Genomic DNA, 56,798 nt, shown 5'->3' with positions numbered 1-56,798 from the left:
GCTGCGTCCGACGCCGTGGCTGATGCTGGTTCGCCCGGAATGGACAGCGCAGCGGGGCGATTGCTGGACGTGCGTGCCGGACATCACCAAGGCGGCGGATGCGGTGCCGGCGGGGGCGCGCGCTTTCCTTGCCATCGGCCGGCAGGAGTTGGCGCCCTTCGCGGAACGCGCCGACGCGTGGTTCCTCATCCGCAGCGTCGAGCCGCCGGACGGACCTTTACCGCCGCGGCACAGGGTGGTCACCGCGCGCGGGCCGTTCCGGGTCGAGGACGAGGCGGCGCTGCTGATGGAGCACCGGATTGGCCTGCTGGTCGCCAAGAACAGCGGCGGGGACGACACCAAGCTGGTGGCGGCGCGGCGTCTGGGGATTCCCGTGGTGCTCGTGGAACGGCCGGCGCTGCCGGACGGGGAGCGGGTTGGGACGGTGGATGAGGCGGTCGCGTGGCTCGGTCGGTTGGGCCAAGCGTAAGCGCGGCCCAACCTGCACCTTCTATTTCCGCTCCGGGCGGAGGACGTGGACGTGCTGGGGATCGTACAGGGCGCTGTCGCGGAAGCCGTGCGCGTCGAGCACGCGGCCGACCAGGACCAGCGCGGTGCGGGTCAGCTTGGCCTCGCGGACCTTGGCACGGATGTCCGACAGCGTGCCGCGGATGACCTGCTGGTCCGGCCACGTCGCGCGGTAGACCACCGCCACCGGGCAGTCCGTGCCGTAGTGCGGCGACAGCTCCGACACCACGTGGTCGAGGTTGCGCACCGACAGGTGGATCGCCAGCGTCGCCCGCGACGCGCCCAGCGACGCCAGTTCCTCGCCCGGCGGCATCGGCGAGGACTTCATGGCGGTGCGCGTCAGGATGATGGTCTGCGCCACCTCGGGCAGGGTCAGCTCGGTCGCCAGCACCGCGGCGGCGGCGGCGAAGGCCGGCACGCCGGGCGTCACGTCGTAGGGGATGCCGAGATCGACCAGACGCCGCATCTGCTCGGCGATGGCGCCGTAGATCGACGGGTCGCCAGAGTGCACGCGCGCCACGTCCAGGCCCTTGTCGTGGGCGTCCAGCATCTCGGCAACGATCTCGTCGAGGTTCAGCGGGGCGGTGTCCACAACGCGGGCGCCCTCCGGCGCATAGCCCACCACCTCCTCCGGCACCAGGGAGCCGGCGTAGAGGCAGACCGGGCACGTGGCGATCAGGTCGCGGCCGCGCACGGTGATGAGGTCGGCGGCTCCCGGACCGGCGCCGATGAAATGGACGGTCATCGTTTCGTTACCCCTCGCGCTTCGCGGCATAGCCCCGCGGCGTGTAAACCCAGGCGCCGCCATCGCCGCGCGGCACGGTGCGCGTCTCGCTCGACCCGATCATCACCAGCGTCAGCATGTCCACCTGACCGGCGTCCAGTTCGCCGAGCGTCGTCAGGCGGATCGTCTCCCCGGCGCGGCCGAGGTTGCGGGCGAGGATGACCGGGGTCGTCGCCGGCCGGTGCTCAAGGAAGACGCGGCGAAGTTCACCCAACTGGGTGGTGCGGCGCTGTGAGACCGGGTTGTAGATGGCGACCACGAAATCCCCCGCCGCCGCGGCGCGGATGCGGTTCTCGATGACCTCCCACGGCGTCAGCAGGTCGGACAGCGAGATGGTGCAGAAGTCGTGCCCGAGCGGCGCTCCGGCCCGTGCTGCCGCGGCTTGCAACGCCGAGATGCCGGGCGTGACCGCCACCTCGACGCGGGTCCAGGCGTCGACGCCCTCGCGGTCGATCAGTTCGAACACCAGGGTTGCCATGGCGTAGATGCCGGCGTCGCCGCTCGACACCAGGGCGACGCTGCGGCCTTGCGCCGCGAGGCTGAGCGCGATGCGGCAGCGTTCCGTCTCGGCGCCGAGTTCATAGCCGTGCCGGCGCTTGCCCGCCGCGGCGGGGCCGAGCAGGTCGAGGTACAGGTGATAGCCGACGAGATCGGTGGCCTCGGCGAGCCAGCGCTCGGCCTCGGGCGTGCGCCAGTCCGGCGCGCCGGGACCGATGCCGACGATGGACACCCGGCCACGGGCGCGCCCGGCGTTCGCCGGGTCGATGGAAGCGTGCGCCAGGGCAACGGCGCAGGTGGCGCGCGCCGAGCGGCGCTTCGGCACGATCAACGTGGCGTCCGGGCCGGCGGCGGCCAAGGCCGCGCCCTCGGCGACGCCGTGGCAGCCGACTTCCTGGAACACGATGTCGGACGGGGTGGCGAGGCGCGGCGCCTCCTTCTCCAGCCGGGCGGCGTCGAAGAAGCGCGCCGGGACGCCGATTTCCCGCGCCGCGGCGTGCACCGCCGGCTCGTCGGACTTGAGGTCCAGCGAGGTCACCAGCGCCACCGCACCTTCCGACAGGCCAGCGTCGGCCAGCGTGGCGCGGACCAGGGCGATCACCTCGGCCGGGTCGGCGCCGCGCTCGCAGCCGACGCCGACGGCCAGCACCGGCGGGTGGTAGACCAGCGTTCGCGCGTCGCCCGCGTCGGCACGCTCGGTGACGCGCAGGGTGTGCTGGGCGTCGGCGGCGAAGGGCAGCTTTGTCTCGGACAGCCACGGCGCGGCGCCGTCCAGGCGGCACGATGCGCCGGACAGCAATTCCGCCATGAAGGGCTTGGCGTCCTGCGGGTTGGCGAGGTGCCAGCCCTCGGGCGGCTCGTCCAGCGCCACGCCAAAGGCGCGGTCGCCGGAGGTGGTCACCGCCGCCACCACGCCGAACGCCTCGGCGATGCGGCGGGCCAGCGCGTTGGCGCCGTGATGGCCGCCGAGCAGCGGCACCACCGCCTCGCCGTCCTCGGCCAGCGCCAGCACCGGCGGTTCGGCGTGCTTGTCGGCCAGCAGCGGGGCCAGCGCCCGCACGAGGATGCCGGCGGCGCAGACGCCGACGATGGGCGTTCCGGCAGCGAACAGGCCGCGCACATGCTCCAGCGTGTCGGTGAAGGTGGCGTCGGCGCCCTGGACGCGCGACGAGAGGCCGTGCACCTGGGCGCCGGGCAGGACCGCGGCGGCGCTGCGCGCGGTGGCGAGCCCAAGCGGCGAAAGGACGACGAAGACCACGGATTTCATCGCGGGACCAGGATCATGGAGAAATAGGGAACCGGCGGCTCGACCGCGGCCAGCGGCAGCACGCGCTGGTCGGGCAGGCCGGCACGCTCGACGTACAGGGCACGCTGCGTCAGGTCCAGCTCATCGAGAACGGCGCGGACCTTGGCGAAATGGCGGCCGAGCTTCATCACCACGGCGGCGTCGGTGGAGGCCAGACGCGCGCGTAGGACGGACGCCTCCAGGGGCGCGGGCAGAACCGTCAGCACGTCGTTGCGCGACACCAGCGGGACCGGCACCGCGGCGGCCGTGGCGGTCAGCGAACTGACGCCCGGCACCACCTGCACCGGGAAGCGCTCGGCCAAGCGCGTGAACAGGTATTGGAACGAGCCGTAGAAGAACGGGTCGCCCTCGCACGGCACCGCCACGTCGCGGCCGGATGCGAGGTGCTCGGCCAATTCCTCGGCGGCGCGGTCGTAGACGGCTTGGCCGCCGGTGGGGTCGGCGCTCATGGCGATGCGGATGGGGATCTCAATCTGCCCGCCGGGCAGGTGCGACGCCACGATGGAGCGGGCGAAGCTCTCGTCCTCGTTGGCGGCGAGATAGGCGATCACCGGGGCCGCGCGCAGGATGCGCAACGCCTTCAGCGTCACCAGTTCCGGGTCGCCGGGGCCGACGCCCAAACCGTACAGCGTGCCGGTCATGGCTTGACCACCGCGAGCTGCGTCACCGGCCGGAACGGCTGCCAGCCGGAGAAGCCGCCGAGGTTCGCCGCGCGGCTCACCGAGATCTGCGTCAGGCTGCCGCCGAGCCGGGCGTACAGGCCGAACAGCGCCTGTTCGCCCTCCAGCGTCACGGCGTTGGCGACGAAACGGCCGCCGGGGGGCAGCGCCTCCCAGCACGCCTCGACCACGCCGGGGATGGTGATCCCGCCGCCGACGAACACGGCGTCGGGCTTGGGCAGGGTGTTCAGCGCGTCGGGGGCTTTGCCGGCGATGATGCTCAGGCCCGGCACGCCCAGCGCCGCGGCGTTTTCGGCGATCAGCGCCAGACGGTCGGCGCGGTGCTCGATGGCGATGGCGCGGGCGCGCGGGGCGGCGCGCATCCATTCTATGGCGATGGAGCCGCAGCCGGCGCCGACGTCCCACAGGATTTGCCCCGGCACGGGGGCCAGCGCCGCCAGCGTGACGGCGCGCACCTCGCGCTTGGTGAGCTGGCCGTCGTGGCGGAACACCTCGTCCGGCAGGCCGGGGATGCGCGGCAGCAGGGGCGTGCCCGGCTCGGCGACGCACTCGACGGCGAGCGTGTTGAGGTCGGCGTGCGGCTGGTCGGTCCAGTCCGCGGCGGTGCCTTCGACGCGCTTCTCCTGGAAGGCGTGGCCCATGCGCTCCAGCACGGTGAGGCGGCTCGGGCCGTAGCCGCGCCCGCGCAGCAGCGCAGCCGCCTTGGCCGGCGTGCCGGCGTCGGCGCTCAGCGCCAGGACGCGGGCGCCGGGCTGCACCGCCGGGTGCAGCAGCTCGACCGGGCGGCCGTGCAGGGTCAGGCACTCGACCTCCGCCCGCGCCCAGCCCAAGCGGGCGCAGGCCAGCGCGAAGGCGCTGGGGGCCGGGATGATCGTGGTTTCGGTGATCGGGAAATGCTTTAGCAGCGTGGTGCCGACGCCGTACAGCAGCGGGTCGCCGCTCGCCAGCACGCAGACGCGGGCGTTCCGGCGGCGCTCCAGCTTTTCGATCAGCGCGTCGAAGGGCGACGGCCAGACGAGGCGCTCGGCCTCGTGGTCGGGGATCATGGCGAGGTGGCGCTCGCCGCCGACCAGAACCTCGGCGGCGGTGATGGCGCGCAGCGCCGCTTCGGACAGGCCGGCGACCCCGTCCTCGCCGATGCCGACGATGGTCAGCCAGGCCGCGCTCATGTGCCGAGCCCCGTCGCCAGCGCGTTGACCGCCGCCGCCGCGAGAGCGCTGCCGCCGCGCCGGCCGCGCACGGTGACGAAGGGCAGGCCGCGCGGGTTGCCGGCCAGCTCCGCCTTGGACTCCGCGGCTCCGACGAAGCCCACCGGAAAGGCCAGCACCGCCGCCGGGCGGGGGGCACCGGCGTCGATCAGTTCCAACAGGCGGAACAGCGCGGTCGGCGCGTTGCCGATGGCGACGACGGCACCGTCCAGTTCGGGCAGCCAGCGGTCCACCGCGGCGGCCGAGCGCGTCGTGCCGATGGCCTGCGCCAGCCCCGGCACCGCGGCGTCGTGCAGGTGGCAGAGCACGCGGTTCTTCCTGGGCAGGTAGCGCGCGGTGATGCCGGCGCCGACCATCTGCGCGTCCACCAGGATCGGCGCCCCGGCCTGGAGCGCGGCCCGGCCGCTCGCCACCACGTCGGCGGAGCACGCGAGGTCGTCCAGCAGATCGACCATGCCGCAGGTGTGGATCAGGCGGATCGCCAGTTCGGCCACATCGGGGGTGAAGCGCGACAGGTCGGCCTCCGCCCGGATGGTGGCGAAGGACTGGCGGTAGATGGCGTTCGGGTCGCGCAGGTAGTCCAGCGCCTGGGGGTCAGTCGCCATCGGCGCCCGACCGGGTCAGGCTGCGCGGCCCCAGGGGATGGTCGGCGTGCGGATAGGGGTGGTGGCCGTGGTCGTGCGCGTGGGGGTGCCCGTGATCGTGCCCATGACCGTGATCATGATCGTGGGGATGGTCATGATCGTGGTGGTGGTGGTCGTGGTCATGACCATGATGATGATGGTGATGGTGATGGCCGTCATGGTCATGGTGGTGGTGATCGTCATCCGCCGCGGGGCCGACGCCGATGCCTTCCACGTGGTGGTGGTGGCTTTCCTGGCGCAGGCCGACCTCGTCCTCGAAGCCCAGGAAGCGTTCCCGGTACTTGCACATCTGGCAATTCATGTTGCCGGTGCCGTCCAGGATCTCGCTCACGCGGTCCCGCATCGTCTCCAGCACCATGGGGTGGTCGTTGAGGTAGGGCGCCTTGACGAACTCGATCTCCGGGTGGCGGGCGGCCACCACATCCGTCGCGTCGTAGATGCGCCGCACCAGGATGCCGGTGAACAGGAAGTACGGGAAGACGATGACGCGCTTGTAGCCCAGGCGCGCCACGTGCTCCAGCCCCGGCTCGACCAGCGGGAAGGTGACGCCGGAATAGGCGGTCTCGGCCCAGCCGAAGCCCATCCCCTCCCACAGCATGCGGGTGACCTTGGCGACGTTGGAATTGGCGTCGGGGTCGGACGAGCCGCGCCCGACCACCACCAGCAACGTGTCGTGCCGGGCGATGTGGTCGCCGGCGGCCTTGACCGCCTCGGCGACGCGGTCGCCGGCGGCGCGCAGCATCTTCAAGTCGATGGCCAGTTCGCGGCCATAGTCGATGGTCAGCCCCGGATGCTCGGCGGCGTAGGCGTTGAGCACCGAGGGGATGTCGTTCTTGGCGTGCCCGGCGGCGAACAGCATGGCCGGCACCGCAAGGATGCGCGTGCAGCCGGCGGCCACCAGCTTGTCCAGCCCTTCGCGCAGGACCGGGCGGGCGAACTCCAGATAGCCGTGCTCGACATGCTCATAGGGGAGCTGGTGAGCCAGCGTGTGCGCCACCGCGGCGAATTCCGCCACCGCCTGCGCGTCGCGGCTGCCGTGGCCGCAGATCATGACGCCGAGCTTGTCGCCCATCCCGAGCTTCCCTTCTGGCCGGAAGTCCTGGGCCGGGGGATGGGAGCTGAGGAACGAGCCTTTGCAGGAACGCCTCGGCCACCGGTGCACCCCGCCCGGAGCTTCGTTGACGGTCGCGGCCGGGCAGGTCTCCTGGCTCGTGGGTCTGCGCCGCGGGATCTCGCCTTCCCGGCCGGGATGAACTCCGGCCAGTGGCTTCGCTTCTTGTCCGCTGCTCGCCACACACAGTTGCGGGGGCAGCCGCGGCATGGGCGGTTTCCCGCCGTTTCCGCGTTCCCTTTTCACCCGCCATTCCACAGGGAATGGAAGGAACCATGCCGCTGAGGCGCAGACTTAGGCCCCCGCCGCGTGCAGCGTCAATGACTTTGTTCCGGGGGACTTTATTGGGACTTGCCAAGGCCGTGGCCCGCCGCCACACTGCGCGGCGATGGTGCCCGGCACGGCCAAGCCAAGCCTGGGATAATAGGGAACACGGTGCGGTCGACCCAATCGGGGACCAGACCCGTGGCTGCCCCCGCAACTGTAAGCGGTGAGCCGGCCGAAACGCCACCGGACGCGCGATGCGCGACCGGGAAGGCATCGGCCACACGGCCATGACCCGCGAGCCAGGAAACCTGCCATCGAGGCTCAATCCACGCCGTCGGGTGTGACGGCATACTGGAGACATCATCGATGACCAACACGACTCTCGCTTCGTCCGGCCGCAGCCTGTCGCGCTCGGACACCCTGGTCGCCGCCCTGGTGGCGATGCTGCTCGGCACCTTCCTGGTGTACGGCGCCGGCTTCGCCAACGCGCAGGCGCTGCACGACGCCGCGCACGACGCCCGGCACGCGTTCTCGTTCCCCTGCCACTGAGCGTCTGAATCATGATCCGGCGGATCCTCTCCGCGGCGCTCGCCGCGGGGCTGCTGGCTGGCGTCCTCGTTTCCGTCTTGCAGGCCGTCACCACAACGCCGCTGATCCTCCAGGCCGAAGTGTTCGAGACGGGGGGCGGCGTGCATGACCACACCGGTCATGACCACGCCGCACCGCTTCCGGCCGAACCCGAGGCCGAGGATATTGTCACCCGCGCCGCCATGACGGCGGTCGCCAACCTCATCACCGGGGTGGGCTTCGCGCTGCTGGTGATCGGCGCCTTCGCGCTGTCCGGCCGGCGGGTGGAGGCCCGCGAGGGGCTGCTGTGGGGGCTCGGCGGGTTCGCCGCGTTCACGCTGTCGCCGGCTCTCGGGCTGCCGCCGGAACTGCCCGGCACCATCGCCGCCGATCTGGCGTCGCGTCAGGCCTGGTGGGCCTTCGCGGCGCTGGGGGCGGCCGGTGGCTTGGCGGTGCTGGCGTTCGGCAAGGGATGGTGGCGGCTGCCGGTGGGGTTGGCGCTGCTGATCCTGCCGCATGCCGTTGGAGCGCCGCACCCGGAGGTCGGCGGGGCCGCCGCCCCGGCGGAACTGGTCGGGGCCTTCGTCGCCAAGTCCATCGTGGTCAGCGCCATCTTCTGGTCGGTGCTGGGCTGGCTGGCGGGCGGGTTCTTTCGGCGCTTCACAACGTAAGAGTCTGCGCCCTGAAATGATTTGACGGCCGTCCACGGAAGCGGAACCCTGTCTGGCGTGCAAACACGCTGAACAGGGTACGCCGGCTGCCGGCGCAGATGATCAACGGATGGACGACACGTCGGCACAGGTGAAAAGCGTTCGGGGTGGCAGCCGCGACCTCCGGCTGGATTTCTTCCGGGGGTTGGCGCTGTGGTTCATCTTCATCGACCACATCCCGGCCAACCAGATCGCCTGGATTACCCCGCGCAACTACGGCCTGAGCGACGCCACCGAGGTGTTCGTCTTCATCTCCGGCTACACCTCCTCGCTGGTGTACGCCAGGGTGTACGTGCGGGACGGCTGGGGGCTGGCGGCGGCCAAGGTGCTGCACCGCTGCTGGACGCTGTACGTGGCGTACATCTTCCTGTTCATCGCCTTCACCGCGCAGGTGGCGTACACCGCGCGCGTCTTCGACAACCCGCTGTTCACGGAGGAGCTGGGCATCGCCAGCTTCTTCGGCGACCCGGCGCTGGCGCTGACGCAGGCGCTGCTGCTCAAGTTCCGCCCGGCCAACCTCGACATCCTGCCGCTGTACATCGTGCTGCTGCTGGCGATTCCGATCCTGCTGCCGCTGCTCGTACGCTGGCCGCTGGTGCTGCTGGGCGCGTCGGCGGTGCTGTACGCGTCGACGCGCCACTTCGCCTGGAACCTGCCCACCTACCCGGAGGGCGGCGAGTGGTTCTTCAACCCCTTCGCCTGGCAATTCCTGTTCGTGCTGGGTGCGACCATGCAGCGCTTCCCCCAGGTCTCCACGGCGCTGACCCAGCCACGGCTGCCGGTGCTGCTGCCGGCGGTGGCGTACCTGACGGCGGCGCTGCTGGTGGCGCTGTCCTGGCAGTTCGCCTCGCTGGGCGCCCTCATGCCGACGCGGCTGGCCGAGGTGCTGTACCCGATCAGCAAGACCGACCTCGACCCGCTGCGGCTGGTGCATTTCTTCGCGCTGACCTACGTCGTGCTTCAGGTCGCGCGGCCGGACAGCGCGTGGCTGCGCTGGCCGGCGCTGGCGCCGATCATCGTCTGCGGCCGGCAGTCGCTCCAGGTGTTCTGCCTGGGCATCTTCCTGTCCTTCGCCGGCCAGACCATCCTCGTGCAGGTGAACGGCTCGCTTTTTGTGCAGTTTGCTGTCACAATTATCGGTATTGCCGCCATGATACTGACAGCCCGCGTGCTCACCTGGTACCAGTCGGCCGGCCGCCCACCCCGTACGGCGGCACCGGCGCTCAAGGACTCCGGCGCATGAAGCCGCTGCTCGCCACGGCCCTGCTGGTCCTTGCCCTGGGGACCCCAGCCTATGCCGACGAGGCCAAGCCCGACCCCTGCGCGGTGCCGGAGAGCATCCTTACGGTGGATGCACATCTGACCCGCGTCCGCGACAGGGTGCAACAGGGCGGCAGCCTCCCCATTCTGGTGGTCAACACGGCGAAGCCCGCCGCCGGCCGCGCCGAGGCAAGCTATCCAACCGTACTGGAGAAGGATCTGTCGGCCCGGCTGCCCGGCCGCCGCGTGAGCGTGACGGTGCGCAACCTGCCCGGCACCACGGCGCACGACATGCTGCCGGCCATGGATTCCGCGGTGGCGGAGCAGCAGCCGGCGCTGGTGGTCTGGCAGGTCGGCACCACGGACGCCATGCGCAACGTCGGGCCGGACAGCTTCGGCGAGGCGCTGGTGACTGGCATCGCGCAAACGCACGCACGGGGCGCCGACATCGTCGTGATGGACATGCAGTACAGTCCGCAGACGAGCCAGCTGATCAACTTCCAGCCCTATGTCGAATATGTCGAGTGGGTGACACAGAACAATGACGTGTTCCATTTTCCGCGCTACGAGATGATGCGCCACTGGATCGAGGAAGGTCGCGTGACCATCGGATCGGACTCCAAGGACGACAAGCTGAGGGCCTTCGCCTTCGTGCACGGCTGCATCGGCCGCCTGCTGGCGGAGACGATCGCCACCATGATCGACCGCGCCGCGGAGGCCGGCCAATGAGGTGGCGGTTCGCCGTCCTGCTGACCGCCGCCGTGCTCATGGCGCCGCCGGCCGTCTCCGCCCCCACCGCCCGCCCGCCCGCCGCCTGCGCGGTGCCCGGAGCCCAGGTCGGCACGCTGGCCGCTCCTTTGCCGCGCGTCGCCGCGCATCTGGAGGCCGGGGAGCCGTTGCGCATCGTCGCCATCGGCTCCTCCTCCACCGCCGGGGCCGGGGCCAGCGACGCGGACCACAGCTATCCCGCACGCTTGTCCCATTATTTGCACCAGCGCTTCCCCGGCCTGCCGTTCCTGGTGTTCAACAAGGGCGTCAACGGCGAGGTCGGGCCGGACATGCTCCGGCGCTTCCAGCACGACGTGCTGGACCAGACGCCGGACCTCGTCATCTGGCAGGTCGGCGCCAACTCCGTGCTGCGCGACAAGGACCCGGCCGAGGCCGAGGCAGTGATCCGCGACGGGGTGAAGCGGCTGAAGGCCGCCGGGCTCGACGTGGTGCTGATGGATCTGCAATACGCCCCGGCGATGCTGGAACGGCCCGGCCACGGCGACATGCAGGCGCGCATCGCCCGCATCGCCGCCGACGAGGGGGTCGGCCTGTTCCGCCGCTTCGCGGTGATGCGCCAGTGGGTGCAGACGCAGCAGGCGTCCATGTCCGATCTGGTCGGGCCGGACGGCATCCACCAGAACGACTTCGGGTACGACTGCATCGCCCGCGCGCTGGCGTCCTCCATCCAGGACGCCGCCGGGCTGGCGACCACCGGCCACGCCGCGAACACGCACCAATGACGCCCCGCACGGCGTGGGGCGCGGTGGCGAGCGTCGTCGGCATCGGCATCGCCGCGGCCATGAGCGTCGGCAAGGTCCCCGCGGCCATGCCGCTGTTCCGCAGCGAGCTGGGCCTGTCGCTGGTCGAGGGCGGCTGGGTGATGTCGGTGTTCGCCACGCTGGGCGCCGTGGCCGGCGTGGCGCTGGGCCTGATGGCCGACATTGTCGGGCAGCGCCGCGGCGTCTTTCTGGGCGTGGCCGCGCTGGTGCTCGGCGGGGTGCTGGGCGCGGCGGCCGGCAGCGGCACGATCCTGCTGGTGGCGCGCGTGCTGGAGGGCATCGGCTTCATCACCGTCTCGGTGTCCGCCCCCGCCCTGATCCTCGCGGCCAGCGCGCCTGAAGACCGCAATTTCGCGCTGGGCCTGTGGACGGTCTACACGCCGGCCGGCAGCGCCGCCGCCATGGTGATCGCCGCGGGCGTGCTGCCGCAGATCGGCTGGCGCGGGCTGTGGCTGGGGCTGCTGGCCGTGCTGCTGCTGGCGACCGTGGCGCTGGCGCTGACCACGCGCACGTTGGAGATGCCGTCCCGCAGCACCCAGCACCCGCTGCGCCTGATCGCAGAGACGGCACGCCGTCCCGGCCTGTGGGGCTTGGCACTGGGGTTCGCCGGCTACACGTTCCAGTGGATTTCGCTGATGGTCTGGCTGCCGAGCTTCCTGATCCAGGACAAGGGCTTGAGCGGCGCCACGGCGACGCTGCTGACCGCGGCGGTGGTGGCCGCCAACGTGCCCGGCAACATCCTCGGCGGCTGGCTGATGCAGCGTGCGATGCCACGCGGTTGGCTGTTGACGGGCGCCAGCGCGGTGATGGCCGTCAGCGCGCCGCTGGCCCTGGCGGGAGTCGGGCCGGACGGGTTCCGCTTCGCGCTGTGCCTGCTGTTCTCCTTCGCCGGTGGCCTGCTGCCGGCGGCGTCCTTCTCGGGGGCCGCGGCGCACGCGCCGTCGCCCAGGCACGTCGGGTCGGCCAGCGGCATGGTGGTGCAGGGCTCCAACCTAGGCCAGTTCGTCGGCCCGCCGGTGGTCGCGGCGCTGGTCTCGGCGGCGGGCGGCGACTGGCGCGCCGCCAGCGTGGCGCTCGCCGCGGCGGCTGGGTGCTCCGCCATGCTCGGACTGCTGGTGGTGCGGCTGGAGAGCGGCAAGACGGTCCGGCGGACCGCGTAATTCACACGGCTCGCCGCACGCGGTCCTCGTCCCCGCCCCCCGATCTGCGCTATAGGATGGGCCGCGCACGAGGAGCTGTTGCCAGCTCGGCTCTGGAGAGGGTGTATGAAGGTCAGCATCGACATGGGAGCGACGACGTCCGGGTCCCCGGCGGCGCTCGACCTTGAGGAGCTGCTCGCGACCCGTCTGCTGGTGCAGGGCAATTCCGGCTCCGGCAAGTCGCACCTGCTGCGCCGGCTGGTCGAGCAGAGCGCGCCCTGGGTGCAGCAGGCGATCATCGACCCGGAAGGTGACTTCGTCACCCTGGCCGAAGCCTTCGGCCACGTGGTGGTGGAGGCCGCCGACCACACCGAGCCCGCGTTGCAGCGCGTCGCCGGACGGGTGCGCCAGCACCGCGTCTCGGTCGTGCTGAATCTGGAGGGCCTGGATTCCGAGATGCAGATGCGCGCCGCCGCCGCCTTCCTGGGCGGGCTGTTCGACGCCGAGCGCGATGTCTGGTACCCGATGCTGGTGGTGGTGGACGAGGCGCAGCTGTTCGCCCCCGCCGCGGCCGGCGAGGTCTCCGACGAGGCGCGCAAGGTCTCGCTGGGCGCCATGACCAACCTGATGTGCCGCGGCCGCAAGCGCGGGCTGGCCGGCGTCATCGCCACACAGCGGCTCGCCAAGCTCGCCAAGAACGTGGCGGCGGAAGCGTCGAACTTCCTGATGGGCCGCACCTTCCTCGACATCGACATGGCGCGCGCCGCCGATCTGCTGGGCATGGAGCGCCGGCAGGCCGAGGCGTTCCGCGACCTGGAGCGCGGGCATTTCATCGCGCTGGGGCCGGCGCTGTCGCGGCGGCCCCTGCCGATCCGCATCGGCGACGTGCGGACGCACGGGCGCACCGGCAGCCCCCGCCTGATGCCGCTGCCCGAGACGGCGCCGATGGACGCGCGCGAGCTGATCCTGAAGCCCGGCGAGCCGGAACCGGCCCGCCCCGTCGTGGTGCGCCGCGCCCCGCCGCCGCCGTCGCCGACCACCAACGATCTGCTCATGCAACTCGTCCAGGCCCGCCCCGCCGCCATGGCGCCGGCCGCCGAGGAGGAGCCGACCGAGGACCAGGGGCCGCTGCTGGATGAGATCCTGCGGCAGGTGCTGGCCGACCCGGAGGCGTCGTTCCGCTCGGTGGCGGTGCTGTACCAGGATTTCCTGGTGCGCTGCCGCATTCATAACCTGCGCGGCAAGCCGCTCGACCTGCCGGCGTTCCGCCGCAAGCTGGCCACCGTGCGCGCCGGGGTGAACGCCGAGTCCGGCGACAGCCCGGACTGGGAGAAGGCGACGACCTACGCCGCCGACCTGCCGGAGGACATCCAGGGCGTCTTCCTGCTGCTGGCGCGCGCCGCCATGGACCAGGCGCCCTGCCCGTCCGACGCCGAGATCGCGCGGGCCTGCGGCAGCCGGTCCACAGGGCGGGCGCGGCGGCTGCTGGCGTACATGGAGCAGCGCAACTTCGTGGTCAGCCGCAACGACCGCGCCGGCCGCCGCATCGTGGCGCTGCCCGGCCTGGGCTGGGAAACGGCGCCCGGCGATCCGAACGCGGCCGACGAACCGCCGGCGGACGACGGCGACCTGTTCGCGGTGGCGTGAGGGCGCGATGGCCGGCTGGACCGAGGGCTACACCGGCGACATCGCCTACGCCCATTCCTTCTACGCCGAGATGGCGCCGGCACACCTGACCTTCGCGCTGCTGCTGTCCGGGATAAGGCCGCCGGACCTGTCGGAGAGCTTTACCTACGCCGAGCTGGGCTGCGGGCAAGGGTTGACCTCCAACCTGCTGGCCGGCGTGCACGCGCGGGCACGCTTCGAGGCGGTGGATTTCCTGCCGGGGCACATCGCGGACGCCCGCGCGCTGGCGGCGCAAGCTGGCAATGGCAACGCGGCCTTTTTCGAGGACAGCTTCGCCGAGTATGCAGAGCGTGACGGGCCGGCGTTCGACGTGGTGGCGCTGCACGGCGTCTGGACCTGGGTGAGCGCCGAGAACCGGCGGGTTCTCGTGGACCTGATGCGTCGGCGGCTGAAGCCCGGTGGGGTGGTGTATGTCAGCTACAACTGCCTGCCGGGCTGGGCGGCGCACACGCCGATCCGCAAGCTGCTGCTGGAGCACACGGCGAGCGGCGCCGGCCCGCTGCCGGGGCGCATCGAGTCGGCGCTGGGCTTCGCCGCGCGCATGGCCCGGCTGGGCGAAGGCTATTTCGACCGGGTGCCGAGTGCCTTGGGGCACCTGCATGGGCTGGACGGCAAGTCGGACAGCTACATCGCGCACGAGTACCTGAACCGCGACTGGACGCCGTTCTACCACGCCGACGTGGCGCGCGAACTGGCCGGCGCGAAGCTGGACTTCGCCGCCTCGGCGACGCTGGCCGACCATGTTGACGACGCGACGCTGAGCCCGCAGGGCCTGGCGCTGATGAACGAGGCGGCGGACCCGGCGTTGCGCGAGACGTTGCGCGACTATCTGACCTACACGCGCTTCCGGCGGGACGTGTTCGTGAAGGGCACGGTGCGGCTGTCGGCCAGCGAGCGCGAGGAGCGCTTGCGGGCGATGCGCTTCGGGCTGGCAGTGCCGCGCGGCGAGGTGCCGGGAACGGTGAGCGCGCCGACCGGTGACATCGACCTGCCGGTGGCCGCGCCCCTGGCCGACACGCTGGCCGGTGGACCGCGCACGCTGGGCGCGTTGTTGGAAGAACCGGGGCTGGCCGCATACGGCCTGGAGGCGGTGCTGCGCACGCTGGCGCTGCTCGGCGGCGCGGTCGTGCCGGTGCCGGAGGGCATCGACGCGGAGCGCGTCCGGCGCTTCAACACCGCGGTGCTGGAGCGCAATCGCCATGGGCCGGAGATCCGGCAACTGGCCTCGCCGGTGCTGGGGACGGGCGTGGTGGTCGGGTTGCTGGAGCGGCTGTTCCTGCTGGCCGAACAGCGCGGCGCGGATCCGGCAGCGTTCGCTTGGGCGGTGTTGCGCGAGCGCGGCAAGCGGCTGCGCCGGGACGGCGAGGAGTTGCGGACCGATGCAGAGAATTTGGCGGAGATGGCGCGGCTGCACGCTGAATTCGCAGCGGGTCCGCGGCTGTGGTTGCAGGGGATCGGAATGGCGCCGACGACCGGGCCGAACGATGACTGATGTCAAGGATCGCCGCAGGATGCGTCCAAATGCACAAACCGTTGCTTGGCATTTGATCATGCGGCCATCGCCTGTTCGATGAGGACAGGCGGCGCGAAGCTTTTTCAAGCTTGCCGGGCGAACCCGAATATGATAGGACAGAAGTCATAAAAGCCGGCGTGTGCCCGCACGGTACGAGGGACGAACGGAACACCCCCTGCACACTGTTCCATGGTGTTCCAAACTGTTCCATTCAGGGCGGCAGCGGCCAGGACTTGCCGGGGCTCCAGCGCGGGAGCCTCACTGCCGCTTCCCCGCCGGCGTTCTCCGTCCCGCTCCGGCCTGCTGTGTAAAGAACGGCTTGCCACCCGCCTTCTTCGCACAAGTGCCCTTGCCCGTCCCCGCTGGCTGCCACGCCGGGACGAGGTGCTGCGCACCCGGCCCGATCAGGTCGGCGCGGCCCATGTCCTTCAGCGCGTCGCGCAGCACCGGCCAGTTCTCCGGGTCGTGGTAGCGCAGGAAAGCCTTGTGCAGGCGGCGCTGCTTCAAGCCCTTGGCTGCGCTCACCTCCTCGCCGCCGACGCGGCGGATCGGGCGCAGGGTGTTGCGGCCGGTGTGGTACATCGCCGCCGACACCGACATCGGCGACGGTAGGAAGGTCTGCACCTGATCGGCGCGGAAGCCGTTCCGCTTCAGCCACAGCGCGAGGTTCATCATGTCCTCGTCCGTGGTGCCGGGATGCGCGGCGATGAAGTACGGGATCAGGTAGAGCTGCTTGCCCGCCTCCTTGGCCGCCTGCTCGAACAGGCGCTTGAAGGAGTCGTAGGTGCCGATGCCCGGCTTCATCATCTTGGACAGCGGGCCGGCCTCGGTGTGCTCGGGCGCGATCTTCAGATAGCCGCCGACGTGGTGCTTCACCAATTCCCTCACGTACTCCGGGCTCTTGACCGCGAGGTCGTAGCGCAGGCCGGACGCGATGGAGATCTTCTTCACGCCCTTCACCGCGCGCGCCTTGCGGTACAGCTCGATCAGCGGGCCGTGGTCGGTGCCGAGATTCTTGCAGATGTCCGGGTAGACGCAGCTCGGCCGGCGGCAGGTGCGCTGGATCGCGTCGTCCTTGCAGGCGAGGCGGTACATGTTGGCCGTCGGGCCGCCCAAATCGGAGATGTGGCCGGTGAAGCCCTTGGTCTTGTCGCGGATTTCCTGGATCTCGCGCAGGATCGAGTCCTGCGAGCGGCTCTGGATCACCCGGCCCTCGTGCTCGGTGATCGAGCAGAAGGAGCAGCCGCCGAAGCAGCCGCGCATGATGTTGATCGAAAAGCGGATCATCTCCCACGCGGGGATGCGCGCGTCGCCGTAGCTCGGGTGCGGAGCGCGGGCGTAGGGCAGCGCGAAGACCGCGTCCATCTCCGGCGTGGTCAGCGGGATCGGCGGCGGGGTCAGCCACAGCTCCTTGTCGCCGTGCCGCTGCACCAGCGGCCGGGCGTTGCCGGGGTTGGCCTCCTGGTGCAGCACGCGGGACGCCTGGGCATACAGCACCGGGTCGGCCGACACCTGTTCGTAGGACGGCAGGCGGACGACGGTCTGTTCCGGCTCGCCGGGGCGGGGGTTCAGGCCCTCGCCCTCCTCCACCGCAGCCGCCGCATCCACCACGTGCCAGCCCTCGGGCACGGCGTCGCGCAGGAAGGCGACGCCGCGGACATCGTGCATGGCGCGCGGCGCCTCGCCTTTGGCGGCGCGGTGGGCGACCTCGACGATGGCGCGGTCGGCGTTGCCGTAGAGCAGCAGGTCGGCCTTGGCGTCCACCAGCACCGAGCGGCGCACCTTGTCCGACCAGTAGTCGTAATGCGCGATGCGGCGGAGCGACGCCTCGATGCCGCCCAGGACGATGGGCACGTCCTTGTACGCCTCGCGGCAGCGCTGCGAATAGACGATGGCGGCGCGGTCCGGCCGCTTGCCGCCCTCGTCGTTCGGCGTGTAGCTGTCGTTGTGGCGCAGCCGCCGGTCGGACGTGTAGCGGTTCACCATGGAATCCATGTTGCCGCCGGTGACGCCGAAGAACAGGTTGGGCTTGCCCAGCGCCTTGAACGGTTCGGCGGTCTGCCAATCCGGCTGCGCGATGATGCCGACGCGGAAGCCCTGCGATTCCAGCAGGCGGCCGATGATCGCCATGCCGAAGCTGGGATGGTCGATGTAGGCATCGCCGGTGACGACGATCACGTCGCAGCTGTCCCAGCCCAGCGCGTCCATCTCGGCGCGCGAGGTCGGCAGGAAGGGCGCCGGGCCGAAGCGGTGCGCCCAGTGCTTGCGGTAGGAGAAGAGGTCCTTGGCGGTCGGCATGCAATGTCCTGGTGACGGAGAAGCCCGTCGGGTTAACCCATCCGCCATCAGATAGCGCGTCCGGCGCCCGGATCAAAACATCACAGGGGTTAGAGGGCGTTTTTGTCCCCTAACCCCCGCGGATTCCGGTTGGGTTTCAGTTCGTCGCGAAGCAGTACAGCAGCCCCGCCCCGCCGGTGCTCTTCAGCGCGTCCTGGCTGCAACCGCCGCGCGACGCGTGCGAGGAATTCCAGGATTTGGCCGGCGGCGTATCGTCCAAGCCGTTGCGGTCATGGTGGCCGAGCATGGCGGCGCCTTCGGTCCCGCTCTTGGTCCAGTTGCCGCAGGTCATGTCCTGGCCGGCAGGGAACGCGGTGCCGTCCGGCTGCGAGCCGGTGAGGATGTCGTGCGTGTTCGGCTGGTCGCCGCGGCCGTTGACCGGTTCGCCCTTCTCGTTCAGCGCGGTCTGCTTGGTCAGGTTGTTGGTGCCGTGCAGCTCGTCCACGCTCTTGGCGATCACCACGCCCTTGGCGTTCTGCCACGGCCCCTTGCCGATGCGGTCGCGGGCGTTGACCGCCGGCTGCCCCCCCATGGCCTGGGTGCTGAGATAGGCGTGCCACGTGCGGCTCCCGGCGCCGGCCGCCTGCGCCAACTGCTGGCAGTGCCGGTCGGCCCCTTCCAGCCCGCCGAGGTCGGCGCCCTTGCCGGAGCCGGCGCTGGTGACGAAGAAGCTCATGTTGGCCGCCCCGGCCTGCTGCGCCTGGGCGGCGCCGCCCAGCGCCCCCGACAGAAGCACGGCCGAGGCCAGCATCGACACGTGAATCATCCGCTTCATGGCGTTTCCCTCCCCTTGGTTGTTGGGTCCCTGAACCGGGACGCTTCACGGCCCCAGGTTATTCCCGGGGCCGCGCGCGGGAAAGGGGTGGTTCAGGCCATCGGGCCGAACTGGTCCATGGGGATCGGTTCGAAGCCGTGCTGGTAGACCGGCGAGCCGGCCAGCAGCGAGTAATCCCCGGCCCCCGGATTGGTGAACTGCGGGTTCAGCGCCAGCGAGTTCTGGTCGTAACCCGCCGCCTGCCAGTTGCCCAGCGTGCCGGTGGTGCCGGCCATGACCTGCGGCCACACCTGGAACAGCTGCGCGTTGGGGGCGAGGTTGGCGTAGTCGTTGTCATGGAAGGTGCCGGCGGTCTTCGGCCCGTCGATGGCTACGGTCAGGCCGTGGCTGGAGGCGGCGTCCACCACGTTGTGGTGGATGTCGTTGCCGGACATCGGCGTGCCCTTCCAGCCGCCGTAGCCGACGTTCTGCTGCAAGCCGATCTCGCGGCCCTCGTTGCCGGCGATGATGTTGTTGGACACCTGGTTGTTCCAACCGCCGTGCAGAAAGACGCCGCCCAGGTTGCCGTGCACGTAATTGCCCTTCACCGTGGCGCCGCTGGTCCAGTCGTCCAAGTAGACGCCCCAACTGACCAGCTGCTTCGGGTCGAGCCACGTCGGCGAGACCGAACCGTCCCATTTCACGTTGCCGAACGCCGAGGTGCCGGACACGTCGTTGTAGGCGACCAGATCGCCGGTGGCGCTCTGCTGGCGGTTGATCAGGTAGATGCCGCCACCGTCGCTGGTCTCGCGGTTGGAGTCCACGACTTTGTTGTAGGTCACCGTCGCCCGGTAGGTCTCGTCACCCGTGGTCTGCACCGAGCCCACGGCGATCGCCTTGCCGGCGGTGTGCTCGACGAGGTTGTGGGAGACCTTCACGTCGGAGCTGCCGTTGATCCAGATGCCGTCGCTGCCGTGGTCCACCGACCCGGCGTATTCGACCTTGTTGTTCGACACGTCGGCGAAGTTGGACCCCATCTTGACGAACACCGCTTCCAGCCCGGTGTGGTCGAAGCTGTTGCCGGTCACCTTGGCGTTGGGGCTGGTCTGCACGGTGATGCCGTAGCCGGTGTTCTTCACGACGTTGTTGGTGAAGGTCAGGCCATCGGCGCCCTGGGCGTAGACGCCGTGGCCGTTCGGGCCGCCGTCCGCCAGGGTCAGGCCGTCGATGGTGACGTTCTTCGCCCCGCCCATGCCGAACAGCACGTTCAACTGCGAGGCCACGATCTTGTGGCCGACCGGCGTGCCGCCTTCGGGGCGGAACAGGATCTGGTTGGAGCCCGCGTCGTAGAACCACTCCTTGTTGGCGTCGAGCTGGTCCTTGGAATTGTACAGGTAATAGCGGCTGCCCTCGCCGAAGCCGTCCCAGGTGCCCTGCGCCAGCGTGATGACGTTCTTGGTGAAGTCGATGCTCTTCACCGGGACCAGCACATCGTCGTAGCCGTGCTGGCCGAAGGCGCTGACCATCAGGCCGCTGGCGCTGGTGGTGGTCGGGATGTCGCCGGGCTTGAAGGTGATCTGCGTCGTCGGATCGGTGCCCGTGGCGCTCTTGGAGGCGATCAGCCAGCCGCCGTCGATGGGGTGCGTCGGGTCGGCGTTGGGGGTGCGGGCGACGGTCTGCCGCTCGCCGTCCATGGACAGGTCGAGCACCGGCTTGGCGCCAGCCGGCAACTGCGCGCTCCACAAGCCGTTGCCGCGCGACACCCAGGTGTCGACCAGCGTGCCGCCGTGAAACACCGGCTTCTCAGCACCGTAGGCGGAGAAGCGGACGCCGGAGTCCTGGCTGTCCAGCCAGATCTGGTCCTTCATGTAATAGTCGCCACCACGCACGTAGGTGACGTCGGTGGTGCTGTTGCGCATCGCCTGCTGCGCCGCCTGGAGCGTGGCGAACGGGCCGTCGGTGCCGTCGGCGTTGGGCGCCGCCAGCTTGCCGGACCAACTGTCCTTACCGTTGGTCGCGACATAGAAGGCTGGGCCGGTGGGCGGCGTGGTGGTTGGGGGGGTTGTCGTGGCGGGGAAGTCGCCGGCCGGCGCGTTCACCACCAGCGTGCCGTTCCACCACATGCCTGATTGGCCGGCGACCACGTCCTTGCCGTCCAGCGCGCCCTTGTCGTAGGTGACCGCCGGGTCGGTCGGCGCGTAGCCGTGACCGTTCACGGTGATCTTGTTGACGACCAGGCTGCGATCCTGGCCGTTGATATACGCGTCGTTGTCGTATTGCACCTGCACCTTGTGGCCGACGCCGGTGGCGGCGTCGCTGGTGAAGGCGAAGTCCTTCGCCGTGGTGGCCGCCGTGCCCTCGCCGATTTTCATGCCGTCCACCAGCACGTTGAAGTGCGCGTTGACGCCCGCCGCCGGATTGCCCAGCGCGTTGACGGTGATGGTCGAGGCACCGGTGGTCGGGGTGGGAGTCGGCGCCGGCGTGCCGGCGGACGGGAAATAGGACTTGTCGGCGGCGACCACCAGCGTGCCGTTCCACCACAGGCCGGACTGGCCGGCGACGACGTCCTTGCCGTCCAGCGCGCCCTTATCGTAGGTGACGATGGGGTCGGTGGGGGCCACCGCCTTGCCGTTGATGGTCACTGCGTTGACCAGCAGGCTGCGGTCCTGTCCGTTGATGTAGGCGTCGTTGTCGTACTGGACCTGCACCTTGTGCGCGGCGTCCAGCGCCACGGCCGAGGTGAAGGCGAAGTCCTTGGCGGTGGTCGTGGTCATGCCCTCGCCGATCTTCTGGCCGTCGATCAGCAGGTTGAAGTGCGCGCCGACACCGCCCGCCGGGGTGCCCGAAGCGTTCACCACGATGGTCGAGGAGCCGGCGGTGGGTGTCGGTGTGGTGGCGGCGGTAGCGGGGTAATAGGCCGCGGGCGTGCTGAAGTTCAGCGCGCCCTGCCACCACATGCCCTCCTGGCCGGCGACGGTGTCCTGGCCGTCCAGGGCGTAGCGGTCGTACACGGCCTGTGTCGGGCTCAGCGTGTTGCCGTTCACCACCACCGACTTGATGCCGAGGTTGCGGTCCTCACCGTTGATGGAGGCGTCGTTGTCGTAATAGACCTGCACGGTGTGGGCCTGACCGGCGGCCACCGGAGCGGTGAAACTGTAGGCGGCCGGGTTGGCGGCACTCACCGTGGCCTGGCCGGCGCCCACGCCGTCGATCAGCAGGCGGAAGTGCGGCCAGACACCGCCGGCGGGCATTCCATAGGCGTTCACGACGATCCTGGCGTCGACGAGGCCGGTGGTGGTGGTTGCCATCGGTCCGTTCCTTTGTGGTTTTCAACGCCCGCGAGAATGGGCGAAGGAATCGGACATTTGTGCGAGATCGCCGCTGCCTCTGTGACCTATGCGGGGCAAACCGGGGCCTCGGAGGGATTGACCGGAGGCGCCGCCCGACACACTTGCCCTTCATGACGGCGCATACCCCGGACGACTCGCTGTGGCGCTTCTCACTGGCCGTCTACGGCCGGCCGGGGGTGGATGCCGTGTGCCTGGACCTTCAGGACCGGCTGGGCGCCGACGTGAACCTGCTGCTGTTCGCCCTATGGGTGGGGGCGGTCTGCGGTGTTCGCCTGTCCGCCGCCGAGCTGGAGCGGCTGTCCGCCGACGCCGCGGCGTGGCAGCGGAACGTGGTGGCGCCGTTGCGTGGCGTGCGCCGGCACCTCAAAGGGATGGCGGGCGCCGAGGCGTTCCGGCAGACGGTCAAGGACGCCGAACTGGAGTCCGAACGCCTGGAGCAGGTGCGGCTCTGCCGGATGTCCGGCCTGCGGCCGGGCTCAGCCGACTGGGCCGCGGCGGAGGCGAACCTTCGCATGCTGACGGAGGACGACACGGCGGTGGCACTCCTGCTGGACGCCGCGCGGCATCCTTCCGCAGGGGATGATTGAACAGCTGTTCATATAGATTGACCGGGGCGGCGGGGCGTTTTACCCTCCAGCCGATCATTGGGGAGTAGCCACCCTCCTGGAGAGGGGCGCGCGCCAACAGACTCGGGGTTTTCCCCGTGGTGCGTGCGGCAGACCGGACCCTGTCCGGCAGCTCGGCGAGACCGATGGCGTGACCGCCACCCGAAGGCCAACCGGGTGCGGGTGCGCTGTCGTGTATCGCTTGGCCCCGGAGATTCCCATTGGTCGGTGTGACCTCCCTCGCTCTTGCTGTCAGCCTGTCCATGGACAGCTTCGCCGCCGCCCTCGGCTGCGGCGCCGTTCATAAGCGCCCCTGTGTTCCGGAGGCGCTGCGCGTCGGCATCACCTTCGGCGTCTGCCAACTGTCCATGGCGCTGCTCGGCTGGGCGCTGGGCATGTCCTTCGCCGGGTTCGTCCAGGCCATCGATCATTGGATCGCCTTCGGCCTGCTGCTGCTCATCGGCGGCTCGATGATCCGCAACGCGCTGGGCGGCGAGGCCGACGACGATGCGGCGGCCAAGCGGTCGGGCTGGCTCGCGCTGCTCACCATGGCGGTCGCCACCAGCATCGACGCCAGCGCCGTCGGCGTCGGGCTGGCGATGGCCGACGTGGACATCGCCGCCACGGCGACGCTGGTCGGGTTCGTCACCTTCCTGATGGGCTTCGGCGGCGTGCTGCTGGGGCGGGCCGCCGGGCCGCTGCTCGGCCGCCGCGCGGAATTGCTGGGCGGCCTTGGCCTTATCGCCATCGGCGCCAAGATCCTCGTCGAACACACTCTTCTCTGAGCCGGGGCCGTCGCATGCACACCCACTCGCTGGACCATTGGAAGCACGACCACGCCTTCGGCCTGGACGAGCCGACCGCCGCCGAGCGGCGCACGCTGATCGTCGTCGCGGTGACCGCCGTCACCATGGTGGTGGAGGTCGCGGCCGGGCTGTGGACCGGCTCCATGGCGCTGCTCGCCGATGGCGTGCACATGGCGTCGCATGTGCTGGCGCTGAGCATCGCGGCGTTCGCCTACATCTACGCCCGCCGCCACGCCCGTGACGCGCGCTACAGCTTCGGCACCGGCAAGGTCAACGCGCTGGGCGGCTTCACCGGCGCGCTGCTGCTGGTCGTGGTGGCCCTTGGCATGGCGTGGGAAAGCGCGGTCCGCCTCGTGGATCCCGGCGCCATCGCCTATGACATGGCCATCCTCGTCGCCGTCGTCGGCCTTGTGGTGAACGCCGTCTGCGTCGTCATCCTGGGCGGCCACGGGCATGGCCATCATCATGAGCACGGGCACGAGGATCACCACGACCCTCACGAGCACCATGAGCATCACGGCCATGGGCACGAGGACCACACGCTGCGCTCGGCCTATCTGCACGTCCTGACCGACGCGCTGACGTCGGTGCTCGCCATCGTGGCGCTGCTGGGCGCCAAATACTTGGGAGCGTCCTGGCTCGATCCGGTGATGGGCCTGGTGGGCGCCGTGCTGGTGGGGAACTGGTCGCGCGGCCTGCTGGGCAAGACCGCACAGGTGCTGCTCGACCGGCAGGCGCCGGATGCCGTGAGCGACGGCATCCGTGCGGCGTTGGAGCGCGGGGACGACCGCATCGCCGACCTGCACGTCTGGTCCATCGGGCCGGGCGCCTACGCCGCGGTGATCAGCCTCGTAACCCACGCCCCGCTGCCGCCAGAGGACTACCGCGCCCGGATTCCGGCGGAGCTGGCGATCCGCCACCTCAGCATCGAAGTCCACCGCTGCTGCCCCTGATCACTGGACAAGACCCACTGGACAAGACCCGCCGGGCGAAACGCCCGGCGGCCGGAAGCGGTCAAGCGCAGCGGTACGTCAGGGACTGCGTTCGGAGTTTCAGTTCACCCTCGAGATAGCTTTGGAATCCGGGGGAGCAGATGAGCTTGGCGATCTCGTCCTTATCCAGGATGGGAATGAAGGGGTTGTTGGACAGCTCCTCGAACGCCGCTCTGGCCAGAAGCCAAAGGTCAGGCGGAAGTGCCTTGATGTACCGGCTCAGGGCATACTCTTCCTCTTGCGCCATGAGGGCGCCCTCCCGCTCGCGATTGTTGAAGCCAATGACGATCAGACGAGAATTGCGCAAAGGGGCGCCCTCGTAAATAGGGACTTAGTTAACAAGGTGGTAAATCTGCACGCTGTTGTTGCTCCGCCACATTACACTTTGTGGCTAGATAGTACGGAGAAGGCGTCGCTTGCCGCGGACTGCCTTTCGTCAGGTACTCCGCGTCTGTGAGTTCACCTCCACACCGGCGTTGCGATCAGAGCGCCTCGGTCTCGCCGGCCGGCATCGTGCGGGAACGCGCCAGGATGTAAAGCCGCAGCGCTTCGGCCTCGGCCGTCCACAGCGCCGCTTCCTTGGCGTGGACGATGCTCTGCTGCCGGCCTTTCAGGACGTCGGGCGAGGACTCGACGATCGCCTTGCGCTCGGCCTGGGGCATCTTCTCGTTGGCGGCGACCAAGCGTTCGTAATGCACGGCCTCGCGGTGGTTGTTGGTGGCGTCCTGGTAATCGGCCCGCGCCCGTGCCAGCGCGGCGTTGCGCCGGGCCACCTGCAAACGCACGACCAACGCTTCGATGCTGGCACCGGACAGGTCCGCCTCGGCCAGGGCGTCCGAACTGGCGTCCGCGCCGGCCGGGGTCTTCGTCTCGTCGTCCATGATGAAATCCCCTGTTTTCTGCCGAGTGGCGCCTCTCGTCTCTGTTCATCACCGCGAACTAATTAAAAAATCGTCTTAAAGGTCAAAAACTAGGTCGCATTGACACCTTTTGACCCACTGTCCTACAAACTACGTCGAAAGGCGTAAGGTAAATACGCCGGTATGCATAATACTCCAGTATGCAATTCTGTTGAGGTCTAAGCAATGGCGCCTGTGGACGTGGAGATAAGCGAGGTCGGTCCACGCGACGGCCTGCAAGGACTGAAGCCGTTCGTGCCGACCGCCACCAAGAACGCGTGGATCACTGCCGAAGCGGCGGCCGGCGTGCGGGAGATCGAGGTGTGCTCCTTCGTCCCGGCGAGCGTGGTGCCGCAGTTCACCGATGCCGCGGAGGTCGTGGTGCACGCTCTGGCCGTGCCCGGCCTGACCGTGGCGGCGCTGGTCCCCAACCTGCGGGGCGCCGAGAACGCGGTGGCCACCGGCGTCCATAAGATCACCTTCACCTTGTCGGCCAGTGTCAGCCACAGCCTCGCCAACGTGCGGCGCACGCCCGACGACCAGTTGGCCGAGTTCGCGCGCATCGTCGCCTTCTGCCGCACGCTGTCGGCGGAGCGCCGGCCGTTCCTGTCCGCCGGCCTGTCCACGGTGTTCGGCTGCGTGTACGAGGGCGCTGTGGACGAGCGCGCGGTGTGCCGTCTGGCGTCGGCGCTGGCCGAGGCCGGCGCCGACGACGTCAGCCTCGCCGACACCACCGGCGCCGCCCACCCCGCCCAGGTCCGCCGCGTCGTCGCGGCGGTGCGCGCGGAGATCGGCGACACGCTGACCGCGCTGCACCTGCACGACACCCGCGGCCTGGGACTCGCCAACGTGCTGGCCGGGCTGGATTCCGGCATCCGCGCCTTCGACGCGGCGCTGGGCGGCCTGGGCGGCTGCCCGTTCGCGCCGGGGGCGCTCGGCAACATCGTCACCGAGGACCTCGTCTACATGCTGGAGGCCATGGGCCTGCGGACCGGCATCGACCTCGACCGGCTCATCGAGGCGCGGCGCCTCATCGAGGCGGCGCTTCCCGGCGAGCGCTTCGTCGGCCACCTCCACCACGCTCGCGTGCCGAAGGGCTTCCGCCCGGCGTCGGCATCCGCCCTCTGACCCTTTCGGACATCCCGGTCATGCACAGTCCCGCTTCCGACACCTCCGACGTACCTTTAGCGAATACCGCTCCCGGACCGCTGGCCGGCATCCGCGTGCTGGAGCTGGACCACATGGTGATGGGGCCGACCTGCGGCCTCGTCCTAGCCGATCTGGGCGCCGACGTGATCAAGGTCGAGCCGCTGCCCGGCGGCGACAAGACGCGCAGGCTGACCGGCTCGGGCGCCGGATTCTTCTCCACCTACAACCGCAACAAGCGCTCCATCACCGTCGATCTGACCGCGCCGGAGGGCACCGCGGTGGTGCGCCGCCTCGCCGAGAGTTCGGACGTGCTGGTCGAAAACCTGCGGCAGGGCTCGATGGAGAAGATGGGGCTGGGCTGGGAGGCGCTGTCGGCGCTCAACCCGCGGCTCGTCTACTGCTCGATGAAGGGCTTCCTGCCCGGCCCGTACGAGAACCGCACGGCGCTGGACGAGGTGGTGCAGATGATGGGCGGCCTCGCCTACATGACCGGCCCGCCGGGCCGGCCGCTGCGGGCCGGCGCCTCGGTCAACGACGTCATGGGCGGCATGTTCGCCGCCATCGCCATCCTGGCGGCGCTGCGCCAGCGCGACCGGGACGGCCGCGGCCAGCTGGTGCGCGCCGGCCTGTTCGAGAACAACGCCTTCCTCATGGGCCAGCACATGGCCCAGTTCGCCGTGAGCGGCACGCCTCCGGCGCCAATGCCGGCGCGGCTGGCCGCCTGGGCGGTCTACGACGTCTTCGCCACGCGGGACGGCGATCCGGTGTTCCTCGGCGTGGTGACGGACACGCAGTGGCGGGTCTTCTGCGAGCATTTCGGCCTGACCGAGCTGCTGGCCGACCCCGCGCTGGCCACCAACCCGCAGCGCGTCGCCGCCCGCGACCGCATCATCCCGGCGGTCGCCGCCCTGTGCGCCTCGCGCGGCAAGGCCGAGCTGATGGAGGCGTTCGAGCGGCTGGGCCTGCCCTACGCCCCCATCGTCCGCCCCGAGCAGCTGTTCGACGACCCGCATCTCAACGAGTCCGGCGGGCTGCTGGACGTGACGCTGCCCTCGGGCGTCCGCACGCGGCTGCCGGCGCTGCCGGTGGAGATCGGCGGGCAGCGATTGGGAGTTTACCGCGACGTGCCCCGCGCCGGTGAGCACACCCGCGAGATCCTCGCCGAGCTGGGCGCCGGTGCGGACGAGATCGACCGGCTGGCGGGCGGGGGCGTGGTCGGGCTCTGAAGCCCGAGCGCCCGCGGCCGAAACAGGAGACATTGTCATGTCCGGATCCACGTTCCGCACCTTTGGTCGAATGGCTGGTCTGGCGGCGCTGGTGGTCGCGGCGCTGTTGCGCCCGGCCGGCGCCGCCGAACTCGTCATGGCGACGGTGTCGCTGACCAGCGAGGATTTTCAGCTCGCCATGGCGTGGTCCGACGTGATGACGCAGCAGAACACCGGGCTGCGCATCACGCCGGTGGCGACCGGCACGGTCAAGGGCCTGCGCAACATGGCGCAGGGCCGCGCCGACCTGTCGCTGATCGGCGCCCCGCACTACCTCGACGCGGTCAACCGCGAGGGCAGCTTCAAGGAAGACCCGCCGGGCATGGTGGCGTCCTACAAGAACCTGCGCGTGCTGTTCGCCATCGACACCGGCATGGGCCAGTACGTGGTGCGCGCCGACAGCCCGATCCGCACGCTGGCCGACCTCAAGGGGCACCGGGTCAGCATCGGCCGGCCGGGCGGCAACGCCGGGCGCGTCTCCCTCTCGCTGTTCAAGGTGCACGGCAACGACGCGGAACGCGGCGAACTCCAGACCGAATACCTGGACTACGGCCCGTCGCTGGACCGGCTCGGCAACGGGCAGATCGACGCCACGCTGGTGTGGGGCGGGCTGCCGCAATCCGGCATCGATCAGGCGTCGCGCAGCACGCCGCTGCGCTTCCTCTCGCCCGACCCGGCCAGCCTGCCCGCCTTGCAGGGCGCCATCAGCAACGGCTCCCATTACCTGTACCGCAACATCCCGGCGGCGCGGGTCAAGGAGGCGTACGGCGGCCGCGTGCTGAGCGACGGCGACGTGGTGTTCTGGACCTTCCCCTTCATGGTGATGGTGCGCGCCGACATGCCGGAGCAGACCGCCTACACGCTGTGCCGCGGTTTCTGGAGCAACGTGGACAGGGTGCGCGCCAGCTCCGCGGCGCTGGCGCTGATCGACCTGTCCACCGCCGCCGCCGGCCTGTCGGCCGAGTTGCACCCCGGCGCCCGGCGCTGCCTGACCGAGTTGGATCGGACCAAGCCGGGCGCACCGTGATCCCCTTCCACCCGCTTCACGGAGAAGCGCCATGTCCAGCCTGACCGCAACCCTGCCGACGACCGGCGCCGGCGCCCTGATCGAGAGCGCCCGGCGCACCATCGGACTGACGCTGTGCGCCGCCCTGGCGGTGTTCATCATCGCCTCCACCCTGTACGGCCGGCTGACCACCTGGGTGCAGTACGAGGTGGTGCTGATGCTGGCGCTGGGAGCGCTGTTCGCGCTGAAGCCCGGACCGCTCAGGGCGCGGCCGGCGCTGGACGCGTTGCTGGCGGCGGCGCTGACCGGCGGCGGCGTGTCCGCCGGGGTCTACATGATCCTCAACTACCAGGACATCGCCGCCTTCCGCGACGGCCTGCCCAACCAATGGGACATGGCCGCCTACGTGGTCGGCACGCTGGTGGTGCTGGAGGGCGCGCGGCGGGCCGAGGGGTGGATGCTGCTCGGCGTCGTGGCGGCCGGCATCGCCTATCTGGCGTTCGGCCAGTATTTGCCGGGCTGGCTCGGCCACCGCGGGATGGGCGTCACCGAAGTGTTCGAGCTGGCCTACAGCAGCAACGGCATCTTCGGCGTGGCGCTCGGCTCGGTAGTGGAGATCGTCTACGTCTTCGTGATCTTCGGCGTGGTGCTGCGGCTGAGCGGCGTCGGCGACTTCTTCGACTGGGTCGCCGGCGCCCTGTCCATGGGCCGGCGCTCCGGCTCGGCGCAGTGCGCCATCATCGCCTCGGCGCTGTTCGGCTCGATCAACGGCTCGGCGCCGGCCAACGTAGTGGCCAACGGCGCCATCACCATCTCCATGATGCACCGCGCCGGCTTCTCAAAGGCCTACGCCGGGGCGGTCGAGGCCTCATCCTCGGTGGTCGGGCAGATCATGCCGCCGGTGATGGGTGTGGGCGCCTTCATCATGGCGGAGATCACCGGCGTCCCCTACGGCAACATCATGGTGGCGGCGCTGGTACCATCGTTCCTGTTCATTTTCTCGCTGTCGTGCGTGACGGCGCTGGAGGCCGCCAAGCTCGGCATCAAGCCGCCCGAGGGGCTGGACGGCACCTGGACACGCCTGCGCGTTTTGCAGATGACGATCATGATCGCGTCGTTCACGGCGCTGCTGGTCATGCTGTTCTCCGGCTATTCGGTGGATCTGTGCGGGCTGGGCGCCATCGCGGTGCTGCTCGGCCTGGCGATGCTGTTCCCCGAGACGCGGCCCGGTCCGGCGAACCTGCGCGACATGCTGGTCGACGGCGGGCGGGAGGGGTTGAGCGTCGCGGTCGCCTGCGCCGCCATCGGCATCATCATCGGCGCGGTGTCGGCCACCGGGCTTGGCATCAAGATCAGTCAGGCCATTGTGGCGCTGGGGCAGGCGGACATGTTCCTGGCGCTGCTCGCGGCCGCCGCGTGCGCGCTGCTGCTGGGCATGGGGCTGCCGACCGCGGCGTCCTACCTGCTGGTGGTGTTCACCGCGGGGCCGGCGCTGACCCAACTCGGCCTGCCGACGCTGACCACGCACATGTTCGTCTTCTATTACGCCGTCATGTCGGCCATCACGCCGCCCGTGGCATTGGCGGTGTTCGCCGCCGCCGCCATCGCCCAGGAACCGGTGATCAGGATCGCCATGCACAGCATGCGGCTGTGCACCGTCGCCTTCCTGTTCCCCTTCCTGTGGGTCTACCAGCCCGAGCTGATGCTCCAGGACCTGTCGCCGGGGCAGTTGCCCGCCATCATCGGCGGCCTGGGCGCGCTGACTCTGGCGGTGGTGATGCTGGCGGCCGTTCAGGTCGGCCACTTCCGCGGCCAGCTGTCGCTGGTGGAGCGGCTGGTGCTCGGCGTGTCGGCGGCGCTGATCTACGTGCCGGGCGCCATCAGCACCGCCATCGGCTTCACCGTCGGCGGCGCCATCCTGGCGCGCCGGCTTCTCGTCACCCGCCGCAAATCCGTGGAGGTCGCACCGTGAGTCTCTACCCGCCGCCCGAGAACATCAAGGCCGAGGTTTTCGCCCGCCTGCCCGACAGCTTCCGCCGCCGAGGGCGCCGCAGCGCCTGGGCCGACGCCAACAAGCGGGCGGAACACCTGCACTCCTTCCTGGAGGGGCCGGCCTTCGACGCCCAGGGCAATCTGTGGCTGACCGACATTCCCTGGGGGCGCATCTTCCGCGTCTCGCCCGACGGCGTGTTCACGCTGGTGGCCGAGTACGACGGCGAGCCCAACGGACTGGCCTTCCACCGCGACGGCCGGCTGTTCATCGCCGACTACAAGAAAGGCATCCTCGTCCTCGACCCGGCGACCGGCAAGATCGATCCGGTGCTGGAGCGCACCCACGGCGAGTGCTTCAAGGGCGTCAACGATCTGGTGTTCGCCGCCAGCGGCGATCTGTACTTCACCGACCAGGGCCAGACCGGGCTGCACGACCCGACCGGCCGGCTGTACCGCCTGAGCACCGATGGGAAGCTGACCTGCCTGTTCGACACGCTGCCCAGCCCCAACGGTCTGGTGCCCAACAAGGCGGAGACCGCGATCTACGTCGCCGTCACCCGCGCCAACGCCATCTGGCGCGTGCCGCTGGCGGCGGATGGTTCCACGTCCAAGGTCGGCAACTTCATCCAGCTCTCTGGAGGGTTGTCAGGACCCGATGGACTTGCACTCGATGCGGAGGGAGGATTGTGGGTTGCACACGCAGGAAATGGTTGCGTGTGGGGGTTCGACATCCTCGGTGTGCCAAAATGTCGCATCCTTTCGGGCGAGGGTTTGTTCACCACAAACCTCTCCTTTGGCGGAGAGCTCGGCCGAACGGTGTATATCACCGAATCTGAGAGCGGAACGGTGCTTCGCTGCCAGTTGCCGGTGGCCGGAAAGCCTTTGTACGGGCCGGCGAATCGCTGATTCGCCCTCCACGACCCCACGTATCGGTACAGTTTGGTTAACGGCGCCGGGCCTCCCGGCGCCGTTATTGCGTTACCAGGGCCCACATACGATGTTCCAAATTAACGTTTCGTTTGTAGTTTTATGTTGCGCACCGCAAGTCGCAACCGACACGCCAACATACCTTGGCATGCATAACGACTAGGTTGCATTTGTTAAATACGTGACATAAAACAGGAGCACGACGTCGGGGCCGACCGCTCAAAAGGGCGAGGCCACAAAGATCGACGCAATCATAAAAAACCGGAAACGAAAGTCGTACCACCTACGCTTCACCGCGCTGGAGGCACTGCGACTTCAACTGTGGGCTCAACCGCCGGCGACCGCATCCTCGCCGGAACGGTAAACCGTTGATTTGTTTTGATCTTTAACACACTGGGCGAGCATCGCTTTGCCAGAACGCAGAAGCTTGCCCAACCGAGATGAAAGGGAGCAGGGATCATGTCTTTGCAAAATTGCTACATCGTCGATTCGACCCTTCGCGAAGGCGAGCAGTTCGAGCACAGCCACTTCACGTTGGAAGACAAGATTGAAATTGCGAAAGCGCTTGACTGGTTCGGCGTGGATTTCATCGAAGTAACATCGCCTGCGGTGAGCCCCGCCGCCCGCGAGGCCTGCGAAGCGCTGTGCAGCATGAATTTGCGCGCTCACATCGCCGCCCACCTGCGTTGCCATATGGACGACGTCCGCATGGCGCTCGAGTCGGGCGTCACCGCCTTCAACCTTTTTATGGCCGCTTCGCCGATCCTGCGCGCTTCCAGCCATGGCCGGGGCATCGAGGAGATCGTCCGCCAGGCCACCGAGGTGGCCGCCACCATCAAGGCCGAGCTTCCCGAGGCCATCGTGCGCTTCTCCTGTGAGGACGCGTTCCGCAGCTCGCTCGACGACCTGCTCTCCATCTATGTGCCGCTGGCCCGCACCGGCCTGTTCAACCGTTTCGGCATCGCCGACACGGTCGGCGCCGCCAGCCCGCTGCAGGTGATGGAGACGGTGCGGACCGTCCGCAACGCGCTCGGCCCGGACATCGACATCGAGTTCCACGGCCACAACGACACCGGCTGCGCCACGGCGAACGCCTGGATGGCGGTGATGGGCGGCGCCACGCACATCGACACCTGCGTGCTGGGCCTGGGCGAGCGCAACGGCATCACGCCGCTGGAGGATCTGGTCGCCGCCATCTACACCCAGGACGCCGACGCCGCCCGCGCGCGCTTCGACCTGCCGCGCCTGACCGGGCTGACCGAACTGGTCGCCGCCACGGTCGGCGTCGAGATCCCCTTCGGCCACTGCATCGTCGGCTCCAGCGCCTTCACCCACAAGGCGGGCGTCCACAGCAAGGCGATCATCGCCAACCCGAAGACCTACGAGATCCTCGATCCGGCCGATTTCGGCCGCGAGCGCAACGTCATGGTCGCCCACCAGCTCGTCGGCTGGAACGTGGTGCGGGCGCGTGCCGACCAGCTCGGCTACGAGCTCGACGCGGCCACGCTGAAGGACATCACCGCCACGCTGAAGGAGATCGCCTCGCGCCGGCGCATCACCAACGCCGACGTGGACGACCTGATCGCCTCGGCCGCCGACATGTGCAACTCCGACATGAAGGTCGCGGCATGAGCGCGCAGCACACCCCCATGACCGCCCCCTTCAACGAAATCGCGCCGGGCATCGGCTTCGGCCGGCCGCTCCCCGTGGGCTGGCGCTCGATGGCCAACGCCGAGCTCCTGGTGCTGGTCGGCGTGACCGGCGCCGGCAAGTCCACCGCCATCGCGGCGATGGACGAGCGCAAGGTGGCCTACAGCCTGCTGCCGGACCGCCGCGTCGTCACCGACCGCGTCATCATCCCGCTTTATGAGAGCGAGCCGGTGTTCGACCGCGTGCGCCGCTTCGCCATCACCCAGCGTTTCACCCAGGATTGCGAAGGCGGCATGGCGGCGGTGCTCGCCGGCCTTGCGGCGGACCCCTCCACCCGCGGCCTGCCGCTGGTGTTCGACGGGCTGCGCGGCGAGGCGGAAGTCGCCCACGCCGCGGCGGTGCTGCCGCGGGCGCGCTTCCTGGTGCTGACCGCGCCGGATTCCGTGCGCCTCATGCGCCTGCTGAAGCGCGGCGACGCCTTCGACCGCGCGGCCCCCTCCGGCGAGACCGCCGGTGGCCCGGTCCTCGACCTGCCGGGCGCCGAGGGCATCCTCTCGCCTGCCGACATCGAGCGGCTGCGCGCCGAGGTGGCGGCCGGAACGCTGGAGGCGGACGAGGTGCGCGCGAAGTTCAAGATCATCGCTGCCGAGCGCCGCAACTACGACCCGGACCGCACCGTGGCGGCGCTGCTCGCCGCGGCGCCGGAACGCACGGCGGTGGTCGACACCACCGTCTCCGGCCCGACCGAGGTCGGCGCAGTGCTTGCCCGGCTGCTCGCCGGTGAGCGGACCGCCCTCGCGGCCTGATCCCCGCGACGAACGACCAGCGAAGCCGCCGGCTCCCGGAGTCGGCGGCTTTGCCGTGTCTGCACCGAAGAACCCTTTCCTCGCGCGCTTCACTTTTTCGTCTTGGCCGGGTCTGAGCCCGGCCAAGACGTTTTTTGGAGAAGCACGACAAGGATCGTCAAACAGACTTCCCCGGTCCTGCCCTTGCGGCGCCCCCTTCTCCCCTCGGCGCTCACCACCCCGCGCGCAGCACCAGATCGAGCAGCGACAACCCCCCGGCGCTGACCGCGCCGACGACCAGCGCGGTGCCCAGGTTCCGGCTCATGACCAGCTTGGGGTACGGAACCCGGAACATCTGGCCGGCGACCATCACCGTCACCCCGACGGGCGAAATGGTCACGGCAAGGCTCCAGCCGATGATCAGCGCCTCGGCCAGCGCCAGCCGATGCACCGCGTCCGGCAGGTTGGTGAAGACGCCGAGCAGCACCGAGGCGGAAATCGCCGGGTGCAGCCCCAGCGCGCCGGCCAGCAGCATGATGCCGATGGCGGACAGCAGCAGCGGGAACGACGGCAGCCCGGCCAGAATCGGCGCCACCGTCGGCGCGAAGCCCGGCAGCCCGGTCAGCACCGCGGCGAAGATGTTGGCCGCCGCCACCAGCAGCAGCTCGTCGCTGCCGTAGACGATGCCCGCCAGACTGGTCTTGAGGATCGGCGGCGCCTGCTCGCGCCCCATGCTGACGAGAAGAATGCCGCTCAGCAGCGGCACGCCGACCACCACGGCGCCGATGGCGCTCATCCCGGTGAGCGCGATGATGGCGATGAACACCGCCGCGATCACCGCCGAGATGGGCAGCAGCGGCAGCAGCCCGTAGAGGATGCGCACCAGACTGCGCGGCCCGGTGCCCGACACCGCGAGGTCGCCGACCAGCGCCAGCACCGCGCAGCCGAGTCCCGCCAGGATGACCGCGCCCGCCGGCACGTCGTGCATCTGGTGGGTCACATAGGCGACGCCGACGAAGAACGGCGACCAGAACGCGGCGAAGCAGATGCCGCGCACCGAGGCCAGCGCGGCGGACAGCCGGCCGCGCTCGTCGATGTCCGGCACCAGCAGCGGCGCCAGCACGGCATGCGCGCCGAAGGACAGGAAGCTGCCGAGCCCGAAGGCGCCCACCAGGAAGCCACCCTCCACCTGCCGCTCGTCCAGCGGGGCCAGCCGGTGGCGCACCTCGCGGATCGCCGGGCCAGCGTGCGCGATGGTGCGCAGCAGTTGCAGAACGCACAGGAAGGCGCCCAGCAGCATGGCGTTGTGCAGCCCCTGCCAGATCGGCCAGGGGTTGCCGACCATCGCGGTCACCCCGGCCACCGCCACGGCAAGCAGCACGAACAGCACCCGCGTCGTCCGCCGCGCCCGCAGGAACGCCGGCACGATGAAGATGGCGAGCAGCACCGCGGCGACGTCGCCCAGCGGCTCCTTCCAGGCGGGAACCAGCAGCGCCACGAATTCCAGCGCGGTCAGCGCCAGCAAGAGCGCCTGGATCGGCCGGACGATAGCCCGCTGCAACGGCGACGCGTGCGCCGCTCCGGGAAGAGCTGTCGGCTTGTTGGGAAGACTCATCGTTTCTTCACCAGGCTCACGGCATCGGACACGGTTGCGCATACGCGAATATGATTCGCATGTCGGTGGCATGATAGAGCGATTTGCACCCATTCATACAGAATGAATTAACACGTTTGTCGTATTCATACGCCAACTCCGCGATCCAGCGCCCCTTGGCTGAAGAGCCCCTGCGCAAGGGGGACGGGTGATTTCGGGCATGAGGAGGGGGCAATCTCTTCTTAAGGACGAGGGACCGCGCCGAGGCGACCGCGATAATGCGTAAGATCGCAATTTTAGCGTTTCGGTTTCGCCGCACGATGCGCATTTTACGCCCGCAAAGTTGCGAAAATTGCGCATTGATCGTATTGATGCTAAACAGATGCGCCGGTCATACCGCCATCAGTAGAAACACGCCACGGAAGGTGAGCCGCATGTTCGAGAAGAAAGATTTGGGCCGTGTCACGTCCACGATCCGCACCGCCGCTCGGGTGGCTGCTGCCGGCGCGCTCCTAGTCGGGCTTCTGGGCACCGCTCCGGCCTCGGCCGACGTGGCCCGGGTCGTCACCGCCGATTTCGCCCCGCTGACCGACAACTCGTCGCCCGACAAGAAGGGCCTCCTCCACGATCTGGTGAAGGAGATGCTGAAGCTTCAGAACGTCGCCAAGCCCATCGAGTTCATGGCCTGGCCCGACGCGGTGAAGATCGTGGACGAGACGCCCGACGTGCTGATCTTCCCGATGACCCGCACGCCGCAGCGCGAAGACAAGTACCAGTGGGAGGTCAAGATCTTCGACATGAACCGCTCCTTCGGTGGCCGGCCGGGCAGCACGCCAGTCAACACGGTCGAGGACGCGAAGAAGCTCAAGGCGGTGGGAACCACGGTCAACAGCGCCTCGCTCAGCTATCTGAAGCAGAAGGGGTTGACGAACATCGTCGAGCTTCCGACCTCGCGCGACCTGATGAAGGCGCTGCTCGACGGCAAGATCGACCTGGCTTACCAGCCCGATCCGTTCGCCAAGACCGATTGGAAGGCCGTCGGCGGCACCGGCGCTCTCGTCTTCGGCGAGCCGCAGGAGCGCTCCGCCGCCTACCTCGCTGCCAACAAGGGATCGACGCTCAAGCCCACCGACTGGCAGGAGGCGCTGCACGTCCTCGAACAGGACGGCACGTTCGAGAAGCTGGTCACACTCTACGGCATGAACTGATGCGGCCGGCGGATGGCCGATCCCGGCCGTCCGCCTCCCGATCGCCTGACGGTCAAGCGCTCCGCATCGGATGATGTCTCAAGAAGAGCGCACTAAGATGATGTCTCAGGATAATCCATGCACAGATATTTCGATAAAATTCGATGACTATCGATATATCGAGTGCGCCATAGAGTCGCATTGATCTGATGTCTGCTGTTGTCGATGCTGGTCCGCCTTCGTCGCGACTCGGCAGACACTCTTGTACTGGCGCCTGTCGCGACGTTCTGTCTGGGGGAATTCTGTAATGTCGATGGACGGTTTGACGGAAACGGCCCCGAAGGGTCTGTTCATGATGCGCAGCATCAGCCAGAAGATAATCGTCTCGGTGGTGCTCCTGCTGGCGCTGGGCTTCGGCAGCCTCATCACCTACCAGACGATGAAGGCGCGCAGTCTGGCGCTCAAGGTCTTCGACCAGGGCTCCACCCAGGTTACCAAGCTGGTGGCCGACAACATGTCGTCCGCCGTCCGCTACGCCCGCATCGAGGCGATCAAGGGCTCCTACGGCGAGATCGCGCAGAACGCCGAGGCCGGGCTCGACGCCATCCTGGTGCTGGACAAGTCCGGCAAGATGCTCGACAGCTACGTGCGCGGCGGCATCGATCAGGCCGTGTTGACGCGCTTCGCCGAGGAAAGCCGGTCCCGCGCCGAGACCTCCGCGGTGGTCCAGGCCACGCCGTCGCAGACGCTGGTGCTCACCCCCATCCTGTCGGGAGCCCAGCGTGAGCGGGCCGGCTACCTCGCCGCCGCGTGGAGCCGGCAGGCGATGGTGGACCAGATCGCTTCGGACACGGAAGCCTCCATCATCATCTCCTTCGCCGTCGTCGTCGTCCTGGTGCTGGCGCTGTTCGTGCTGGTGCGCCGCGTTGTGATCAACCCGACGCTGGAGATCAGCACGGCCATGCAGTCGATTTCGGGCGGCAACCTCGACATCCGGCTGTCCTGCCTGAAGCGCACCGACGAGATCGGCACCATCGCCCATGCCGTCGAGGTGTTCCGCGACAGCACAGCGAAGGTCCGCCTGCTCAACGAGGAGCAGGAGCGCACCAAGGCCGAGGTCGAGGCCAACCGCAAGAAGCTGATGATTCAGCTCGCCCAGGACTTCGAGGCCAACGTCTCGACGCTGGTCGAGCAGTCGCTGAACGCCGCCAGCGAGATGGGCGAGTTCGCCCAGACCATGGCCGGGCGCATCTCCGAGGCCGAGCGTGGCGCCGTCGAGATCGCCAGCGCCACCTCGCACACCATGGAGAACGTCGGCAGCATCGCCTCGGCAACCGAGCAGCTGTCGGCCACCACCTCGGAAATCTCCATGCGCATCAACCAGTCGGTGCAGGGCGCCCGCGACACCGCCGACGCCGCCGACCAGACCAGCCACACCATCGAGGCGCTGGCCCATCAGGCCCTGCGCATCGGCGACATCGTCAAGCTCATCAACGACATCGCCAGCAAGACCAACCTGCTGGCGCTCAACGCCACCATCGAGGCGGCGCGGGCCGGCGACGCCGGCAAGGGCTTCGCGGTCGTAGCAAGCGAGGTCAAGCAGCTCGCCAACCAGACCGCCAAGGCCACCGAGGACATCACCCAGCAGATCAACGGCGTGCAGCAGTCGACCCAGCGCGCGGTGGACGAGATCAAGTACATCTCCAAGGTGGCCGAGGGTGCCCGCGAAATCGCCACCGGCATCGCCGCCGCGGTCGAGGAGCAGAACATCACCACCCGCGAGATCTCGCGCGCCGCCAACCACGCCGCGTCGGGCACCCAGGCCGTCGCCACCAACATCGATCTGGTGACTGGCGAGGTGGTCGATGCCAGCCACATGGCGAAGGACCTGCTGGACACCAGCCGCAAGGTCTCCACACAGTTCAACCAGTTGCGCGATCAGGTCACCAGCTTCATCAGCCACGTCCGCGCCGCCTGATACGGCCGCTTCGAAAAAGCCCGCCGGGCGCGGACCCGGCGGGCTTTTTCGTGCGCGCGTGATGTTTAAATAGTGGGATGCCCGACAAACAATCCGTTGCCGCGACATATGGCAGCATGCATCCCGTCATGGTGGTTACACTGTCCTGATTGCCGTACCGTCGCGGGACATTGCCGACCGCTCCACCGCAGAGGACGCGCGCCAATGTCCGCCACTCCCCGGCCCTCCTCCCGCCGTCTGCGCATCTACGCCTTCGATCCGGGCGCGTCGACCGACCTGCGCACCGCCATCCTCAACGAGGCGGTGGTCAAGGTGCCGTGGGAAGAGGATATCGAGCCGGGGCCACGCGGCGAATATCTGGAGGTCGTCGATTTCGATCCCGCCAGTCAGGCGTTCTACGCGCCGGTCGACCTGGACGACCCGCACCTGCTGGCGCAGGACGGCCACGCGCCGTCGGAAAGCAACCCGCAGTTCCACCAGCAGATGGTCTACGCGGTGGCGTCGATCACCATCCGCAACTTCGAGGTGGCGCTGGGCCGCCGCGTCCTGTGGTCGCCGCAGAAGGACACACAGGGCCAGGGCGCGCAAGGCTACGTCCAGCGCCTGCGCATCTACCCGCACGCGCTGCGCGAGGCCAACGCCTACTACAGCCCTGCCAAGAAGGCCCTGCTGTTCGGCTATTTCCCGGCATCGCGCACCAATCCGGGGCGGAACCTGCCGGGCGGAACCATCTTTTCCTGCCTGTCGCACGACATCGTCGCGCACGAGACGACGCACGCCATCCTCGACGGCCTGCACCGCCGCTACATCGAGCCCAGCAACGTCGACGCGCTGGCCTTCCATGAGGCCTTCTCGGACATCGTAGCGCTGTTCCAGCACTTCACCCTGCCCGAGTCGGTGCGTCACCAGATCGCGCAGATGCGCGGCGACCTGTCGCAGAAGACCCTGCTGAGCGGGCTGGCGCGGCAGTTCGGCGAGGCGATCGGCAACTACGGCGCGTTGCGCGACGCCATCGACGGCGAGCCCGACAGCACACGGCTGCAACACGCCGACGAACCGCACGCGCGCGGCGCGATCCTGGTGGCCGCCGTGTTCGACGCCTTCGTCACCATCTACCGCACCCGCGTCGCCGACCTGCTGCGCCTGACCACCGGCGACGGCACGAGCTTTCCGGACCGCGACCTGCACCCCGATCTGGTCAACCGCCTGACCGCCGAAGCCAACAAGGCTGCCACCCACATCCTGCGCATGTGCATCCGCGCGCTCGACTATCTGCCGCCGGTGGACGTCACCTTCGGCGAATACCTGCGCGCGCTGGTGACCGCCGACAGCGACTTCTCCCCCGGCGACGAGCGCAGCTACCGCCTTGCCCTGGTCGAGGCGTTCCGCCGCCGCGGCATCTACCCCGAGGAATGCCGGTCGCTGGCCATCGACAATCTGCTGTGGGAAATCCCGGAGGAGGAGATCGCCATCGGCTGGATCGAGGGCCTCGACCTCGGCTACCACGCGTCGCGCCGGGCGACCTGGGACGCGGAGAAGAAGAACAGCGTCCTCCTCAAGGAATGGCTGGAAAAGCAAATAAAAGATCCCGCCGTCAGCGGGCAGATCACCCGCCTTGGGCTGGTCCTCGACGACACGGCGCCGCAGACCATCGACCGCTGCGAGGCCACCGGCCTGCCGGAGATCGAGATCCATTCCGTGCGCCTCGCCCGCCGCATCGGTCCGGACGGACAAGACATGCCGCAGCTCGTCGTCGAGATCACGCAGAGCCGCCGCGCCTTCAGCGATCCCGAGGTGCAGAAGGCGCAGGACGCCGGCCACGGCACGCCGCTCAAAGGGGACTTCACCTTCAACGGCGGCTGCACGCTGATCGTCGATTTGCGGACGCGCAAGGTGCGCTACCTCGTGCGCAAGAGCGTCCTCAACGACCGGCGGCTCGCGGCGGAGCGCAATTTCCGCTTTGCCGGCACGACGGAATCCCTGGGCGCCACCTATCAGGGCACCTGCGGTTGCGACGAGCCGCTCGCCTTCCTGCACCGCAACGGCTGACCGAGGACCGGAGATGACCACGACCACCGCCGCCTCTGCTCCCGCCACTACTCCCGCCTCTGGGGACCGCGTCACCGTGCGCATGTACCAGAACCTGCTGGGCGACTGCTTCCTGCTGCGCTTTCCGGGCACCGGGCGCCGCCCGGTGCACATGCTGATCGACTGCGGTGTGCTGCAAGGCATGCCGGGCGCCGTGGAGCGCATGCAGGCGATCGCCGGGAACATCCGGGACACGCTGCCCAAGCTCAGCCCCAAGGAGGGCGACGCGGCGCGGCCGTTCCTCGATGTTCTGGTGGTCACGCACGAGCACTGGGACCACCTCTCCGGCATCAGTCAGGCGCAGGAGATCTGGGACGGCGTCGACATCGGCGAGCTGTGGCTCGGCTGGACGGAGGATCCGACCGATCCGCAGGCCATGGAGCTGTTGCAGGGCCGGCGCAGCACGCTGAAGATGCTGGAGAAGGTCGCCGCCATGGCCGATTCCGGCGCCGCTGGCGTCGGGTTGCGCAGCGGCGCGGTGCGCGACCTGTTCGCCTTCATCGGCCCAGAGGAGGATTCGGACGAGCCCGCCGGCGACGGCAGCCTGGGCGCGCGCGCCAGCACCACGGTAAAGCGCATCCGCACCGGGGCGGCGATCCTCGACTACCTCAGGAACAAGGCGGGGGTCGTGCGCTACTGGAAGCCGGGCGCCGACCCGGTTCCGGTGCCGGGCACGGAGGGAAACAAGGTCTATGTCCTCGGTCCGCCACGCGACACGGCGATGCTGCGCCGCTCCAACCCCAGCAAGAAGGGGAAGGAAGTCTACGAACTGGGGGTCGGCGACGGTTCGGAGTACCTGCTGGGCGCCCTGGAGGCGTTCGATGGCCAGTCCGACCCGCTGAGCATGCCCTTCGCGGAGCGCTACACCGTCGCTGCCGAATTGATCGAGGACCCGACGAAGGCCGAACCGTCCGACATCCCGCCCTCCCGCCGGATGGCCCCGAAGGCGCGCCAGCTGCTGAACGAGCGCTATTACGGCAAGGACGAGGAATGGCGGCGGATCGACGGCGACTGGCTGGGGGCGGCCGAGCAGCTCGCCATCAAGCTCAACAACGACACCAACAACACCAGCCTCGTGCTGGCGCTGGACGTGGCGCCCGATGACGCCGACGGCGGCGTACTACTGTTTCCGGGCGACGCCCAGGTCGGCAACTGGTTGTCCTGGAACGACTGCGTCTGGCCGGCCGGCGCGAAACGCGAGGACGCCGGCACGGTCACCCTGGAGCGGCTGCTGGCGCGGACCATCCTGTACAAGGTCGGCCATCACGGCAGCCACAACGCGACCTTGCGCGAGCGCGGTCTCGAACTGATGACGAACCGTGAGCTGGTCGCGATGATCCCCGTCGTCGAAAAGTTCGCCCGCGAGAAACCACTGCCATGGAACATGCCGTTCCCGGCGCTGAACCAGCGGCTGAAGGAACGGACCCGCGGCCGCATCCTGCGGTGCGACCGGGGCGTCGGCGCCCTCGACGCCGACCGGACTGACATCGGGACGGCGGTGCCGCTGACCGACGCGGAGTGGACCGCCTTCGCGGCCCGCGTGTCCGAGGACGAGGCGAAGCTGTACATCGAGTACAGCATCACCCGATAGGGCGAGAGGCGGGAGGGCCGCTCAGCGGCTCGCCTCGCCCGCCGATGCCGTGCCTCCTGTTGCCGAAAAGTACCGCGGGTTCGCCTTCTGCGCTTCGGCGATGGTAATCTGCAAATGGTCGAGGTGCGCGGTGATCGCCTGGGCGGCGCGGTCGGCGTCGTGGCCGGCGATGGCGTCCACGACCGCCGCGTGCTCCGCCACCACCTGGCCCATGCGGCCCTGCACCGGCAAGGTCAGGCGCCGGTAACGGTCGATCTGCACCTTGACCTGCTGGATGAGGGACCAGAAACCGGGATAGCCCGCCGTCTCGGCGAGCAGCGCGTGGAATTCCTCGTCGGCCTGATGGAAACCCTCGAAGTCGCCGGCCGCGTCGCGCTCGCGCTGGAGTTCCAGACAGGCGCGCAAGCGGGCGATCTGGCTGCCCGTGGCGCGCGCCGCCGCGTAGCGCACCGTCGCCTCCTCCAGAACCCGGCGGATGGCGATGGCCTCGGGCAGAGCCGCGAGCGGAATGCGGGACACGAAGGTGCCGGACTGCGGGAAGATCTCGATGAGGCCCTCGTCGGCCAGCTTCAGCACGGCCTCGCGCACCGGCGTGCGGCTGACGCCGAAGGTCTCGGCGATCTGCTTCTCGGAAATGGCCTCGCCCGGCTTGCGGTTCAGCGAGACAATGTCGGTGCGCAGGTCGCGGTAGATGGCGGCGGACACGGTGGCGCCCCGCTGGACCGGCCGGGCGACGGGGGTCGCCAGAACGCGGCGGCGTGCGCGCGCGGCCTTGGCAACGCCCTGTTCCGTGCCGGTGCCCATGGTCTGCGACGCCTTCGTCAATGCCCGCTCCGATGCGCGAATTTCGTCTTTAATATACTAGTTTTCACGAGAGGACGTCAAACGGCATGGACCCACCACGGTCACGGCCACGCTCGGGCCACGATATGGCAGGATCGGGCTTGCGGCACCCATTGATATACTAGTATAATACCCAGACACACTCGGCTAGGGATGATCCCCATGACACGCAAGCGCATCGCGCTGGTCGCGCACGACGCCCGCAAAGGCGACCTGATCACGTGGATCGGCGCGCACCTCCACGTCCTCGCCGGCCATGCCTTCTGGGCCACCGGCACCACGGGGGCGCGGGTCAAGGACGCTCACCCGGGCCTCGACGTGACGCCGCTGAAGAGCGGCCCGCTGGGCGGCGACCAGCAGATCGGCGCCATGATCGCCGAGGGGCGGATCGACATGCTGGTGTTCTTCGTCGATCCCATGACGGCGCAGCCGCATGACGTGGACGTCAAGGCGCTGACCCGGCTGGCGACGCTCTACAACATCCCCATGGCCTGCAACGAGGCGACCGCCGACATGGTGATTTCCTCGCCGCTGTTCTCCAACGGCTACAAGCCGCGCCCCACGGACTTCCGCGGCTACGAAACGCGCGTGGTGCGAGGCTGACCCGCGCCGCGTCGCCAGCCACACCGCAGGACCTGATCACCGCGGCTCCTATGGTACGATAGCGGTCATCTGAAGAAGGAACCGGTGCGATGAGCAAAGCGATCATGTGGGCCGAAACCGACGCGAAAGGGTTCGAGTCCGAGTGCCTGTTCAACGAGGACCAGCGCACCTATGAGGTGATGGTCTGCGCGTCGGGCCGCCGGCTGTGCCGGTCGGAATCCTTCACCGCCCACACCGACCCCATGCAGGGCATGGATGAGGCGGACCGCCGCCGGTCCGTGCAGATCGCCGAGCGGCTCATCGTCGAGATCGAGCACGAACTCGGCGACCGCTAGCAACGGAACGCCCGTTCACAACCGCTCGCAAACGCTGGTCCGTGAAAGCGGAGCCTCTCCACCGGCCAGCGTCCGCCGGGGTGGAAGGCGGATCCACACCGTCGTGCCCTCACCCACCGTGCTGTCGATGTCCAGCGCGCCGCCATGGGCCTTGGCAAGGCTGGCGGCGAGGGGCAGGCCGATGCCGGTGCCCTGGTGGCGGCGGTTGATGGGCGTGTCGATCTGGGTGAACATCTCGAGGGCGCGGGGGATTTCTTCCGGCCGGATGCCGATGCCGGTGTCGCGCACCCAGAGCGAAACGCCGCCATCGGCGCGCATCTGCGCGCCCAGCGTGATCGATGCGCCCGACGTGGTGAACTTGACGGCGTTGCCCAGCAGATTGACGATGATCTGACGCAGACGCAACTCGTCGGCGTGCAGTTGGGGAAGGCCCGGCGCGATCTCGATCCCGACGCGGCGCCCCGCCGTGTCCACCAGTTCCCGGCAGCTTGCGAACAGCGCCGCCACGTCGACCACGACCTCGTGGAGCACCATGCGGCCGGCATCCACCCTGCCATAATCGAGAATGTCGTTGATGATGTGCAGCAGGTGGAGGCCGCTGCGGCTGATGGACTGGATGTAATCCCGCTGCTTGTCGTTCAGGCCGCCGAAATATTCCAGCAGCAGGGCATCGGCGAAACCGATGACGGCGTTCAACGGCGTGCGCAACTCATGGCTCATCACGCACAGGAAGTCGCTCTTGGCCCGGCTCGCCTGCTCGGCGGCGTCGGTGGCCTGCCGCAATTGCGCCTGCTCCTTCTTGCGCTCGCTGATGTCGGTGGCGATGCCGCAGACCGCGAAGGGCACGCCGGCCGGGTTCGTCAGCGGCACCTTGAGGGCGATGTAGGTCCGCACCCCGTGCAGGTTGTCGATGGTCTCCTCGAACTCGACCGGCCCGGCGGACTCCAGGACGGCGCGGTCGTTGGCGAACAGGTATTCGGCCAGTTCGCGCGGATACAGGTCGAAGTCCGTCTTGCCGATGACGTCTTCCCGCATCCAGCCGCCCAGCGCCAGATAGCGTTTGTTGGCCAGCAGGTAACGCCCGTCGCGGTCCTTGACGAAGATCACGGCGCTGGCGCCCTCGATGATTGTCTCCAGCAGAGCCTGCTTCTCCAGCAGCGCCGCGTCCGCCGCCTCGCGCGCGGCGATCTCCGCCGTCAGTGTGCGCGTGCGCTCCTCCACCAGCGCCTCCAGCATCTCCCGTATGGCCTGCGCGCCGGACTGGGCGAGCTTGCGCGCGGTGATGTCGCGGGCGATGCCGACCGTACCGACAATGACGCCGTCGCTGTCGCGGACCGGCGTCTTGATGGTCTCGATCCAGCGGGGCAGGCCATCGCCGCCGCAGAACGGCTCTTCGATGCAGGTCCGCTCGCCGGACGCGATGACCCGTGCATCGTCGGCCTGATAGCGGGCGGCCAGCTCGCCGGAGACCATGTCGTAATCGGTCTTGCCGACCGCGTCCTCCACACCGAGGCCGAAGGACTGGGCAAGCGCCTGGTTGACGGCGATGAACCGGCTGCGGCTGTCCTTCATCCAGGCGATGTCGGGAACGTTGTCGAGGATGGCCCGGACGTTGCGCTCGGCGTCGCGCGCCTCCTTCTCCAGCTTCACCAGGGCGGAAATGTCGCGCACCGTGGTGAGGTAATGGGTGCGGCCGTCCAGATCGACGGGCCGTCCGCGCACCTCGACGGGGAAGACCGTCCCGTCCTTGCGCCGCGACACGGATCGCAGTCCGCCGGCAGCAAAGGCAGTGTCGTCCCTGAGCGGCCATTGCTCGCGGGTCATGTGCTCGTCGACATCCCAAAGGGAAAGCGCGGTCAGTTCTTCCAGCGAATAGCCGAGGGCATGGCAGCCGGCATCGTTGGCGTGGACGAAGTGTCCATCCTCGTCCAGCCAATACAGAGCGTCGGCCAGCCAGTCGTCGTGAATGGACCGGAAATTCTTCTCCGGCTCCAGCCCAGAATCGCACCGCGCGGTCACCATGTCGTTTTCTGCCTACTGGGGTTCCGCGGCATTGGGACCTCGCACGAGGGGCAGGGACGACGATACGCGAGTTGAGTGATTGTCGGCAAGCGGCTGTATCGCGTGCCGTGAACGATGTTACGGCGTGGCCGCCCGCTCCGGGGCTTTGCTATTCGCGGGCACCTCCTTACAGTGCGCGCAGGTCGTCTGGACGTTCGATTGACAGGGGGAAGGTATGGCGAAGATCGGTCTGGTGCTCGGGCGTTTCCATCGCAGCGAAGCCGAGGAGATGCTGGCGGAGTCCCGCGCCGTGGCGGCCCGGCTGGGGTTCGGGATCGTCGCCGAGATCTGGGTTCCCGGCTCCATGGAAACGCCGTTGGCGGTGAAGCGGCTGCTCCTGCGCAGCGATGTCGACGGCGTGGCCGCACTCGGCATCATCGAGCACGGCGAGACAGCGCACGGTCTGGTCATGGGCCAGGCGGTGATCAAGAGCCTGATCGAGCTTCAGCTCGAGTTCATGAAGCCGGTGGGCGTCGGCATTCTCGGGCCGGGCATCCACCCGTCGCAAATCCCCAGCCGCGTGCGGCCCTACGCGGCGGCTGCCATCGAGGCGATCGCGGCCATGCTCGACGGCGGGGCCTGATACGGCCGGCGTCGGCGTCCTCCGTTGCGCGCGCCGGCGCCGGGTTCGTGCTATTGCACCCGCACCCAAGCGCCTTCATCGATGACCGAAAGCGCCGGCGTGCCGCCGGCCGCGTAGACGCCATCCTGCCAGCCATCGGTGCCCGGAACGCTTTGGCGGTGCTTTTGGGACAGTTCGGCCTGCATGCGCCATGCCCTCAGGGCGAGCAGAGTGGAGTTTTGATCCGGGCGTTGGTAGGCGGAAAAGCGCCGGTCGCGGATCTGCGCCTGGGTGCCAGCCCAGACCAAATTCCAGTCGATCGTGCCGTCGGTGAGGATTCGCTCTTCGATTGTCCGCAGGAGAGCCTGGTTGACGCGCGCCGCTCCCATGTTCTGGGTCGCGAGCACCAGCGCGTCCGGCGCTTGCTCCAATGTGGCGCGGAGCCGCAGTTGCCCGCCGCAGGACCCCCAGAACACCAGCGCCGTGCCGGGGCCGATCTCGGGCATCGTCTCGTCCTCGTGGTAGCTGTGCCCACGATGGATGACGACGGTCGGCGAGAGCTTCTCGCGCTCGAGCCATTCCCTCACGGCAACGCGGCCCGCCTCACCCGCCGAGGGGATGTCGGCGACGATCACGATCCGGCGTCCCCGGCGCTCCGGGCTGGAGACCACGACGAACCCGGCGTGCTCCTGGAAGATCCAACCCTTGGCGCGGTACTGCTGCACGAAGGCAGCGAACGACACCTTCCCGTCGAGGTCGTTGTAAAAAGTCATCCTCTGAACGTTGACGCCGCCCTGGAACAGGCGGTCGCCGGTCAGGACCGGCGGAGCGGGAACAGGATAGAGTTCGGCGAAGCGCTCGGCCATGAAGGCGGCCGTCGCCGGCTTCCCTGCCAGACGCAACGCATGGAGCCCGCCGGCCAGGCCGGCCGCCGCCTTGATCGACGGATCGCTGGTGTTCCGGTGGTATTCGGCGAGTTCGTCTTCCAGGGTCGAGCGGACGTCTTTGGCTTTCGCGTCCATCGCGTCGGCAAGGGCACCCGCGACGATGGGCGGGTCCAACGCGCGGTCGGGCGAGAGCAGCGCCCGGACGCTTCCTTTCGCCAGCTTGCGCGCGTTCCCGGCGGCCGGGCCGAACAGGGTGTCGGCCCGGCCGCCGGATACGACGGCGATGACGAAGTCCGCCCAAAGCTTTGCCGCGCCCGGCTGCTCGGAGAGTGAGAGGAAACTCCGCCGTTCCTTGTGCAGTTTGGCCTCGATGATGTCGACGATGCCGTCGAACGACGAGGTGTAGAGTTGCAGCCCGGTGCGGGCGATCAGCTCGAAGAGCGTTTCGATGGGCAGCGCCTCGGCAATGCGGAAGCGATCCTTCAACGGGTCTTCGGTCATCCCGTCGAGCATGGCGCCGATCTTCGTCGAGAGCAGGGCGGGGTCCTTCGCGAAGGCCGCGGCCAGCGCTTTGGACGCCTGATCTTCCATCGCCTTCAGGGTCGCGGCCGGCAGGCGCTTGCGCAGCTCGTGCCGGGTCTCATAGAAGGGCAGACCGGTGTCGAGCGAGCGCATCAGCAAATCGGCGTTGAGCGCCGTGTCGATGATCGCGGCTCCGCCGGGACGCTTCGACAATTGGTCGGCCGCGCCGATGGCGTCGAAGGGAGCCGTGGGAGCGGCCATGTGCAACGCCGCCGTGGCCGCGGCGCTGGGGAACAGGCTGGAGCATCGGAAGGCTTCGTCCGGCTTCTCGCGGACCAGGAGCGCGAACGCCTCGTCACCTCCGGCGAGGGCGCCGAGAACGGCCGCTCCGATCGGTTCACCGTCCAGGCATGCCGAACCGGTCGTGCTGGCCTGGACCGCCTTCGGCTGCGGCTTGGGAGCCGTCGAACGCTGCTTGGGAGCCGTCGAGGCAGGGCGGGCCGTGGGGAGCATGACCTGTGCGTCGGCAACGCCGGTCGAGCCGATCAGCATGGCCGCGCAGGTCGCGATCACTGGGAGGCTCGGCCGGACGAGCGACCTCGGGGGAGTGGCGGCCATGCTCAACACGTTTCCGTATGCTGCGTGGAACGATGAGCCCCTGTTATGGACCTTGCAATCGACAGAGTTCAACGGTGGAGACGCCGGCCGGGGCGTTATGGCCGCGAGTCTTCGGACTGCGCCTGATTCGGTTCCATCGAGATCGCGTTTTCATGGAGTCTTGCCCCTTCCGTCGACGCCGGCCCCAATGGGGATCTCGGTGCGGAACACCGCCTTGTCGAAGTCGTCGATCAGCACATCCAGGCGCAGGGTCCAGCGGCCGGCGATGGGCATCTCGATGTCTTCGGCCCCGACTTCGCCCGGCCCGGTCGCCGGGAGGGTTCGACGGAGCGGGGCCACGCCGGCAGCCGGCAGCTCCCATTCGAGGGCGGCTTCGGTGGTGGCGAACGGGACACCATCGGGACCATGCAGGTGGACTCTGACCCGGTTGCGTCCCGGCCGGGCCGGCACCACCTCGACCATGGCCATGCGCCCACCCTGAGTGATCGCCGCCCTGTAGCCGCGGTTCCGGTCCGCCTCGCCACCGTTGGCGACTTCCGGCCCGGCGAGAGCGCGTGGGGGTGGCGTCAAGGGGAACAGGGCGGTCAGCAGGAGTGCCAACACGGCGAAGACCACTTCCGTCCAGACGCTCCGCCGCAGGGCGGCCACGGCCGCGCGCCCGCTGTGGTCGAGGGCCGGCGTCAGCCACAGCCGGTTCCGCACCGCCAGCAGCAACAGCCCGACGACGACGAGCATCTTGCCCAGCCAAATCCTGCCGTAATCGGTCGCAAGGACGGCATCCGGCGAGCCGATCTGCAACACCGACAGGCCCGCACCCGCGGCAATCAGCACCGCCACGCCACCGACGGCCAGGCGCGAGAAGCGCCGGGTCAGCCGCGCCGCTTCCGCCGGCGGCTCCGTCCGCAGCGCCACGGCCAGCGGCCACAGCGAGCCGATCCAGTACGCCGCCATCAGTCCGTGCACCCCCACGAGCGGAACGCTCAGCCAGCGCGGCGGTGCCGTTGCCGCATGCCCGGTGGCGGCCAGCGAGGCGGCGCCCAGCAGCGCCCCCAGCACGAGCAGGACACGGCCGGCGGTGTGCCGGGCTTCCAGCGCCAAGCCGGTCGCGCTGACAAGCAGCGCCAGCAACACGAGGCCTGCGCTGATCCCGGCCGTGCTCGCCGCTCCCGTTGCCCAGGTCGAAGCCTCCCTGAGGCCGGCGAGCGGGCCGCCCGCCAGCACCGTGCCGCTCAGCCCGACCAGGAGCACCGCCGACACCGCCGCGGTCAGGAGCAGCAGGCACAGGCCCGGCTTGAGCCGCTCGTTCAACGCCGACCATGGTCCCAACACCAGGACCAGGAAGAGCCCGCCGCCGATGCCGGCCAGCAGCGATGCGTAATGCACGGCGCGCACGATCACCGCCGTCAACGCGGCGGGCGCCGACACGTCGGCGCGCGTTTCCGGTGCCACGGCCTCCGGCGCCATGCCGACCCCGAAGGTGATCGACCCGGCGGCCGGGTGGCCGTCGGCGGACGTGACGCGGTAGCTGACGACGTAGGTTCCGGTAGGGAGATGGTGCGGCAGCCCGAGGCGGACAGTGTCGTCCCGCGCCGACACCGCCCCCGTCCTCGCCACCGCATGGCCGCCACCGTCGAGCACCTGGACGGCGATCGGCACGACCGGCTCGTTGAAACGCAGCACGACCTCGTGCGGCGGCGCGTCCAGCCGGACGCCGTCGGCGGGCACCGTCTCGCGCAGGACGGCGTGCGCCCACGCCGCGCCCGCGCTCCACACCACGAGCACGACGCCGAGCAGGACGGCTGAGATGAGTCCGCGTGAACGCCGCACGGTCGATCCTCTTCGAAGCGTTGGACGGGCTCGGTGGCCGGAACCGCCGAGCCCGCGGGAACACAGGTCCGTCCTCAGAAGGCAGCGCGAACGCCGGCGTACACGCTGCGGCCTTCACCCGGATAGAAGATCTGGGTGCCGGCCCGGCGCGCATCGGTGATGGTGCCGATGTCGCTGACGTAGCGCTTGTCGGTCAAGTTGCGGGCGTCGACGAACAGCAGCAGGCCGTTCTTCAACTCCACACCCGCCTGCACGCCCAACAGCGTGTAGCCCGGAACCCGCAGCGTGTTCGCCTGATCGGCCCAGGCGCCATTCGGCACCCAGTCCACCGTCGGCGTCACGTAGAAGCCGTCCGGCCGCGTGTAGGAGAACGTGGTGCGCAGCAGGTTCGTCGGCACGCCGGCGATGCTGTTGTTGCCGTACTGGGCGTCGTCGCGGAAGCGGAAGTCGCTGTAGTTCCACAGCTGGCCGATGGTGAATTTGTCACCGGCCCCGGCGCCGGTCAGGTCGCGCGCCACCTCGACCCGCACGCCCAGCTCGATGCCCTGGTGCACGGTGCGGTCGGCGTTGAAGGTCGCGGCCGGAATGCTGGGGTTGGTGGTGAACTGCAGCATCTCGCCCTTGAGCTGGGAGCGGAACGCCGTCACATCCCAGGAGAAGCGGCCCTTCTCGCCACGGGTGCCCAGTTCCATGGTCCAGGCGCGTTGCGCCTGCAGCGGCACGAAGGCGGGGTTGCCGTTCGCCTGCGTCTGCGTCAGGTCGCTGAAGTCGGGAACGTCCAGGCTGCGCGTGACGTCGGCGAAGACCTGCACCTCGGGGTGCGGCTCCCACAGCACGCCGACCTTGGGGTTCAGGCCGTCGTAGGTGCGTTCCGAATTGCGGCGCGGGTTGCGCTCGTCGGTGAACTCGCGCTGGTCGCGCAGCAGCTTGGCGCCGGTCATCAGCGCCACTGTCGGCACGACGTACAGCCGATTCTCCGCGTAGGCCTCGAGATTGCGGGCCTCCTGGCGGGTGTCGGCGGTCTGGGCGCCGCGATTGCCGTGCAGGTTGACGAACTGGAGCGCCGTGTTGGTGCCGGCGAAGGCGCGCGCACCGACGACCAGCTCGTCGCGCAGGCCGCCGATGGTGAAACTGGTCGTGTAGCGGGGGCCGACGCCGTAGGTCCAGCCGTCCTGGTCGACGACTTGGAAGATCGGGTGGAACAGCTTCTTGTGGATCGCCCAGCTGTCGAAGTCCAACTGGCCGCCGTCGAGGTGGATTGTGGTGCGGTTCGCCACACGCTCGGTCCAGGTCATGCGGGACTGGTCACCGGCGATCGCCGCCGGGTTGGCGATGCGCGGCCGGTTGAGCGCGTCGCTCAGGCTCAGCGAGCCGGGCAGCTTCTGGTCGACGACGTAGGCCCCGAGATAGAACCGCGTCTCGACGTTCGGATTGAAGCGGTAGCCGACATTGCCGTTGAACAGCTCGCCCTGCCCCTGGGAGTGATCGCGATAGCCGTCGGAATGGCTGACGGTGCCGCTGACCAGGAAATCGGCGTCGCCCAGAACGCGCGACGCCTGCCCGCTGGCCCGCGCCGTCCCGTAGCTGCCCCCCTCCAGGCGCAGGAGGTTGGGGCCGACGGCGGTGTGCGCGGTCGGCGTCACGAAGTTGATGGCGCCGCCCAGCGTCGAGGAACCGTAGGACAGGCCATTGCCGCCGCGGAACACCTCGGCGTAGCGCAACGCCAGCGGATCGATCTGGTAGAAGTCACCGCTGCCGTCGGCGAAGTTGACCGGGATGCCGTCCTGCAACACCTCGATGCCGCGCAGGTGGTAGCCGCGCGAGAGGCCGGAACCACGCACCGACAGGCGGATCTCCTGGCCGTAGCGGCTCTGCGCGAAGACGCCCGGCGTGTCCTTCAGCACGTCGCGCAGGTCCTTGGAAACCCGACCCTTCTGGGACTCGGAGTCGATGAAGCCGACCGAGCCGGGGGTGCGGTTCAGGTCCTCGCGGGCCTGCTCGGGCGTCGGGACGGTCAGCGAGCCGGCGCCCTGCGCGTTGATGGTCATGGTGTCGAGCGTCACCGGGGCGGCGGGCTGCGGCGTTGCGGTCTGAGCCGCGGCCGGGGTCAGCGCGGTGCTCATCATAAATAGCGTGGCAAGTGCAGCGGCAGAGCCCGCGGTATGGAAACGGGTCACGTGTGGTCTCCCCTTGGGCCGGCGCCTTGGCCGGCCGAAATCCTCGTTCGATGGTGGCATGGGTCTCCCGGTGGGACGGGCGGCCCACGGGCCTTCGGACGATGGCCGGGCGACCGGCGGAGGGGTGGGGAGGCGACGCGAACGGCGCCCAGCCGGCCGTGGAACCGCGGCAGTGGAAGCGCCGTGCCGCCGGTGGAAAGGGCCGCCGGCACAGCGCAGCAAATGGAACAGGCCGGGCAGAGGGTGTGGTGGCGCTGTGGATCGGGAGCATCCGGCTCGCCCCCGTCGTGCCGGCACAGCGACTCGTCCGCCACCAGCGCCGCCGCCATGGCGGACGCCGCGTTCACGGCCTGCACGGGCCCCCACGCCTGAAACAGGAGCAGCAGGCCGGTGAGCGCGGCGGCGACGCGGTTCGGGCGCGGCATCGGCGTCACCGCAGGGCGAACTGGACGGGCAGCACGATGTCGAGCCGGTCGCCGGACACGCTGTCCGGCATCGGCGGCATCGGCGCCGCGCGCTCGACCATGATCCCGACCTGACGGTCCAGGCTCTCGTGGCCGGAGCTGCGCTCGACCCGCCAAGACACCACCGCGCCGTCGCGCGCCACCACGAAGCGCAGCAGCACGGTGCCCTCTTCGCGCGCGATCTGCGCGGCGCGTGGATAGACCTTGTAGCGGGCAAGGCGGGCCTGGAGCAGCGCCAAATAGTCCGGCGGCGGCCCGGCCGCGCGGACGGGGGCCGGCGCGGCTGCCGGTTGCGGCGGAGATGGCTGCGGCGCCGGATCGCGCGTGACGGTGGCGGATGCCGTCGGCTGAGGGGGTGGGCGCTTCGCCGCTTCCGGTGGACGCGGCTTGGCCGGCGGTGGTGGAACCATCGTCACCACCGTTGGCTCCGCAGCCGGCGGTGGCGGCGGCTCGTCGGCGGCGGGAGAAGGCTCGACGGCGCCAGCCGGTTCCGGTTCGGGCAATGATTCCGGCGGCAGCTCCTCCGCGACCTGGGGCGGTTCGGGCAACAGCGCGGGCAGCGGCTCCACAGGCGGCGTCATCTCGGCCACGGCTTCCGGTTCGGGCTGGCTCAGGTCCAGCTCGATGCGGACGGCGGACGGCGCCGGCATGACCGGCTCATACCGCGCGACCAGAATGGCAAGCAGCCCGGCGTGCACCGCGACCGAGAGGAACTGCGCCCAGCGGCGTCCTACCCAGCGCACAGTTCAGGGCGCCTTCACCGGAGCGGCGGGCACCGGAGCGGCGGCCCCCTCGGCGATCAGCGAGACGCGCGCAAAGCCGGCTTGGCTCACCTGTCCCATCACCTCCATGACCCGGCCATAGCTCAGCGCGCGGTCGCCGCGCACGTAGACGACCGCGTCGGGATCCTCCTTGGCGAGCGCCGTCAGCCGCGTCGCCACGTCGGCGGCGGCCACCTCCTCGCTGCGCAGGAAAATGCGGCCATCCTTATCGACGCTCACCACGACGGGCTGGCGCGGCTGGCTGACCTTCTGGGCGGCGGTCTTCGGCAGTTGCACCGGCACGCCGACCATCATCAGCGGGGCGGCCACCATGAAAATGACCAACAGGACCAGCATCACGTCGATGAACGGCGTGACGTTGATCTCGGCGACCGGGCGGTAGGAGAACTCGTCCCCCAACCCGCTCCCCGGCCCGGCGTCCATGGGCGCCATACCCATCACTCGGCCGCCTTCAGACGCATGGTGCGGGTGCGCACCAGGGTGCCGGCAAGACGGCCGATGGCGACCGACAGCTGCTGCGACAGTCGGTTGAGGTCGCTGGTCAGCTTGTTGTAGGCGACCACCGCCGGGATGGCGGCGACCAGACCGATAGCGGTGGCGAACAGCGCCTCGGCGATGCCCGGCGCCACCACGGCGAGGCTGGTGTCGTTGGAGGCGGCGATCGAGGTGAAGCTGTGCATGATGCCCCACACCGTGCCGAACAGCCCGACAAATGGCGCCGAGGAGCCGACGGTGGCGAGCACCGGCAGATGGCCGTCGAGGCGGCGCAACTCCTCCACCATAGCGACGCGCATGGCGCGTTCCAGCCGCTCGCGCAGCTCGGCCCGGCTCTCGTCGTGGTCATGGTCGTGCCTTTCGTGCTGGCCGGCAGCGACGATGGCGGCCGGCAATCCCGCCAAGCCGCCCACGTCGAAGCCGCCCTCCACTGTGATAGCGGCTTCGAAGCGGCGCGTCTGGGCCTTGGCGCGGGCCAGCACGACCGTCTTCTCGAGGACGATGGCCCAGCACGCCACGGACGCGAGCAGGAGCAGGACCATCACGCCCTTCACCACCGGGTCGGCGGCGAGGAACAGGCCGATGACCGAAAGATCATGGTTCGGCATGGGAACCCCCTTGTTGGCGCGCGATGGCGGTCAGCGGCCCTGCGGCTTGTCGGTGAGCGTCAGGCTCGGCGCCGGCTCGCGGTAGTCCGCCGGCGTCTTGCCGGCCTCGGGGATCTCGATCCAGCGGTGGACGCCCTTTTCACACTCCTGCACCACGGGGAAGTGCAGCACCGTGCCGGCCGGCTGCTTGGGCAGCACGACCTGGAAGACGAACTCGTCGTACCACGCGTCCGGTAGGGTACCGCCACTCCAGGCGATCTCGGTGACGCCGCGGGTGATGGTGCGGCCGTGCGACTCGTAGGCTTGGGCGTACTCGCCTTCCTTGGTGGTCAGCGTCCAGCCCGGCTTGGGCATCGGCTTGGCGCCGACGACGCCGTCCGGCAGGCGGACGCGGATGGCCGTGGTGGCCGCTCCGTCGCAGCCGTGGCCGACCTTGAGGACGGCCTTGTAGTAGCTGCCGGCCGGGGCCTCGCGGGCCTCCAGGACGATGTGCGCGGACGCGGTGCCGGCCGTCGCGGCCAAGCACAGGAACCCGGCGCCGAGCGCCAGGGCGTGGATGCGGTTCATGGTGTTGTGCTCCGAACAGGACATCGGGCGGACGCACGCGCGGTGCGTCCGGCATCGAACGATCAGCCCTGGTCGGAGTTCGGCGGCGCGCGCGGGTTGAGGCTGGTCAAAAACAGCGGCTGCGGGCGGATGCCCCGCTGCATCGGCAGCGCGGCGATGTCATAGCCCACAGGAACGGGAAGGGCGTTGCCGAGCCCCGCCGCCAAGCCGTGCGTGGCGAGCGCCAGACAGAACGCGCAGAGCGTTTCGTGGTCGTGGTTGCCAGCGGGTGCCGGCGTCTCCGGCCGCTGCTGCTCGGCACCATGGTGTTGGTGATGGTGGACCTGATGCGCCGCCGCAACCTCCGCCCGATGCCGGGCAGCATTGCGCGCGGCCATGGCGAAGTCCGGGATCGTGCTCTGGACCAGGATCGCCAGCACTGCGAGCCACGCCAGAACCGGCCGCCAGGAACCGCTGGGTGCGGTCCTTCTGGGAGCGGTTCGGGCATGGCGACGCTCGGACATGCGGTGAAGCTACTCGGACATGGGAAAAGGGGCTTGGTATCGCACAGATGACAACATGCGGTCGCTCCGGTAATTGTCCATGGTCAAGCCGAGGCTCGACTTGGAGCCGGGGTGTCGGGTTGCCCCTTGCGTCACGGCGCGATCACCCACATGGACTTGCGGCCTGCCCCATGGCCACCTCAAGCCACACCCGAATTTACACCCGCTTGACGGACGCGACTTTTCCGGAGGCCCCATTCCCTAAGAAGATGGGGCTATCATGACGAAGCAGAGATCAATCCAAATACGCTCCGGAAGTCCGCGAGCGCGCGTTTGGAATGGTGTCCGAACACGCCGGAGAGCACGCCTCGCAGTGGGCGGCGATCCTGGCGGTGTACGGCGATGCCAACCCAAAACGCCAACAGCCCGCCTCGTTGGAGGCGGGCTGTCAACTGTTGGTGGTTGCGGGGGCAGGATTTGAACCTGCGACCTTCAGGTTATGAGCCTGACGAGCTACCGGGCTGCTCCACCCCGCGTCAAACGCGTACGAACCGGTCGGGCGGATGGAGGGTGTGAAGAG

General features: G+C 69.2%; 48 protein-coding genes, 1 tRNA gene and 3 riboswitches (1 of these 52 running past the window's edge). Of the genes, 26 read left to right on the top strand and 23 right to left on the bottom strand.

Annotated elements, in window-relative coordinates:
- A protein-coding gene (locus ACSVDD_RS26255) for a cobalt-precorrin-6A reductase (RefSeq protein ID WP_448192383.1) crosses the window boundary here: on the top strand, positions 1 to 469 show its 3' portion. Its footprint begins 254 nt before the window's first position; the window shows 469 of its 723 coding nt (coding positions 255–723); its start codon lies beyond the left edge, outside the window; the stop codon is at positions 467 to 469.
- 21 nt (positions 470 to 490) lie between these two features.
- Here ACSVDD_RS26255 and cobM read toward each other — a convergent pair whose 3' ends face one another.
- The 6 genes from cobM to ACSVDD_RS26225 are packed head-to-tail and all read right to left on the bottom strand — an operon-like array spanning position 491 to position 6,699.
- Positions 491 to 1,252 (bottom strand): precorrin-4 C(11)-methyltransferase, encoded by a 762-nt coding sequence (gene cobM / locus ACSVDD_RS26250; RefSeq protein ID WP_448192382.1) that lies wholly within the window; start codon positions 1,250 to 1,252, stop codon positions 491 to 493.
- Between the two features lie 7 nt (positions 1,253 to 1,259).
- Positions 1,260 to 3,056 (bottom strand): precorrin-3B C(17)-methyltransferase, encoded by a 1,797-nt coding sequence (gene cobJ, locus ACSVDD_RS26245; RefSeq protein ID WP_448192381.1) that lies wholly within the window; start codon positions 3,054 to 3,056, stop codon positions 1,260 to 1,262.
- Positions 3,053 to 3,736 (bottom strand): precorrin-2 C(20)-methyltransferase, encoded by a 684-nt coding sequence (gene cobI / locus ACSVDD_RS26240; protein WP_448192380.1) that lies wholly within the window; start codon positions 3,734 to 3,736, stop codon positions 3,053 to 3,055. Before cobI ends, cobJ begins: the two co-directional genes overlap by 4 nt.
- Positions 3,733 to 4,944, bottom strand: coding sequence for a precorrin-6y C5,15-methyltransferase (decarboxylating) subunit CbiE (gene cbiE / locus ACSVDD_RS26235; protein WP_448192379.1), 1,212 nt, complete (start codon positions 4,942 to 4,944; stop codon positions 3,733 to 3,735). Before cbiE ends, cobI begins: the two co-directional genes overlap by 4 nt.
- A complete protein-coding gene (locus tag ACSVDD_RS26230; RefSeq protein ID WP_448192378.1) occupies positions 4,941 to 5,588 on the bottom strand; it encodes a precorrin-8X methylmutase in 648 nt (215 codons plus the stop codon). The genes cbiE and ACSVDD_RS26230 overlap by 4 nt, the downstream gene beginning before the upstream one ends.
- Positions 5,578 to 6,699, bottom strand: a complete 1,122-nt coding sequence (locus ACSVDD_RS26225) for a sirohydrochlorin chelatase (protein WP_448192377.1) — start codon at positions 6,697 to 6,699, stop codon at positions 5,578 to 5,580. The genes ACSVDD_RS26230 and ACSVDD_RS26225 overlap by 11 nt, the downstream gene beginning before the upstream one ends.
- Before the next feature lie 105 nt (positions 6,700 to 6,804).
- A riboswitch (cobalamin riboswitch) is annotated at positions 6,805 to 7,031 on the bottom strand.
- Positions 7,032 to 7,110: 79 nt separating this feature from the next.
- A riboswitch (cobalamin riboswitch) is annotated at positions 7,111 to 7,335 on the top strand.
- 36 nt (positions 7,336 to 7,371) lie between these two features.
- Here ACSVDD_RS26225 and ACSVDD_RS26220 point away from each other — a divergent pair.
- The 8 genes from ACSVDD_RS26220 to ACSVDD_RS26185 all read left to right on the top strand — a co-directional run bounded on the left by ACSVDD_RS26220 (position 7,372) and on the right by ACSVDD_RS26185 (position 15,409).
- Entirely contained in the window at positions 7,372 to 7,554 is a 183-nt protein-coding gene (locus tag ACSVDD_RS26220) for a CbtB domain-containing protein (RefSeq protein WP_448192376.1), read from the top strand.
- 11 nt (positions 7,555 to 7,565) lie between these two features.
- The gene (locus ACSVDD_RS26215) at positions 7,566 to 8,243 is read left to right on the top strand and encodes a CbtA family protein (RefSeq protein ID WP_448192375.1); all 678 of its coding nucleotides are present in this window, start codon (positions 7,566 to 7,568) and stop codon (positions 8,241 to 8,243) included.
- 109 nt (positions 8,244 to 8,352) lie between these two features.
- Entirely contained in the window at positions 8,353 to 9,525 is a 1,173-nt protein-coding gene (locus ACSVDD_RS26210; protein ID WP_448192374.1) for an OpgC family protein, read from the top strand.
- On the top strand, positions 9,522 to 10,271 hold the full coding sequence (locus tag ACSVDD_RS26205) for an SGNH/GDSL hydrolase family protein (protein WP_448192373.1): 750 nt from the start codon (positions 9,522 to 9,524) through the stop codon (positions 10,269 to 10,271). Before ACSVDD_RS26210 ends, ACSVDD_RS26205 begins: the two co-directional genes overlap by 4 nt.
- On the top strand, positions 10,268 to 11,053 hold the full coding sequence (locus ACSVDD_RS26200; protein WP_448192372.1) for an SGNH/GDSL hydrolase family protein: 786 nt from the start codon (positions 10,268 to 10,270) through the stop codon (positions 11,051 to 11,053). The genes ACSVDD_RS26205 and ACSVDD_RS26200 overlap by 4 nt, the downstream gene beginning before the upstream one ends.
- On the top strand, positions 11,050 to 12,252 hold the full coding sequence (locus ACSVDD_RS26195; protein WP_448192371.1) for an MFS transporter: 1,203 nt from the start codon (positions 11,050 to 11,052) through the stop codon (positions 12,250 to 12,252). The genes ACSVDD_RS26200 and ACSVDD_RS26195 overlap by 4 nt, the downstream gene beginning before the upstream one ends.
- A 105-nt stretch (positions 12,253 to 12,357) precedes the next feature.
- Complete coding sequence (locus tag ACSVDD_RS26190; protein ID WP_448192370.1) at positions 12,358 to 13,878, top strand: helicase HerA domain-containing protein; 1,521 nt, start codon at positions 12,358 to 12,360, stop codon at positions 13,876 to 13,878.
- A gap of 7 nt (positions 13,879 to 13,885) precedes the next feature.
- Positions 13,886 to 15,409 (top strand): methyltransferase regulatory domain-containing protein, encoded by a 1,524-nt coding sequence (locus ACSVDD_RS26185; protein ID WP_448192369.1) that lies wholly within the window; start codon positions 13,886 to 13,888, stop codon positions 15,407 to 15,409.
- A gap of 279 nt (positions 15,410 to 15,688) precedes the next feature.
- Here ACSVDD_RS26185 and ACSVDD_RS26180 read toward each other — a convergent pair whose 3' ends face one another.
- The 3 genes from ACSVDD_RS26180 to ACSVDD_RS26170 all read right to left on the bottom strand — a co-directional run bounded on the left by ACSVDD_RS26180 (position 15,689) and on the right by ACSVDD_RS26170 (position 21,829).
- Entirely contained in the window at positions 15,689 to 17,728 is a 2,040-nt protein-coding gene (locus tag ACSVDD_RS26180) for a YgiQ family radical SAM protein (protein ID WP_448192368.1), read from the bottom strand.
- 136 nt (positions 17,729 to 17,864) lie between these two features.
- Positions 17,865 to 18,542: a hypothetical protein gene (locus ACSVDD_RS26175; RefSeq protein WP_448192367.1), complete on the bottom strand. Its 678-nt coding sequence runs from the start codon at positions 18,540 to 18,542 to the stop codon at positions 17,865 to 17,867.
- A 92-nt stretch (positions 18,543 to 18,634) separates the two neighbouring features.
- Positions 18,635 to 21,829 carry a carbohydrate-binding domain-containing protein gene (locus tag ACSVDD_RS26170; RefSeq protein WP_448192366.1) on the bottom strand — a complete coding sequence of 1,065 codons (3,195 nt, stop codon included), beginning with the start codon at positions 21,827 to 21,829 and terminating at the stop codon, positions 18,635 to 18,637.
- Between the two features lie 152 nt (positions 21,830 to 21,981).
- Between ACSVDD_RS26170 and ACSVDD_RS26165 the strand changes: the two genes are divergently transcribed.
- From ACSVDD_RS26165 to dmeF, 3 genes are all read left to right on the top strand, one after another.
- Positions 21,982 to 22,458 carry a TIGR02444 family protein gene (locus tag ACSVDD_RS26165; RefSeq protein ID WP_448192365.1) on the top strand — a complete coding sequence of 159 codons (477 nt, stop codon included), beginning with the start codon at positions 21,982 to 21,984 and terminating at the stop codon, positions 22,456 to 22,458.
- A gap of 47 nt (positions 22,459 to 22,505) precedes the next feature.
- A riboswitch (yybP-ykoY riboswitch) is annotated at positions 22,506 to 22,612 on the top strand.
- A gap of 85 nt (positions 22,613 to 22,697) precedes the next feature.
- A complete protein-coding gene (locus tag ACSVDD_RS26160) occupies positions 22,698 to 23,261 on the top strand; it encodes a manganese efflux pump MntP (RefSeq protein WP_448192364.1) in 564 nt (187 codons plus the stop codon).
- A 14-nt stretch (positions 23,262 to 23,275) separates the two neighbouring features.
- Positions 23,276 to 24,235 carry a CDF family Co(II)/Ni(II) efflux transporter DmeF gene (gene dmeF, locus ACSVDD_RS26155; RefSeq protein WP_448192363.1) on the top strand — a complete coding sequence of 320 codons (960 nt, stop codon included), beginning with the start codon at positions 23,276 to 23,278 and terminating at the stop codon, positions 24,233 to 24,235.
- A gap of 61 nt (positions 24,236 to 24,296) precedes the next feature.
- Here the strand turns inward: dmeF and ACSVDD_RS26150 are convergent, their stop codons facing one another.
- Both ACSVDD_RS26150 and ACSVDD_RS26145 read right to left on the bottom strand, forming a co-directional pair.
- The gene (locus ACSVDD_RS26150) at positions 24,297 to 24,581 is read right to left on the bottom strand and encodes a hypothetical protein (protein WP_448192362.1); all 285 of its coding nucleotides are present in this window, start codon (positions 24,579 to 24,581) and stop codon (positions 24,297 to 24,299) included.
- Between the two features lie 175 nt (positions 24,582 to 24,756).
- A complete protein-coding gene (locus ACSVDD_RS26145) occupies positions 24,757 to 25,155 on the bottom strand; it encodes a hypothetical protein (protein ID WP_448192361.1) in 399 nt (132 codons plus the stop codon).
- A 204-nt stretch (positions 25,156 to 25,359) separates the two neighbouring features.
- Between ACSVDD_RS26145 and ACSVDD_RS26140 the strand changes: the two genes are divergently transcribed.
- The 7 genes from ACSVDD_RS26140 (at position 25,360) to ACSVDD_RS26110 (ending at position 33,968) form a co-directional block, all read left to right on the top strand.
- Positions 25,360 to 26,301, top strand: a complete 942-nt coding sequence (locus ACSVDD_RS26140) for a hydroxymethylglutaryl-CoA lyase (protein WP_448192360.1) — start codon at positions 25,360 to 25,362, stop codon at positions 26,299 to 26,301.
- 20 nt (positions 26,302 to 26,321) lie between these two features.
- A complete protein-coding gene (locus ACSVDD_RS26135; protein ID WP_448192359.1) occupies positions 26,322 to 27,548 on the top strand; it encodes a CaiB/BaiF CoA transferase family protein in 1,227 nt (408 codons plus the stop codon).
- Positions 27,549 to 27,585: 37 nt separating this feature from the next.
- Entirely contained in the window at positions 27,586 to 28,614 is a 1,029-nt protein-coding gene (locus ACSVDD_RS26130) for a TAXI family TRAP transporter solute-binding subunit (protein WP_448192358.1), read from the top strand.
- A gap of 31 nt (positions 28,615 to 28,645) precedes the next feature.
- Complete coding sequence (locus ACSVDD_RS26125) at positions 28,646 to 30,565, top strand: TRAP transporter permease (RefSeq protein WP_448192357.1); 1,920 nt, start codon at positions 28,646 to 28,648, stop codon at positions 30,563 to 30,565.
- Positions 30,562 to 31,491 (top strand): SMP-30/gluconolactonase/LRE family protein, encoded by a 930-nt coding sequence (locus tag ACSVDD_RS26120; RefSeq protein ID WP_448192356.1) that lies wholly within the window; start codon positions 30,562 to 30,564, stop codon positions 31,489 to 31,491. Before ACSVDD_RS26125 ends, ACSVDD_RS26120 begins: the two co-directional genes overlap by 4 nt.
- A 480-nt stretch (positions 31,492 to 31,971) precedes the next feature.
- Complete coding sequence (locus ACSVDD_RS26115) at positions 31,972 to 33,144, top strand: homocitrate synthase (protein ID WP_448192355.1); 1,173 nt, start codon at positions 31,972 to 31,974, stop codon at positions 33,142 to 33,144.
- On the top strand, positions 33,141 to 33,968 hold the full coding sequence (locus tag ACSVDD_RS26110) for a DEAD/DEAH box helicase family protein (protein ID WP_448192354.1): 828 nt from the start codon (positions 33,141 to 33,143) through the stop codon (positions 33,966 to 33,968). The genes ACSVDD_RS26115 and ACSVDD_RS26110 overlap by 4 nt, the downstream gene beginning before the upstream one ends.
- A gap of 211 nt (positions 33,969 to 34,179) precedes the next feature.
- On the opposite strand, the gene ACSVDD_RS26105 is transcribed toward ACSVDD_RS26110, so the two are convergent.
- On the bottom strand, positions 34,180 to 35,562 hold the full coding sequence (locus ACSVDD_RS26105) for a hypothetical protein (RefSeq protein WP_448192353.1): 1,383 nt from the start codon (positions 35,560 to 35,562) through the stop codon (positions 34,180 to 34,182).
- A 413-nt stretch (positions 35,563 to 35,975) separates the two neighbouring features.
- On the opposite strand from ACSVDD_RS26105, the gene ACSVDD_RS26100 reads away from it, so the two are divergent.
- The 4 genes from ACSVDD_RS26100 to ACSVDD_RS26085 all read left to right on the top strand — a co-directional run bounded on the left by ACSVDD_RS26100 (position 35,976) and on the right by ACSVDD_RS26085 (position 42,385).
- Positions 35,976 to 36,749 (top strand): substrate-binding periplasmic protein, encoded by a 774-nt coding sequence (locus tag ACSVDD_RS26100; protein ID WP_448192352.1) that lies wholly within the window; start codon positions 35,976 to 35,978, stop codon positions 36,747 to 36,749.
- 331 nt (positions 36,750 to 37,080) lie between these two features.
- Entirely contained in the window at positions 37,081 to 38,706 is a 1,626-nt protein-coding gene (locus ACSVDD_RS26095; RefSeq protein ID WP_448192351.1) for a methyl-accepting chemotaxis protein, read from the top strand.
- Positions 38,707 to 38,910: 204 nt separating this feature from the next.
- On the top strand, positions 38,911 to 40,755 hold the full coding sequence (locus ACSVDD_RS26090) for a gluzincin family metallopeptidase (protein ID WP_448192350.1): 1,845 nt from the start codon (positions 38,911 to 38,913) through the stop codon (positions 40,753 to 40,755).
- A 13-nt stretch (positions 40,756 to 40,768) separates the two neighbouring features.
- Entirely contained in the window at positions 40,769 to 42,385 is a 1,617-nt protein-coding gene (locus tag ACSVDD_RS26085) for a ComEC/Rec2 family competence protein (RefSeq protein ID WP_448192349.1), read from the top strand.
- 21 nt (positions 42,386 to 42,406) lie between these two features.
- Here the strand turns inward: ACSVDD_RS26085 and ACSVDD_RS26080 are convergent, their stop codons facing one another.
- Positions 42,407 to 43,189, bottom strand: a complete 783-nt coding sequence (locus tag ACSVDD_RS26080; protein ID WP_448192425.1) for a GntR family transcriptional regulator — start codon at positions 43,187 to 43,189, stop codon at positions 42,407 to 42,409.
- Positions 43,190 to 43,390: 201 nt separating this feature from the next.
- Here ACSVDD_RS26080 and ACSVDD_RS26075 point away from each other — a divergent pair, with 201 nt between their 5' ends.
- The gene (locus ACSVDD_RS26075) at positions 43,391 to 43,831 is read left to right on the top strand and encodes a methylglyoxal synthase (RefSeq protein WP_448192348.1); all 441 of its coding nucleotides are present in this window, start codon (positions 43,391 to 43,393) and stop codon (positions 43,829 to 43,831) included.
- Positions 43,832 to 43,920: 89 nt separating this feature from the next.
- On the top strand, positions 43,921 to 44,166 hold the full coding sequence (locus ACSVDD_RS26070; RefSeq protein WP_448192347.1) for a hypothetical protein: 246 nt from the start codon (positions 43,921 to 43,923) through the stop codon (positions 44,164 to 44,166).
- 15 nt (positions 44,167 to 44,181) lie between these two features.
- On the opposite strand, the gene ACSVDD_RS26065 is transcribed toward ACSVDD_RS26070, so the two are convergent.
- On the bottom strand, positions 44,182 to 46,188 hold the full coding sequence (locus ACSVDD_RS26065) for a PAS domain-containing protein (protein WP_448192346.1): 2,007 nt from the start codon (positions 46,186 to 46,188) through the stop codon (positions 44,182 to 44,184).
- A 214-nt stretch (positions 46,189 to 46,402) separates the two neighbouring features.
- Between ACSVDD_RS26065 and ACSVDD_RS26060 the strand changes: the two genes are divergently transcribed.
- On the top strand, positions 46,403 to 46,810 hold the full coding sequence (locus tag ACSVDD_RS26060) for a 6,7-dimethyl-8-ribityllumazine synthase (protein WP_448192345.1): 408 nt from the start codon (positions 46,403 to 46,405) through the stop codon (positions 46,808 to 46,810).
- Positions 46,811 to 46,860: 50 nt separating this feature from the next.
- Here ACSVDD_RS26060 and ACSVDD_RS26055 read toward each other — a convergent pair whose 3' ends face one another.
- From ACSVDD_RS26055 to ACSVDD_RS26015, 9 genes are all read right to left on the bottom strand, one after another.
- Positions 46,861 to 48,771: a hypothetical protein gene (locus ACSVDD_RS26055; RefSeq protein ID WP_448192344.1), complete on the bottom strand. Its 1,911-nt coding sequence runs from the start codon at positions 48,769 to 48,771 to the stop codon at positions 46,861 to 46,863.
- Positions 48,772 to 48,966: 195 nt separating this feature from the next.
- Entirely contained in the window at positions 48,967 to 50,643 is a 1,677-nt protein-coding gene (locus ACSVDD_RS26050; protein WP_448192343.1) for a copper resistance CopC/CopD family protein, read from the bottom strand.
- A gap of 74 nt (positions 50,644 to 50,717) precedes the next feature.
- The gene (locus tag ACSVDD_RS26045; RefSeq protein ID WP_448192342.1) at positions 50,718 to 52,820 is read right to left on the bottom strand and encodes a TonB-dependent receptor family protein; all 2,103 of its coding nucleotides are present in this window, start codon (positions 52,818 to 52,820) and stop codon (positions 50,718 to 50,720) included.
- A gap of 430 nt (positions 52,821 to 53,250) precedes the next feature.
- The gene (locus ACSVDD_RS26040; RefSeq protein ID WP_448192341.1) at positions 53,251 to 54,027 is read right to left on the bottom strand and encodes an energy transducer TonB; all 777 of its coding nucleotides are present in this window, start codon (positions 54,025 to 54,027) and stop codon (positions 53,251 to 53,253) included.
- A 3-nt stretch (positions 54,028 to 54,030) separates the two neighbouring features.
- A complete protein-coding gene (gene tolR, locus ACSVDD_RS26035) occupies positions 54,031 to 54,498 on the bottom strand; it encodes a protein TolR (protein ID WP_448192340.1) in 468 nt (155 codons plus the stop codon).
- A gap of 5 nt (positions 54,499 to 54,503) precedes the next feature.
- On the bottom strand, positions 54,504 to 55,169 hold the full coding sequence (locus ACSVDD_RS26030; protein WP_448192339.1) for a MotA/TolQ/ExbB proton channel family protein: 666 nt from the start codon (positions 55,167 to 55,169) through the stop codon (positions 54,504 to 54,506).
- Positions 55,170 to 55,199: 30 nt separating this feature from the next.
- Positions 55,200 to 55,736, bottom strand: coding sequence for a YcnI family copper-binding membrane protein (locus ACSVDD_RS26025; protein ID WP_448192338.1), 537 nt, complete (start codon positions 55,734 to 55,736; stop codon positions 55,200 to 55,202).
- Positions 55,737 to 55,798: 62 nt separating this feature from the next.
- The gene (locus tag ACSVDD_RS26020) at positions 55,799 to 56,239 is read right to left on the bottom strand and encodes a DUF2946 family protein (protein WP_448192337.1); all 441 of its coding nucleotides are present in this window, start codon (positions 56,237 to 56,239) and stop codon (positions 55,799 to 55,801) included.
- 438 nt (positions 56,240 to 56,677) lie between these two features.
- Positions 56,678 to 56,754, bottom strand: a tRNA-Met gene (locus ACSVDD_RS26015).
- Positions 56,755 to 56,798: the final 44 nt, after the last annotated feature.

This window comes from Azospirillum terrae, from assembly GCF_053470425.1.
This window is presented reverse-complemented; position numbering and strand designations above follow the sequence as displayed.

Bases quoted from the DNA above. Each gene is read 5' to 3' on its own strand.
- cobM (WP_448192382.1), bottom strand. From the start codon at position 1,252: ATGACCGTCCATTTCATCGGCGCCGGTCCGGGAGCCGCCGACCTCATC.
- cobJ (WP_448192381.1), bottom strand. From the start codon at position 3,056: ATGAAATCCGTGGTCTTCGTCGTCCTTTCGCCGCTTGGGCTCGCCACC.
- cobI (WP_448192380.1), bottom strand. From the start codon at position 3,736: ATGACCGGCACGCTGTACGGTTTGGGCGTCGGCCCCGGCGACCCGGAA.
- cbiE (WP_448192379.1), bottom strand. From the start codon at position 4,944: ATGAGCGCGGCCTGGCTGACCATCGTCGGCATCGGCGAGGACGGGGTC.
- ACSVDD_RS26230 (WP_448192378.1), bottom strand. From the start codon at position 5,588: ATGGCGACTGACCCCCAGGCGCTGGACTACCTGCGCGACCCGAACGCC.
- ACSVDD_RS26225 (WP_448192377.1), bottom strand. From the start codon at position 6,699: ATGGGCGACAAGCTCGGCGTCATGATCTGCGGCCACGGCAGCCGCGAC.
- ACSVDD_RS26220 (WP_448192376.1), top strand. From the start codon at position 7,372: ATGACCAACACGACTCTCGCTTCGTCCGGCCGCAGCCTGTCGCGCTCG.
- ACSVDD_RS26215 (WP_448192375.1), top strand. From the start codon at position 7,566: ATGATCCGGCGGATCCTCTCCGCGGCGCTCGCCGCGGGGCTGCTGGCT.
- ACSVDD_RS26210 (WP_448192374.1), top strand. From the start codon at position 8,353: ATGGACGACACGTCGGCACAGGTGAAAAGCGTTCGGGGTGGCAGCCGC.
- ACSVDD_RS26205 (WP_448192373.1), top strand. From the start codon at position 9,522: ATGAAGCCGCTGCTCGCCACGGCCCTGCTGGTCCTTGCCCTGGGGACC.
- ACSVDD_RS26200 (WP_448192372.1), top strand. From the start codon at position 10,268: ATGAGGTGGCGGTTCGCCGTCCTGCTGACCGCCGCCGTGCTCATGGCG.
- ACSVDD_RS26195 (WP_448192371.1), top strand. From the start codon at position 11,050: ATGACGCCCCGCACGGCGTGGGGCGCGGTGGCGAGCGTCGTCGGCATC.
- ACSVDD_RS26190 (WP_448192370.1), top strand. From the start codon at position 12,358: ATGAAGGTCAGCATCGACATGGGAGCGACGACGTCCGGGTCCCCGGCG.
- ACSVDD_RS26185 (WP_448192369.1), top strand. From the start codon at position 13,886: ATGGCCGGCTGGACCGAGGGCTACACCGGCGACATCGCCTACGCCCAT.
- ACSVDD_RS26180 (WP_448192368.1), bottom strand. From the start codon at position 17,728: ATGCCGACCGCCAAGGACCTCTTCTCCTACCGCAAGCACTGGGCGCAC.
- ACSVDD_RS26175 (WP_448192367.1), bottom strand. From the start codon at position 18,542: ATGAAGCGGATGATTCACGTGTCGATGCTGGCCTCGGCCGTGCTTCTG.
- ACSVDD_RS26170 (WP_448192366.1), bottom strand. From the start codon at position 21,829: ATGGCAACCACCACCACCGGCCTCGTCGACGCCAGGATCGTCGTGAAC.
- ACSVDD_RS26165 (WP_448192365.1), top strand. From the start codon at position 21,982: ATGACGGCGCATACCCCGGACGACTCGCTGTGGCGCTTCTCACTGGCC.
- dmeF (WP_448192363.1), top strand. From the start codon at position 23,276: ATGCACACCCACTCGCTGGACCATTGGAAGCACGACCACGCCTTCGGC.
- ACSVDD_RS26145 (WP_448192361.1), bottom strand. From the start codon at position 25,155: ATGGACGACGAGACGAAGACCCCGGCCGGCGCGGACGCCAGTTCGGAC.
- ACSVDD_RS26140 (WP_448192360.1), top strand. From the start codon at position 25,360: ATGGCGCCTGTGGACGTGGAGATAAGCGAGGTCGGTCCACGCGACGGC.
- ACSVDD_RS26135 (WP_448192359.1), top strand. From the start codon at position 26,322: ATGCACAGTCCCGCTTCCGACACCTCCGACGTACCTTTAGCGAATACC.
- ACSVDD_RS26130 (WP_448192358.1), top strand. From the start codon at position 27,586: ATGTCCGGATCCACGTTCCGCACCTTTGGTCGAATGGCTGGTCTGGCG.
- ACSVDD_RS26125 (WP_448192357.1), top strand. From the start codon at position 28,646: ATGTCCAGCCTGACCGCAACCCTGCCGACGACCGGCGCCGGCGCCCTG.
- ACSVDD_RS26115 (WP_448192355.1), top strand. From the start codon at position 31,972: ATGTCTTTGCAAAATTGCTACATCGTCGATTCGACCCTTCGCGAAGGC.
- ACSVDD_RS26110 (WP_448192354.1), top strand. From the start codon at position 33,141: ATGAGCGCGCAGCACACCCCCATGACCGCCCCCTTCAACGAAATCGCG.
- ACSVDD_RS26105 (WP_448192353.1), bottom strand. From the start codon at position 35,562: ATGAGTCTTCCCAACAAGCCGACAGCTCTTCCCGGAGCGGCGCACGCG.
- ACSVDD_RS26100 (WP_448192352.1), top strand. From the start codon at position 35,976: ATGTTCGAGAAGAAAGATTTGGGCCGTGTCACGTCCACGATCCGCACC.
- ACSVDD_RS26095 (WP_448192351.1), top strand. From the start codon at position 37,081: ATGATGCGCAGCATCAGCCAGAAGATAATCGTCTCGGTGGTGCTCCTG.
- ACSVDD_RS26090 (WP_448192350.1), top strand. From the start codon at position 38,911: ATGTCCGCCACTCCCCGGCCCTCCTCCCGCCGTCTGCGCATCTACGCC.
- ACSVDD_RS26085 (WP_448192349.1), top strand. From the start codon at position 40,769: ATGACCACGACCACCGCCGCCTCTGCTCCCGCCACTACTCCCGCCTCT.
- ACSVDD_RS26080 (WP_448192425.1), bottom strand. From the start codon at position 43,189: ATGGGCACCGGCACGGAACAGGGCGTTGCCAAGGCCGCGCGCGCACGC.
- ACSVDD_RS26075 (WP_448192348.1), top strand. From the start codon at position 43,391: ATGACACGCAAGCGCATCGCGCTGGTCGCGCACGACGCCCGCAAAGGC.
- ACSVDD_RS26070 (WP_448192347.1), top strand. From the start codon at position 43,921: ATGAGCAAAGCGATCATGTGGGCCGAAACCGACGCGAAAGGGTTCGAG.
- ACSVDD_RS26065 (WP_448192346.1), bottom strand. From the start codon at position 46,188: ATGGTGACCGCGCGGTGCGATTCTGGGCTGGAGCCGGAGAAGAATTTC.
- ACSVDD_RS26060 (WP_448192345.1), top strand. From the start codon at position 46,403: ATGGCGAAGATCGGTCTGGTGCTCGGGCGTTTCCATCGCAGCGAAGCC.
- tolR (WP_448192340.1), bottom strand. From the start codon at position 54,498: ATGGCGCCCATGGACGCCGGGCCGGGGAGCGGGTTGGGGGACGAGTTC.
- ACSVDD_RS26030 (WP_448192339.1), bottom strand. From the start codon at position 55,169: ATGCCGAACCATGATCTTTCGGTCATCGGCCTGTTCCTCGCCGCCGAC.
- ACSVDD_RS26025 (WP_448192338.1), bottom strand. From the start codon at position 55,736: ATGAACCGCATCCACGCCCTGGCGCTCGGCGCCGGGTTCCTGTGCTTG.
- ACSVDD_RS26020 (WP_448192337.1), bottom strand. From the start codon at position 56,239: ATGTCCGAGCGTCGCCATGCCCGAACCGCTCCCAGAAGGACCGCACCC.